Source organism: Brevibacillus panacihumi (assembly GCF_003710985.1).
GTDB lineage: Bacteria > Bacillota > Bacilli > Brevibacillales > Brevibacillaceae > Brevibacillus > Brevibacillus panacihumi.
Genome location: NZ_RHHT01000008.1, coordinates 57,672 through 115,342 on the forward strand (window position 1 = coordinate 57,672; position 57,671 = coordinate 115,342).

A 57,671-nucleotide genomic window follows, 5' to 3' on the forward strand; every position below is an offset into this window, starting at 1 on the left:
TCGCTATTCCGGGACGGGATCAAGCTGGTCCTGGGATGAGCAAACAGAACTGACTCACAGCGATTATTGGGATGAACAAGACGAACGCATCGAAATTACCATTCCATTGAAAGAACTGGGCCTGCAACGAGGTGACAGCATTACTCTTGGCGTGCTGAAGGATGACAACAGCGCGACACAGTTGCCGGTAAGCGGAGATATGCAAGGGTACACGTTAAGCAGTAACTGAAGCACTAGCTGATGTAAGCAAAAGAATCCCATCCTGTCAGGCACGAATGACGCGCAGTTTGCGGCTGAGAAATGACAGGATCTATTTTTTTTCGTGAAAATGACAAGCGGGCGGTGATTTTGTTTGAAAGTACTAGTAACGGGCGGGTACGGTTTTATCGGCTCTCACGTAGCTGACAGGTTTCACAAGGAAGGGCACGAGGTGTACATCATCGACAATCTCATCACGGGACAAAAGAAGAACATAGACTTTAAGCATAAAGGGTATGTGTTGTCGGTAGAGGATGAGAAGTGCGAGGAGATATTCAGATCGAATAAATTTGATGCCGTCGTTCACATGGCTGCTCAGGTCAGTGTTCCCTCATCGATTACGAACCCCATACATGACACGGAATCAAATGTGCTGGGCCTCGTCAATATGCTCAATTTGTCCAAAAAGTATCATGTCTCCAAATTCATCTACGCTTCCTCTGCGGCTGTCTATGGAGAAAAAACGGAGCTTCCGATCAAAGAGACGGATGCTTGCGTCCCGATTTCTCCGTATGGCATCAGCAAATGGGTTGGGGAGTCGTACTGTAAAAAGTGGCAGGAGATGTATGGATTACAGACACTCGGGTTTCGTTTCTCCAATGTATATGGTCCCAGGCAGGATGCGAGGGGGGAAGGCGGAGTTATCGCGACGTTTATCAGCCGCATGATCGCTGGACAACCTCTGCACGTTCACGGGGAGGGCAACCAGACACGGGACTATATCTATGTAGAGGACGTGGCGGACGCTATTTTCCGAGCATCCTATTCCCCGCTTACAGGCATCTACAATCTCTCGACAGGCACGGAGCTTCGTGTCAATGAGATCGTAGAGGCATTGAAGGCGCCACAAGTCGAGCATGTAGAGAAAAGGCCTGGCGACATCGAACGATCCGTTCTTGACAATTCGTTGATCAAGCGCGATCTGGACTGGACGCCGATGTATTCCATTCAGGAGGGCCTCGAGCGTACATACCGGTATTTTGAACAGGAGTGGGCGAAGGCAGAAGCAGCGGCCACGGCGGCGGTCGAGCCTACAGCTTTGAGGGCCGTGTCTCGCCACGCGTACAAGTTCCTGATCCCATACGCCGAGAATCTGCTGGCATTTGCCTTGACGGCATGGCTGACACTGAGTCAGCAGTACAGCTCTTACGGCGCCATTGATGTGAAGCTGTTTTATATCACGATCATGGGAAATCTTTACGGCAATCGCCAATCGATTCTGGCGGTCGTTTTGTCCATCGGGTTGTTCCTGTACCAGAAGCTGATGGACGGCAGGGAATTTATCTCCTTGTTGTACGATACGGATTTCTTTTTTCAGATCGCGATCTATCTCTTCATTGGCCTGGTGGTAGGCTATTCGATCGACCGCAAGAATGCCCAAATTCAAAATCAGGAGCAGAAGCTCGAGGAGATGGAGGGCAAATATGCATTTTTGCATGACCTGTACAATGAGGTTCGCGAAGTAAAAGAAGAGCTTCAAATGCGCATCCTCAAATCGGGGGACAGCTACGGAAAGATCTATTCCATTACAAAAGAGCTGGAAAGCCTGGAGCCGGAGCAAGTGTTTCACGCAACAGTAAATGTCGTGAAATCCATTATGAACGCACCCACTGTATCGATTTATACGGTCAATCGAACCGGTACCTATCTTCGCCTGGTGGCTCATTCCAGCGCTCAGGAGCTGCAAGCCCCCAAATCATTGAAGGTCGGGGATCACGACTACATCCAAGCGATGCTGGCCGATGGCAAGGTGTTTGTAAACAAACAGCTGTCAGCAGGAGCTCCCTTGATGTGTGCGCCCATATACTACCGTGATCAGATTGCGGCTGTTGTCGCGATCGACGGACTCTCCTTCGAAACATTTTCCTTGTATCACCAAAACCTGTTCAAGGTCACAACGGATCTGGTCTCGTCGGCTTTGTCCAAGGCGTTTGCCTTTATCGAAGCTACAGAAAACCAACGCTACGTGGAAGGAACGTCGCTTTTGCGGCCAGAAGCATTCCAGGTCATTTTACGGTCGAAACAGCTTGCAAAGGAACAAAATCAAACCCCATACCTGCTCCTGAGAGGGAAGCAAACAGATCAACATTTCGCAGAGATGTCGGACAGGCTGGATGGCATGCTGCGCGAGACGGACTATATCGGTCTGGATGAAGACCATCATCTCGTCGTCCTGCTGTCCAACACCAGTCTGGAGGATGCGAATCATGTGCTCAACCGGTTTGCCCAGAAGGGTATTTCTCTCCAGGTAGCGGAAGAGGAGCTGTAGCATAGCATGGCGGAAATCTTGTTTGTGGTATACGTGCTGCTGTCTGCGGTGTTGCTGGCCATGCGCTACCGGAAGTCTTGGAAGGACTTTCTCCTGCGCCTTGTGCTGGTAACAGCTTTTCCAGTCATTGGCTGGCTGTTCCCCCTGTTTTGGCCGAAAAGCCTTCTACAAGAGGCCGACGAGGAATTTCATGATTATGTCACTCGTCAACAGGAGGAGCACCAAGTTAGACGTGTTGGTATTTATGCAAGGATCGAAGCACAGAAGGAGCTGAACGTGATTCCCATCGAAGACGCGCTGTTGATCAATGAGCATCGGACGCGTCGAAGAGTGATGATCGATGTCCTGAAGCAGGACGCGAATCAGTATCTGGAAATTTTGCAACGCGCGGTCAGCAACGAGGATACAGAAACCTCCCACTACGCCGTAAGTGCCATTATGGAAGTGAAGCGCAAAATGATGCTTGCTCTGCAGGATTTGTCCGTGCGGTATGAGAACGACAAGGACGACGAATACCTGGTTCGGACGTATGCGGAGGTATTGAAAGGATTTATGAGCAGTGGATTTTTGGACGAGCGTACTTTGTTAAAGCATCGCTACACCTACCTGGAAGTCTTGGGAACGCTGACGGAGCTTACGGAAGACTCCGAGTGGGCCTATCAGGAGAAAGTGGATGTGGAGATCGTGCTTGGCATGTTCGCAGAGGCAGAAGCGACCGGCAAGCAATATCTTGAGAAGCACCCGCTGAGTGAAGAAGCGTATTTGTGCTTGATGAAGGTATATTTTGCGATGAAATCAGAGGACAAGCTTTATGAAACGCTAAACAGACTGAAACAGACGCCGTTGAGACTGTCCAATCACGCATTGACACTCGTCCGATTCTGGTCGGAGGGAGCTTAAAATGCAAAAGGAAGTTGGTTTTCGAAGAAATGTGTATTTGATTATGCTCACGATTCTGGGCCTTGCTGTTTTGATACAAGTCGCCAGGTCGCAGCTCGTGCTGCAATTCAAGCATAACGATGAGCATCTGAAGGAACGCGCAGCCATCATGGCGCGTGCTGCTGCCCCGGATTCACAAGCAGCCGGAGTCATGACGGACGAGCTGTTTTGCCTTGCCTACTTGGGCGATGACCCACCGAGTGTGGAATTGAAGGAAAATACAGCGCGCACCCTGTCTTATCTGAAGCGCCAGGTCCAAGAAGTTGATTTGAATACGGATGTCATTGACTATAAAGCATGCACAGCAGTTTTGCTTGCCACTGGCGAGCTTGACGCGTTGGAGAGCGGGGCTGGTCTGGAGGAGTTCGTCCATCACGGCGGAGCGGCTTTTCTCATGACCACGCCAGTCATCGGGGATCGCTTTCATCAGATGTATCGCAAATTGGGGATTATCGAGTTTGAATATCCCGTTCTCTCCAAAGGCGTTCGTCTCCTATCGAACGTACTCATTGCAGAGAAGGGGCTGGAGGTAGGGGAAGAGATCGTTTCCAACGTCTCCAATCCCGTAGAGCTGGATGCCGAGTCCACGAAACTGATCGAGAGTGAGGATGGGATCCCGCTGATGTGGAAACGCCAATACGGCGCTGGGAACTTCATCGTCTACAACGGGGACAAGCTGCATTTGAAAAACAGCAGAGGCTTGGTCGTCGGAGGAGTAAGCATGATGCAGCCCGACTTTCTCTATCCGATCTTCAACTCGAAAATCTTTTACATCGATGACTTTCCTTCACCGATCGCCAAAGGCATCCATCCAGCCATCTATCAGCAGTATGGGATGGAGCTGCCCACCTTTTTCCAGGACATATGGTGGCCGGATATGCTGAAGGCAGCTCGCCTATACAATGTCAAATATACGGCTGCAGTCATTCAATCCTATAACGATGAGGTCAATCCTCCGTTCCGGGACCCGGTAGACCAGGAATGGCATCAGCTGGTTTCCTATGGGCGTGAAGTCGTCAAGAGTGGCGGAGAGATCGCCATACACGGCTATAATCATCAATCCCTGCAGACCAACAAGGCGATTGCGGATTATCTAGGCTATCAGATCTGGAACAGTCAGGAAGATATGGAGGAATCGATCAAGGAAGTGAATCGGTATATCAAAACGGCATTCCCGAATTTTACTCCGATGTCCTATGTGCCTCCCTCCAATGTACTGGGCAGAGAGGACGGACGGGAAGCCCTGAAAAAGGCCTGGCCGGAGATGTCTGTCATTGCCTCCTTGTACGATACGGACTACGAGGGGCGGGCGTACGTACAGGAATTCGAGCTGTCCAAGGATGGGATTATCGAAATGCCGCGGGTGACTTCGGGATATTTTGAAACGCCATATACCAGATGGCTGGAAGCCAATACGATTACTTCTGTCGGCGTATTCTCCCACTTCCTGCATCCGGACGATTTGCTCGATCATGCCAGAGGCCGGGACCAGACGTGGGAAAAGCTGTACCAGGATTTTTCAGATTATCTGGAACGTTTGCACCGCACTTACCCATGGATGCGGGACATCACTTCTACAGAAGCAGGATTTGATATGGTCAACGTCCTTCAGACAAAAGTAAGCGTGACGAAAGAGCCCCAGCGCATCAAGGGAGTAGTGGATCAATACAAGCAACCGCTCTACTATGTGTTGAGGACAGAACGGAAAATTGCTGTACAAGAGAACTGCACGGTTCAGAAAATAGATGAGAATGTCTACCTGGTTACGGTGACAGGCTCGACATTCTCGATAGGGTTAGGGGGATGAGTCTATGAGGATCTGTATCATTGCCGAAGGTTCGTATCCTTATGTCACGGGTGGCGTGTCCAGCTGGATTCATAACCTGGTCCTTCAGTTGCCCCAGCATGAATTCGTGATTTATGCCATCGGGGCCCAAAGCAAGCAAAGGGGTCAATTCAAATACGAGATCCCTCCCAATATCGTCGAGGTAAAAGAGACTTTTCTCGATGAGTACTTGAATGAGGAGGGGAAGTGGGGCAAACATTTCCGCATTCCCCCTGAGCAAAAAGAAAATATACAAATGCTGCTCGGTTTGGAAGGCGAGGTACATTGGAATCGACTGTTTGATTTTCTAAGAAACGGCAGCTTTCGCAATGCGGCTGATTTCCTCTCCAGCAAGGATTATTTTGATCTGTTGGACGATTTATGCCAGAAGCAATACTCACTCGTACCGTTCACGGAGATGTTCTGGACGGTTCGCTCGATGATTTTGCCGCTGTTTCTTGCCATTCGGAACGAAATTCCCAGGGCGGATCTCTACCATAGCGTATCTACCGGCTATGCAGGTGTTGTTGGGGCGTTGGCCAAGCATGTTCACGGCAGTCCCTTCTTATTGACGGAGCATGGCATCTATACGCGGGAGCGGGAAGAGGAGATTATCAAGGCAGAATGGGTCAAAGGATACTTCAAAGACCTCTGGATTCAATATTTCTACCGCCTGTCAACTTGCGCGTATCAGGCAGCAGATCAAGTAACGACCTTGTTCCACCACAACAAGGAGATTCAAGTCGAGCTGGGCTGCGAAGAATCCAAGATCAAGATTATTCCCAATGGCGTGGATATCGACGACTATCGTTATTTGCCGACAGCGCCAGAGGATTCCATCATTCGAATCGGCGCAGTGGTGCGCGTCGTGCCGATCAAGGATATCAAAACCATGCTGCAGAGTTTTGCGGTGATCAAACGCGAGGTTCCTCAAGCGGAATTTACGATTATGGGACCTTATGAAGAAGATGAGGAGTATTACGAGGAATGCCTGCAGCTGGCTGCTGCGCTGGAACTGACAGACGTGACGTTTACCGGGTCAGTACGGGTAAAAGATTACTTGGGAAAAATGGACATGCTTGTGCTGACCAGCATTAGCGAGGGGCAGCCGCTGGCGATTCTCGAAGGAATGGCCAGCTCCAAGCCTTTCGTCGCGACAAACGTAGGAAGCTGCAAGGAGCTGCTCTACGGATTGAATGACGGCATCGGCCATGCTGGCTTGATTGCACCGGTCATGCACTATGAACAGATAGCCCAGGCCGTCATACAGCTTTGTCGTGACCGCGAGCTGCGGGAAGAGATGGGGCGCAATGCATTTTCGCGTGTGCGGAGATTTTACCGCCAGGAGGATGTCATTGCTGGCTACCGTACTTTATATGAATCGTTGGGGGGTGAGGGAAAATGGCAGGGATTGGCTTCGAGCTGAGAAAATTGTTTCGTGATCAAGGGCTGATCAATAACGTCAAAGCGTATGCCTACTCCTCATTGACGACAGTCGGTCCCATGATCCTGTGCATGGTTCTGATTATTGCTCTGCAACGAATCATGTCGTCTGCCAACAGCAGCTATATTGAATGGGAATTGTACATTGCAACCGTATCGTATTGCTTTGTTTTTTCCATCATTTTTACCAGCGGCATTTCCATGGTGCTCACCCGGTATGTAGCCGACATGATCTACGAGAAAAAGTATGATCGCTTGATGTCGTCCTATTACGGTGCTTTGATTCTGATTCTACCGATTGGAGCCGTTCTCGCAGGATGGTTCGTGAAGGATGTTTCTGCCGGGCTGGATTATAAGATTGCCGCCTACTTGTTTTTCATGGAATTGATCGTCATCTGGATTCAGGGCGTGTATCTCTCCGCGTTGAAGGATTATATCCGCATTGTCAGGAGCTTCATAATCGGGGTAGTAGCAGCGTTGATCAGCGGCTGGCTGTTGTTCCAAATCACCGGGCTGCAAGCGACGTCAGCGGCGCTTCTGGGGATCGATATCGGATTTTTCATCATTGCTGTGCTGTCCTTTCATCACTTCGAACAACGGTTTCCCAAGGGAAAAGCCGAAACCTTTTTCCATTTTCTAACCTATTTCCGCAAGTACAGCTCGCTGTTTTTTGCAGGATGCTTCATTTATTCCGGGGTGTATTTGCATAACTTTGTGTACTGGCTAGGACCCAAAGGCGTAGAGGTAGCCGATCGCTTCCTGGTCATGCCATTCTATGATTTGCCTGTGTTTTACGCGTTCATCAGTGTGATGCCAACGCTTGTCACGTTCGTCGTTTCGGTGGAAACCTCTTTCTATGAAAAGTTTCGCATCTATTATTTGAACATCCTGAACGGAGGGACGGTTACGGATATCAAGGGGGCAAAGGCAGCCATGCAAAAAACACTCATCCGGGAGATCAGCTTTCTGATGGAAGTTCAACTGCTTTTTACCGTTCTGGCGATCGCGCTGGGCATCAAATTTCTTCCCACAATCGGTTTTACGATGGCACAGCTGGACGTATTTATCCTTCTGGCGCTAGCTTACTTCCTGTTTATCATCATGTTTGTGCTCAGCCATATCCTGATGTATTTTGACGATCGAAAAGGCGTTCTGCTGATCGGGGCGCTGTTTGTCCTGTTGAATATCGGGTTTACCTATTGGATGATGACGCTTGAGTATGACGGGCTTGGGATGTTCCTCGCCTCCTTCCTTGCTTTGGCCATCGTGATTGCCCGCCTGCGGTATGTATTGCGCAACATTGACTACTTCACATTCTGCTCGCAGCCGATCAACGCGAACCAGCCGGCTCGTACCAAGTCCTTTTTTCCCAAGCCGAAGACGACCGTTTCCGCCCTGCTGCTGATCAGTCTGGTACTGTCTGGATGCACGGCAGCAAAGGATGCGGGGAACGCTTCAGGCCAGGAGGGGCAAGCCGAGGAAGTCATACAGATACAAGAGGAATCCTCCTCTTCCAGACTGTCAGAGGATAAAAGGATCTACGAGCGGGACCAGGATGATTCTCTAAAAACGATATACGTGACGATTTTGCCGGATAAGGCAAATGCAGACAAACCGCTTGACTGGTACGGTCTCAACCGCCTCCCGGATCGCATGGAAAAAGGCAAGCTGGAGATCATCATGCAGGAAGGCCAAGCGGACGGCAAAGGACCGGCTCCAGGGATGTTCGGCTACGGAGCAGACCAGCCGAATGCGACGATTACCCTGCGAGGAAATACGGCATGGCATACCGCACAGAAATCCTATCGAATCAAATTGAATTCGGAGGCAGGCTTGTGGCTGGATCAACGGACGTTCAATCTAAACAAGCATATGCTGGATCCGTCCAGGGTGAGAAATAAGCTGAGCTTTGATCTCTTCGAAGAAATTCCCAATATGACAAGCCTGAGAACGCAGTTTGTGCGGATGTACGTAAAGGACTTGTCGACCGGGAACAAGCAAGCTCCCTTTGTGGATTACGGCTTGTACACGCATGTAGAGCAGCCCAACAAGCGCTTTTTGCAATCTCATATGCTGGATCCGAATGGGAATCTGTACAAAGTCGCCTTCTTTGAATTTGAACGTTACCCGGACAATATCAAGTCGCATGACGATCCGGAGTACGATCGGGAAGCCTTCGAGAAGATCCTGGAGATCAAAGGGCGCGAGGAACACGACAAGCTCATCCGCATGCTGGAGGATGTCAACAACAGAACGATCCCGATTGAACAGGTGATTGAGAAACACTTCGATCTCGACAACTTCCTGACCTGGACCGCTGCCAATATTTTGATGGACAACATGGATACAGACGCCAACAACTTCTACCTGTATTCACCGCTTAATTCAGAGAAGTGGTACTTTCTCCCGTGGGACTATGACGGCGGTTGGGAGCTGCAGCGTAAAAAGGGCAGCCTGCAACCCTACCAAAACGGAATCAGCAACTATTGGGGATCGGTTCTGCATAACCGATATTTCCGCCACGAGGAACATATCGAGCAGTTGAAGGAAAAGCTGGATGAACTCTCTGCGATCATTAACAAGGATCGGGTTGCGCAGCAGCTGGACAAGTATGGTCCGGTAGTTGAGCCGTTTTTATTCCGGAACCCTGACATCGGTTATTTGCCGGGACTCAACACAGACTTCAAGAAAGAGCTGCAAAAAATCGCGGAGACTCCTGAACGCGGGCTGCAACGATTCTTGGAGGACCTCGAGAAGCCACGGCCCTTTTACCAGGGAGAGGTCGAGGAAGAGGATGGTCTGATGAAGTTTGTGTGGGACATCTCATTCGATTTTCAGGGAGACGACCTTTTGTATGATGTAGCGGTATCCAAGAATCCGCAATTTACGCAAATCGTGGCCAGCAAGAACGGACTCAAGGAAAATAGATGGGAGATCCCCGCTCTTCCTCCCGGGACTTATTATTGGAAGGTTGTAGTCACTGACAGCAGCGGAAATCGGCAGAATTCATTTGATTACTACCTGGACAGCGATGAAAACTACTTTTTCGGGATGAGAGAATTTGAGGTGGAGTAGTTGACAAAGAGTCGTCAAACATTCCGGACCGAGCATAAGTACTACTTGCATATCCATGATTACCAATCGCTGCGGCATCGGGCATCGGCCATGCTTATGATGGACCCGAACTCAATCAATTTGGATGGTTACTGCATCCGGAGTCTGTACTTCGACGGCCCACATGACCATGCCTTGCATGACAAAAACAACGGGATATTCAACCGGGAAAAATATCGCATCCGGATCTACAACGGCAAGGATGATGTCATCGCCGTCGAGCGCAAGAAAAAGCGAGGAGACTATGTATTCAAGGAGTCGTTCCGGATCAATCGGGAGGAGTACGATCTGCTCCGGGTAGGAGACTACGATTTCCTGCAGAAAAAGGATTCTGCGCTGCTGCGTGATTTTTATCTTGCCTTGGCGCATCGAGCTTTCCGTCCTACAGCGATCGTCGAGTACTGGCGCGAGGCTTATGTCTATGAGTACGGCAATGTGCGCATTACGTTCGATAAGAAGCTGTCTGCCGGCGTCAATTCCTTTGATCTGTTCGATCCCAATCTGGTGCTGGAAGAGGCGATTGCTGTTCCGCAGACGATCATGGAAGTAAAGTTCGATTCTTTTCTTCCGGACTTGATCCGCAACCTGATTCAACCACAGAGCCAACATCGCTCTTCGATATCGAAGTACGTCATTTGCAGAGAAGTCAATGTAAAGCATTTTAAAGAATAGTCGGGCAGGTGCAGCTATGGATGAAGTATTAAGTTTTCAGGATATTATCAAGAAAAGCATTCTCCATTTGGAGGCTTTTCGCAGCGTGTCGTATATCGATATGATTCTGGGGTTGCTATGCTCGTTTGCAATCGGGATGTTTATTTACTGGATCTATCGAAAAACATTTCGAGGTGTCGTCTACAGTTACAATTACAATGTGTCGTTTGTGCTGATGTCGATGCTGACGGCGTTGATCATTATGACGATCAGCACCAACATCGTCCTGTCCTTGGGGATGGTAGGCGCCCTCAGTATCGTGCGTTTTCGGACGGCTGTTAAGGACCCGTTGGACATCGTCTATATGTTTTGGTCCCTGACTGCAGGGATTGCCAGCGGGGCGAAGATGTATCCGCTGGCTCTCGGGGGATCTCTCGTGATCGGCTTGGTGATCATCTGGATGTCCAAGCGCAAGGTGACGGAGCAAGCCTACCTCATGATCATTCGCCATACGGAGGAAGCGACAGACGCTCTGCGGGTAGAGCTGCGCAAGCTGAACAGCAAATTGAAGTCAAAGACCGTGCGCAAGGGCTTTACCGAGGTTACCGTAGAAGTGATGCTGCGGGATGACAATACTGCGTTCGTGCAGACGATTAGCGAGCTGGAAGGCGTAAGCGATGTTTCGCTGATCAATTACACAGGGGATTACGCTCAATAACGGAGCGGTTATTGAGAACAAAAGCAGCCATTCGACACTTGGATCGAAGGCTGCTTTTTTGTCAGGCTGGGGATGGTAAATTTCGGATGCCCTCCGAAGCTGAAGATACTCCATGAGAAGCCTGCAAAAGGTGGGGGGACCAGGCAAAGCTAGTCGAGGAAAAAAGGGAAAACCAGCGAAGGTATTTGGGATCTTGACCCAGGCGCAACGGAAAAGGCGGAACACGGTTTCAACGGCCAACCCTGAATCGCTTCATCGAAATCGGCTGCTTTTGGCCGCGGTTCCGTCTTTGGAGTGGAGACGGCCAGAGCCAGCCCTCAGCGAAGATCCCAACCCACCTGAAGCGTTTTCCCCTTTTTCCTCCCCGCCGCTACAGCTGGTGGACCGCCAATTAAAAGGCCACGGGTGATCTTCCACGTTAATCTTGAATACCGAGCCTTACTTGCTTTGCAAAAGAAGCTTGATAAAATAAGGTGCTCCAATAAGCGCTACCATGATTCCCGCCGGAATGCCATCCGGCTCGACCAATTGCCGTCCTGCCGTATCTGCAAACAGGAGAAGCCATCCGCCGATCAGCAAGGCTACCGGTAGCAACAATTGATTTCGCGGTCCTATCAAGGCTTTGGCGATATGAGGAGCCATGAGACCGATGAAAGCGACCCCTCCTGTGACAGAGACGGCTGATGCGGCCAGGGCAACGGCCGTTACCAAGAGAATGACACGCTCCTTCTCGACGGAGACCCCGATGCCGATCGCGACGGATTCGTGAAGGGTCAGGAGGTTCAAAGCATGTGCTTTATACAGTGCAAACGGAACCAGGATCACGAGCCAAGGCAGAAGAGCCCATAGAAAAGGCCAGTCCGAGCCCCAGATATTCCCTGCGAGCCACTTGGCGATAAAGTCTACCTTGGATCGCTCCGCAGAGGAGATCAGAACAATCATCAACCCGGATAATGCCATGGAAAAGCCGACCCCTGTAAGGATTAAGCGGTTTGGTTGGAGTCCGGTCTTTTTGCTGTAGGAAAACAGGTAAATCAGACATGCTGTCAGAAGCGCGCCGACAAACGCGACAAGCGGGAGCGCGTAGATAAACAATCCCGCTTGTACAGGGAAAAACAGAAAGAACAGCGCAATGGCTACGCCTGCCCCGGCGTTAATCCCCACAATGCCTGGGTCTGCCAACGCATTTCTTGTGATTCCTTGCAGGATGGCGCCTGACAAGGCAAGGGCCATACCCGCCAGCAAAGTAATGATCATGCGGGGCAGACGGAGCGAGAAGAGGACAAACTCCTCCTTGAAGGTCCCCTGACCAAGAAGAACAGGGATCAGTCTGTCATAGGAAACGGAGGAGTACCCGAGTCCCATGCCGATCCCAATCGTGACGGCAGTCAAGATAAGCAAAAGCAAAACAATCACTCGTTGTTTTCGTATGACCGCGGGTTGGATCATGAGAGTGCAGACCCTCCTTTCCGTACGACAAAAAGGAAGAAAGGCAGGCCCATTACCGCGATGATCGCCGCCACCGGGGTCTCATACGGAGCGTTCACGGTTCGGCCCAGAGTATCAGCAATCAGCATGAACGAGGCTCCGACCAGGGCAGACATCGGAAGAATCGAGCGGTAATCGGTGCCGACCAAAGTACGGACGATGTGTGGAACCATCAGGCCAATGAACGTCATGTTTCCGATCAATGCCACAGAAGCGCCTGTCAGCATGATGATGACGAAAAAGAGCAGGATTTTGATTCTGGTGGTTTTTTGCCCCAATCCGACGGCTACCTCCTCGCTAAGACTGAGAATCGTCAGCTGTTTGGACAACAGCAGGGAGAGCAGGATGCCGAGCGTGATGCAAGGGACAATGACTTGAAGCTGGCTCCACGACGTGCCGATCAGGCCGCCAGCCGTCCACATGGATACATCCTTGGAGATTTTGAAGGCTAGCCCTACGCCCTCTGCGATCGTATAAAGCAACGATGAAACGGCTACACCAGCCAGGACGATGCGCAGCGAGGAAAACCCGCCCTTTTTTCCTGCGCTGATCCCGAATACCAGTGCCGCACCTGCAGCCGCACCGATCATGCATGCCAGCATCAAGACGAAAGAACTGGCAGAAGGGACCAATGCCAAGGAGATTGCCAATGCTGCATGTGCCCCGGCTGTCAGTCCGAGCAGTCCCGGATCGGCGAGCGGGTTTCTCGTCATCCCTTGCATGATGGCGCCGGCGATGGCAAGGGCAGCGCCCACGAAGATCGCAGCAATTTCACGAGGCAAGCGGAGGTCCCGGATCAGGGAGATTTTCTCCTCCGCAGCCTGCGATGAGACGGCCAGCCACACGTCACGTATCGTCGTGTCGGCTGCTCCGAATAGCATGGCGATCACGAACATCACCAAAAAGAACAGGAATCCCGCAAGCAGTTTATAGACGAAAGGAATGGAATGCCGATACGTTTTTTCCATGTCACTCAGTTCCCTAAAAAGTGTTTGAGAAAGAAATCGAGCTGCAGCTCCAAGGTCAACGGATCGTTGAAGTAGAACTCCTGGGCATTGGCTTCAAAGACGCGATTGTTTTTGACGGCAGGGATGCTTTGATACGCAGCTGTTTCCTGAAACGAATTGTCTGTCTCTTTGTTTTTGCTGAAGATCAGATAATCGCCCGCAAATTCGGGAAGCACCTCAAGGGACAGGGCATAATAACCGTCCTTTAGCGCCAGCTGCTTTACCTTCTCCGGCATGTTCAGCTTCATCTCTTGATAGAGAATTTCAGTTCCGCGTCCCCAGTTATCGCCGTAGACGTAGAGCTGTTTGTTGAAGTTTTCGATGACAGACACAGTAGCGTCCTCGCCAATTTTGGCCTTTATCTCTTCTCCGGCTTTCTGAGCTCGCTTTTTGAAATCATCGATCCAGGCCTGCGCCTCTTTTTCCTTGTTCAACAGCTTTCCAATCTCCAGATGCTGCGTCAAGTAGTCTACTTTTCCGTATGTAAAAGTGACTGTTGGTGCGATTTGTTTCAATTTGTCCAGATTTTTGACCGTGGACAGACCGATGATCAGGTCGGGATTCAATTCGATGATTTTTTCCAGGCTCTCATCGGATACTTCCTCCACGTCTTGTAACGGCTCGTGAAAATTCGGATTCATTTTGGACCAGGAGTCGACGCCGACCAGCGGAACGTGCAAGGCCAAGACGTTTCCGGTGAAGCTGGAGAGGACGACAACTCGTTTGGGATCGGCAGGAACCTCGACAGGTCCCTCTTCAGACTGGTAGGTGATCGTATTCGCCTTTGGCTGGTCGGCAGGTGTAGGCTCTGCATTTCCGGCAGATTGGCTGCTGCAGGCACTGAGCAGCAGGACTAGCACAAGCATGAGGGGAGTCCAAATGTTCTTCATTTTGCTTCTCCTTTTATCAGATCGTAGGTTAGGCAGACCGGTTTTTTGGTCCGCGGATCGCGGCCGATTTGGGCATCGATTTGAAATACCTTTTTCAGCACGTCAGGCTTCATGACTTCTTCGCAATCGCCGGCTTTGACGATTTGTCCGTCTCTGAGGGCGATCATGTAGTCGGCAAAACGGGCAGCCTGATTCAAATCATGGAGCACCATGATGATCGTGCGCCTCTGCTCCACATTCAGCCTGTGCAAAAGCTCGAGGACTTCAAGCTGGTGAGCCAGGTCCAGATAGGTGGTCGGTTCGTCCAGAAAGATCATCTCGGTATCCTGAGCCAGTGCCATGGCGATCCACACCCGTTGTCGCTGACCGCCGGACAAGGCATCCACAGGCCGATGCATAAACTCTTTGGTCCCTGTGACCTCCAGGGCCCAGTCAATCACCGCGACATCCCGTTTTGTCAAACGTCCCAAGCCTTTTTGATAGGGAAACCTGCCGTAGGAGACCAGCTCTCCCACTGTCAGGCCGCTTGCGCCCTCGGGTGTTTGAGGAAGAATCGCCAGCTTTTTGGCGAGCTCCTTCGTGTTTTCCTTGGCGATTGGCTCACCGTCCAAAATGACTGCTCCTGATTGATGCGGAATGATCCGGGTGATGGCCTTCAGCAGCGTTGACTTTCCGCAGCCGTTCGAGCCAATGATCGCGGTGATTTTTTGATCGGGAATTTTCAGGCTGAGATCCTTCACGATCAGACGCTCTCCATAGCCGATGCGCAAGTCGCTCGTGTAAAGACGAACCATGATTTGACCTCCATGAAATGTAGTTCACAACAAAATAAACGTTGATAATGATTATCAATTTCGGTATTGTAAACAATATAAAGACATCCGCCTTTTTTTGTCAACAGGTTTTCCAAAGGGCGTGAAGGAGTGATCGTGGATGGATCAGCAGGAGCTTTTTGATGTGACAGTGATTGGAGGAGGGCCGGCAGGACTCTATTCGGCCTTTTATAGCGGGCTTCGCGAAATGAAAACCAAATTGATCGAGTTCCAGCCCCAGCTGGGTGGAAAAATCCATGTCTATCCGGAAAAAATGATTTGGGATGTGGGGGGACTGACACCCGTACCCGGAGCAAAATTGATCGAGCAGCTTGTCGAGCAGGGGCTAACGTTTGGTCCGGAAGTGGTGTTGAATGAAAAGGTGGAGGCGATTCGCCGCAACGAAGAGGGGATTTTTGAATTGGAGACCGCTTCGGGGCGCAAGCATTTTTCAAAAACGGTCATTGTGGCGATTGGCAGCGGAATCTTGAAGCCGCAAAAGCTGGAGATCGAAGGAGCGGAGAGGTTTGAGATATCCAACCTGCATTACACGGTGAAGTCATTCCGCCCCTTCAAAGACAAGACGATTCTCATTTCGGGCGGCGGGAATGCTGCCCTGGATTGGGCAGCCGAGCTGGAGCCGATCGCCAAACAGGTGTATCTGACTTATCGCAAAGAGACGTTTGCCGGCCACGAAGCGCAGGCATCGCAGGTCTTGAACAGCTCTGTTGCATGCTTTTTCCAAACGACGATTACGAAGCTGATCGCGAGTGAAAATCATGAAGTGATTGATCGGGTCGAGCTGACCCATCTGGACACGGGAGAGGTCTCCTATCTGCCTGTCGATGAGGTGATTATCAGCCACGGCTACGAGCGCGATACGTCTTTGTTGCAAAATAGCAAGCTGCCCATCAAGATTGCGGACCAGTATTACATAGCAGGCAACGCCAATAGCGAGTCCTCCATTCCGGGACTGTACGCGGCAGGCGATATTTTGCGGCATGAGGGGAAATTGAATTTGATCGCCGGGGCCTTCCAGGATGCAGCGAACGCTGTGAACAAGGCCAAACAATTCATCCAGCCGGATGCCGGCAAAAGCGGAATGGTTTCCTCGCATAATGAATTGTTCAAAGAACGCAACAGGGAACTGGTCAAGCAGATGCTGAGATAGCAAAAAGGCGGCTTTCTTTCCGGATTTTTTTCTCCTGTGGTAAACTGTCTGTGAACAAGAAGCGATTTCACGACAGAATACTGGGTGGTTTATAGATGCGTTCAATATGGCAAATTTACAAAACAGACTGGCTCAACATATTCAAAGTTCCGACGGGCATCTTTCTGATTGTTGCGATCTGTATTCTTCCCTCTCTCTACGCTTGGGTGAATATCAAATCCGTCTGGGATCCTTATGCGAACACAGAAGGCGTCATGGTCGCGGTAACAAGCGAGGACGAGGGGACGACGATCGGCGATAAAACGATCAACATCGGTGATGAGCTGATCCATAACCTGCAAAACAATCACAAGCTCGGTTGGACGTTTGTGGATCGGGAAGAAGCGGAGAGAGGCTTGCAGAGGGGAGAGTACTACGCCAGTATTTTGATTCCGGCGGACTTTTCTTCCAAAATGACAGGCATTATCGACGGACGGCTGGACAGACCCGAGGTGATCTACAGCGTCAACGAAAAGGTAAATGCGATTGCGCCGAAAATCACCTCTTCGGGCGTCTCCACGCTTGCCAAGCAAATCAACGAAAATTTCACGGAGGCGGTCAGCGAGGCCTTGCTGACTAAGCTGACAGAAGTCGGGATCAAGATCGAGGAGCAGCTTCCGACGATTCGCAAGATCGAGGCCGGGATTTTTGAGCTGGAAAGCAGGCTCCCTGAGATTCATGCAGCAGGGCAAAAGGTGCTGGAGCTGGAACAAAAGCTCCCTGCGATTCATGAAAAAGCGCAAGTCATCCTCGAGGTGGAGAAAAGAATCCCGGAGATCAATCAGGCAGCAGAGTCGATTTTGACGTTGCAGAAGCATTGGCCGCAGATCAGTGATACGCTCTCACGGATTGGGGAGATTCAGGATCGACTCCCGGCTATTCAGCACGCGGTAGCCCGCATCCAGGAGCTGGATCAGAACTTCGACAAGGTCGCGGGAACGATCGAGCATGCGACGGATATAGCAGGACGGGCGATCGGGATCGTAGAGGCTGCTCAGGCAGCGATACCGCGCGTAGAGGATATGGCAGACAAGGGTGCTGCTATCGCCGAGCGGGTAAACGCATTTCTGACGCAGAATGAAGCAGCGTTCCAATTGATTGGTCCGCTGGTCAAGCAAAATCTGACGCTGGTACAGCAAGCTGCGGATGCGACGACAAAGCTAACGGAGAGACTGCTCCAGGTGGATCCTGCCCTTTTGCCAACAGCTGAGGAGGCAGCCGCATTGAGAGATCGGTTGGCTGGCGCGGGCCGCATCCTGGAACACACTTCATCGCTCTTGGAGAAAATTAACGCCTATCTTCCCGGACAGCCGCTAGACGGGCTGATCGAACGGCTCCAAGCCCGGACAGATTCCATCCACCAAAAGGTCCAGCTATTGGACATCGTGGCCAAGGCTTTGGAGAATGGAAAAACGCCAGCGCGGGATGTCGTGGAGCGCTTGCACAAGCTGTCTCAGGAGACGAGCAGCGTGCTGGGCGATATTCTCTCGCGTTATGACAGCGAGATTTTGCCCAAGTTGGAGGACGGCATTGCGAGGCTGATTGACTTTTCCGATGTCGCCGCTGAAAAAATCGAGGCAGTGCAAGCACGTCTCACCGCCATCGATGGCGTACTGGCGGATGTGAAGCAGGGGTTGGAATTCGGTCAGACGGAATTGCAGCGAATTACGGAGCAGTTGCCGCAGATCCGGTCGAGGGTGCATGAGGCGGCTGTTGGTCTGCAACAAAAGGCGGATGAATTTGAGCGTGTGATAAATATCGCCGTACCGCTGATCCAGGAAAATCTCCCGGCCATCGGCAAAAAGCTGGATCAGGCAGCAGCCTTCATCCAGAATGACCTGCCGAGAGCGGAACAGGAGCTGTCTCAGTTAGCCGACTTCGTACGAGTGAGGCTTCCTGAACTGGAATCGGGGGTGCATCGGGTAGCGTCGCTGGTACGGGACGATTTGCCGCAGCTAGAACGGGCAGTGAGTCAGGCAGCAGACAAGCTGCGCGAAGTGGAGGCGAACAACAACTTTGCCGCTCTCGCGAAGCTGTTGCGCGGCGACATTCAGAAGGAAAGCGAGTTTTTGGCAAGTCCGGTCCAGATCAAAGAGAACCGGCTCTATCCGATCCCCAATTACGGCTCTGCCATGTCGCCCTTTTACGGCGTGTTATCCTTGTGGGTGGGAGCCACATTGCTGATCTCCCTGCTGAAGGCAGAAGCGGACAACCCAGAGGGTCGCTACAAGCCATACCAGCTTTATCTGGGCAGACTGGGAACGTTCCTGACGATTGGGCAGCTTCAAGCGATCAGCGTCACGCTTGGAGACATGTGGATTCTGGACGCCTTTGTAGCGGACAAGCTCCCGTTTGTGCTCTTCGCTATGCTGGTGAGCGCGGTGTTTGTAACGATTACCTATACGCTATTGTCGGTATTCGGCAATGTGGGCAAAGGAATTGCGATCATCTTCATGGTGTTCCAGTTCTCCAGCTCGGGCGGCACGTTTCCGATCAGCATGACCGCGCCCTTTTTCCAGATGCTCAATCCGTTTATGCCCTTCACCTATGCGATCAGCCTGCTGCGAGAGGCGGTCGGAGGCATTTGGTGGGAGACGGCCTGGCGGGATATATTGGCGCTGCTTGGCTTTATCGGTCTCAGCCTGTTCGTCGCGCTGGTCCTCAAGCGGCCACTATCCGGCATTATCAAGAAGTCGACAGAGAACGCAAAGAAAACCAAAATCATCGCTTGATGAAGCAAATCAAAGCCCGCCTGCGCGCGGGCTTTTTTTCATGGCAAGATAGTCCCTCAACTGAGCAAAATCAGTCGCATAAATATGTTCATGCCCATGATTGCCATCTCGTTCCCCGACGATAGAGGCGAATTTGGCATACAGGCGATTCAGGTACGTATTTTCAGATTGAACGAAAAAGCGCACCTCCTTTACCTGGCTGTTCTCCGCTTCTATCTGCTCTACCATGTATCGGAAGCCCTGCAAAAACAGGCGGCTGCTGCGAAACTCCTGCTTGATGATGGCAGAGAAGATAAAGACAACCTCCCCCTGGGGATCAGGCTGGTGCTCTTTCGTCACGTATTGATAATGACCCCAGCCAATTACGTTGTCCTGCGGGTCTACGACAAGGATGATCTGCGAGTCTTGAATATTTTCCAATACGTGGTAGATGGCATCGATTAATGTAAATTGCCTGTTGAATTCCAAACGATTGTGAATAAAAAAGAGGGTGAATTTCACGAGATCCTGATCACCGCTGCAGCGCCTGAAATGGGCAGTCATGGCTTTCTGCGCCTCCTTTAGCTTTTTCTCTCTTGCAAAGTCTGTCGCACATGGGAGTCAATCTCGGGATGCTTCGATAGGATGTAGAAGAGCTTCTTGCGCTGCAGCGTCAAGAAAACGCAAGGCGTCAATGCCGTGACAGTTGCTGTGCGCGGGACGTTCTCCAGCAAGGCAATCTCGCCAAAATGGTCGCCGTCCTCCAGCACAGCCAGGCGAATGGGCTCGGAAGCTCCATCTGCCGGGCGCCTGGTTACTTCTACACGGCCCCTGGCGATCAGGTAAAACGTCTCGCCAGTCTCTTCTTCCCGAATGACAGATAGTCCTGCAGCGCAGGTTTCGGTATGGAACAGATGGGCAACCTCCTGCAAGACAGACTCGTCAAGACCTCGGAAAAAGGGAAGCAGCGCCAGCCGACTCGCTTCAATCGTCGCTTCACGGCCGCTATCCGAGAGGGACAGGCCGCTTTGCTTCTCCCACAGCTTTTTGTAGAATCCGCCTCGTTCCAGCATCTCTGTATGGCCTCCGCTGTCTACCAGTTCCCCCTGGTCAAAGACAAAAATCTGATCTGCCCCCGTAATGGAGGCCAATCGATGGGTAACGGTCACCACGGTCCGATTGCGAGACAGTTCCTCAAAGGTGCGGTTGATTGACGCTTCAGAGATCGGGTCCAATGCAGAAGTGGCTTCGTCCAGAAGTAGGATGGAGGGGTTGCGCAGAATCGCCCGGGCGATGGCGAGCCGCTGCCGCTGCCCTCCGGAAAAATTGCTGCCCTCATCCAAAACCATCGTCTCGTATCCGTCGGGAAGCCCCATGATCATGTCGTGAATCTCGGCTTGCTTGGCTGCTTGCATGATCTCCTCGCGCGTCGCATCCGGTTTGCTCAAGCGAATATTCTCCAGCAGCGTCCCGTGAAACAGGAAGTTGTCCTGAAAGACGACGCCGATCCGCTCACGGTACGAGCCCAGATCCAATGTTCGTAGGTCTTTGCCGTTGATCTCGACTGTCCCTTTGTCCGGTTCATAAAAGCCGAGCAGAAGCTGCACCAGCGTGCTTTTTCCCGAGCCGCTCGACCCCACGAAGGCTGCCGTCGTTCCAGCGGGAATGTGCAGATGAATACCCTTGAGGACCAGCTGCTCGGGGCGATAGCCGAAAGTGACGCGACGGACATCAATCGCCGGATGCTGCATAGCGGATGGGTCAAGCCTGATCGAGCCTGTCGCTTCGACGGGCTGGTCCAGTACCTGCTTGATTCGTTCCATGCTGACCTGTGCATCCGTAAAAACAGGCAAAGTAAAGGTCAGGGTGAACACCGAATTGCCCATGGACGTATACATCGTAAAAAATGCGACCAGAGAACCCAAAGTAATATGTCCGGTCAGCGCGAGGTACGAACCGAATCCAATAATCGAAAAGTTGATAACCAAAAGGCTCGTCATCGGAATCCGTTCCAGCTTGGCCCCGATGATATTTTTCTGGTAGCTGCTGACGAACAGGGACCCGAGCCGTTTATGGAACTTGTCGATCATGGCTTGCTCCAGCTGGAACCCTTTGATTACCTTTTGCGCTTTCATATTCTCCTGGACGTCACTGGTCATCGCAGAGAATTGAGCTTTGTAATCTGCATTGACTGCTTGGGCGCGACGGCCCAGCAGGTACGGACCTGCGAAAATGACCGCTGCTCCCAGCAGGATGAAGAGGGCCATGCTCCACTCCAGATAAAACAACACGGAGGTACTGATTAGCACGACAGTCAGCGATTGCAGCCCGGTGGTGAGAATGACTGCCATCGCTCTTTCAATGGCGGGCAAATCAACCGAAAAAAAAGAGACCAGATCGCCGGAGCGGAACTTCTGGAAGGTATCGATATGTACGTGCTGCAAATGGGTAAACAGCTTCTCGCGCAAGTCATTTTGGATTCGCGCATTTAATTTCGCCAGGGCGTAATCACTCAGGATGCCGGCACTCAGGCAAATCACTCCGGCGGTCCCGAGAACGATCATGATGAGGGTGAAGGCGTCCATGTCTTTAGGCTCGATCGCCTGGTCGATGATGATTTTGAAGCTGAGCGGCGCAAAGGATACGAACGCCAGGTCCAGTAGAAGCGTGCAGAAAAAAAGCGCGGTGAGCAGCTTGTAGGGACGCATGTAGCCAAAGAGGTTTTTCAGGACAATCAGCATGTCAACGTCTCCTTTTCTCGGTTACAAGACAGGACGGAATTTGGCTGCATACGCCCGCAGATCGGAAAAAGCGGTACGGTATTCGTCGATGGGGCCAAACACAGTGTCCACCGAATCGATCTTTTCGGCGAATTTGGAAAACAAGCGGCGCAAGCGGTCATTCGCCGGGGTCCAGAAGCGCAATTCACGCACATCCTCTTCCAAGTCGGTGATGTGTTCGATCAGGAATTGGATCGCCTGCAGGAAAAGACGGGTGACGCGGTACTCTTCCTGGATAAAAACGACCTGCACCTGAATCACATGCTGGTCTTCGTACTGGTTTTCGCCAGTTCCGTATATGTACGAGAAGGCACCGATGACCTCGTCATCGTCGTTATAGCAGAGGAAAGATTCCCGATCCATCAAAATCGGGCTGGAGAGAAAGCTGAGGGAGACAGGGTAAGAGTAGGGAAGGCCCAATTGATCGTAATGCTCAAGCAGAAAGGTAAGGTAGGTTTGTTGATACATTTCAGATGAACAGACGGAGATATACGTGCTCATATCGCACCCCAATTAATTTTTGCAAATTTTCCTAAATAAATAATCATTCTGTACTAAAAATCCAGTACAATAAAAAAGTGAATTAGGCAGGAAGACCTGTCCTGGGTCAAGAATACCCTATTTTTGTTATACGGTAAATACAGGGAAGGGACCGTCAATAAACGGAAACGAGGTAGTCGAAGTGATCAAAAGCGTTTTCCAGCGCTTGTTCGGCCGAGGGCAAGCGAACATAAAATCAGTACTGCCCAGCGTTGTATTACTGACTGTCTTTTACACCGTAATCATGATGTCGTCGGTTATGGGCTCGGCTGCTGCAGACACGCTGTTTTTGAGCCATTATGACATAGCCAAGCTGAGCTACATGTATCTGTACATAACGGTTGCTGTCGTATTGGTCGGAATCTTTTTTCAAAAGGTCTCGGAGCGGGTCTCTCCCTATCACCTGCTAGTCGGCTCCATTCTCGGTGTAGGAGGATTCGTGCTTTTGACCGGTCTCGTTCTTAAGACGGGCGTCGCATGGATTTATCCAGTGATGTTTGTCGGGTATGAAGCCAACACGGTACTGCTGACGATGGCCTTCTTCACCTTTATGGCGACCGTCCTGGACGCACGGAATGCAAAGCGTTACATCGGCACAGTAGCGGCTGGAGGCGTCGCCGGGACTATCATTGGGGGATTTGCCACCAGCTCGCTGGCACCATTTTTCGGCACGGAATTATTGATATACGTCTACGCTGCTCTCGTCGTTTTCGGCATCTGGTTTGTAAGAGGTTTGCAGAGGAAAGCATCCCATGGAGGGAGCGAAACTTCAGATCACCGCCCCCAGGAAAAGCAAGCATCAGAACCATCTCCTCCCCACGGAAATCCATTCAAACAACTACCCATTCTCAAATACATCGCGATCATAATCGGTACAATTTCTGTAGCGATTACACTGACTGATTACCAGTTCAAGATGACGCTGGGTCAAAGCTTGTCAGAAGCGGAATTGGCAAGCTTTCTGGGCATGTTTTACAGTGTGACGGGTGTGATCGCCTTCGTCTTTCAAGTGTTTGTATCGACTCGCCTGCTCACGCGTTATGGCATTGTACCCGCCTTTCTTGTCATGCCCTTGTCCATGCTGTTTAGTTCGATTGCCTTCTTCCTTGCGCCTGTTCTGCTGACAGCAGTAGTGCTGAAAGCCAGTTACCGCGCTTTTGCAGAGACCATCCATCAATCCGTGCACGAGCTGATGTATTTCCCGATCCCGGCCCATTTACGCGGAAAAGCCAAAGGATTGGTCGGTGGAGTGATTGATTACGGGATGAGTGGTGTGGCAGCGCTGCTGCTGATCATCATGGCAGATAAAATCAGCTTGACCAGCTTCAGCATCATCGCTGCTCTGATGCTGTTCATAGCCGTTTTGGCCATCTTTCCTGCAAAGAGAGAGTATGTGCAGATGCTGCTCGCCACATTGAGGAAAAAACAAGGCGATATGGGCGATTTGGACCTTTCCTTGATTCAAGCACCCTTGTTGGCGAAGATCATGGAGGACCACAACAGAACGGACACCGAGCGGCTCCATGCGTTTCGATTACTGGCGCAAATCCCGCAGTACAGCATGGAAAGGTATCTGGCCGCCCTATTGGCGAATTCTCCTCAGACGCTGCAGTTCGAGGTTCTGGAATACATGGAAAGAGCGGGCAAGCCGCAGTGGACTCCGTATCTGCAGCCGCTGCTTCAAACGGATAACAGTTTGCTTCTGGCAAAGGTTATCCAAACGCTCGCCGCATCTGCCGATAAGAGGAATACAACATTATTTGCGTCCTTTTTGGAGCATCCGGCCACAGAAGTCCGTATCGCAGCGATCTATGGACTAATCAAGCAAGGCAGCCCTGACGAGACGTTGTACGAATCATTGCAAAGACAGATGCAAAGCCCGGACAAGCAGACTAGGCGCCACGCCATCACGGCCGCAGGAAAACTGGCAGATCCGCGATTGCTGCCAGATGTCCTGGTCCAGCTCGGGGAATCACGTTTGCAAAAGGAAACGTTGGCCGCTCTCGCCTTATTTCCCTTGGATGCGCTGCTCCATCACCTGCAACATGAGTGGGATAAGCCGCACGCGGATGAAACGATTCGGCTGTACACGGCCAAAATCCTGGCCCAACACCCCTCAGGTGAAGCGTATCGCTTTTTGCAGCAAACGTATCAGAAGGCATCGACTCGTATTCGTGCGAGCATCGCGGAGGCCATGTTCAAGCTCTATGATTATCGTGGCGAGGAGCAGGATTCTCTTTCTGCAATGATCGAAGCGGAAGCCAGACATGTACAGCATGGTTTGTACGCACTTCAGGCACTCTCGTTACGGTCTACTCCTGAAATGGCGTTGCACAGCGATGCCCTGCTGCAAGATAAGAAAACGGCAATGGGCAATCTGTTCGCGCTTTTATCTCTTCTCTACGACAAAAGAATGATAGAGACGATTGCCTTTAATTTGGAGAGCGGGGATATGCGGCAAAAGGGAAATGCCCTGGAGGCTATGGACAATTTGTTGCAAAAGCAGCACCGGGGGTCCATTATGCCGGTTATTCTCGCCAACTATGACAACCAACGTGTCATGGTGAAATCAGAGAATCAGGCATGGACCGACCTGTATGAAAAGGCGGATGACTGGCTGAAGATCTGCCTGCTCCATCTATGCGCGCTTGATCCCGCCTTTGCCCGAATGAACGGAATCAGGCCATTAACCAGGGAAGAGGAGGAACGAATCACACAAGTTGGATTCTTGAAGCAGGCCAGTTCTTTCTCGGAACTGCCAGGATACATACTGGCAAAGCTGGCGGCTGATCTCCAGAAAAAAGAAGTACAACCCAAAACGACCATCATTCAACAGGGAGAAATCGGTGACGCCCTGTACCTGATCTTGCAAGGGGAGGTCCAAGTTGTCAGGGATGGCCGCAGGGTAGAGCGATTGGGAGAAGGGGAGCTGTTCGGGGAAATGTCGCTGTTTGACCACGTACGTCGAACAGCGACGGTCTTCTCGGAGACGACGGCAACTCTGGGTGTAATCGGCAAAGATGCGTTTTACGATTTGGTAAGCAGCAATCTGGAATTGGCGATTAGCTTTGCCAGCATGCTGAGCAAACGGATTCGCAGATTGAATGAAGAGAGTCATTCCTCGCAAGTGGATATTCGGGAGGACTCTCATTCGGATGTGACGGGAGTTTCCCCGCTTGTGAGGAAATCAGCGGAAGATAAGGAAGCATCGTCCCTGACGGAAAAAATGATGATCCTGCTCAAGGTAGACTTGTTTGCTTCCTTTTCCCATACACAATTGGCAGCCTTGGTGGAGTTGACCGAGGAGGTAACGGTTCAGGCGGGAGAAACGATTTTGCGATACGGGGAACCAGGTGACGCCCTGTACGGCATTATCTCAGGCCGTGTAAGCGTGGAACGGGATGGAAGGAAAATGGCAGAGCTTCATCAGGGAGATGTCATCGGGGAAATGGCCCTGCTGGAGCGGGCGCCGCGCTCTGCTAGCGTAACAGCGCTGGAGACCTCCGTGCTGGTGAAGATTCGCGATGAGGTGTTTTACGACTTTTGTTACGGGGATGAGAGCGTCATCCGCAGCATGATCGAGTCACTTGCTTCGAGGCTTCGATCGATGCAAGGACGAAATATGAGGAGAGGTGCAATCGGCTAGCGGTTGCCTGTAAAGGAGACAAGAAGGAAGTGAATGCACTAAGCCAGTTTGACGTATTGTTCCTTGCCCACTTGGTCGGGGATTATCTCTTGCAGACGGAATGGATGGCGAAGTACAAGGCAGAGCAGTGGCGCCCTCTGCTGGCGCACTGCTTCGTATATACATTGGCCGTCAGTGTGGCAGCGTATCTGTTTTTGCCGACAGGCCTATCCTGGTGGGCGATTGGATTCGTTTTTCTTACACATGTGATCCTGGACCGCCGGGGAATAGTCCGGTTCTGGTATGAACGGGTCATGGGCGTCACGGATGAGCGCAGCAAATGGTTGATGATCATGGTGGACCAGACTTTCCATCTGATCATTCTCGCTGTTGCAGTCAGCCTGTAGGGAGGGGGAACGACACCCTATGAGTAAAAAAATTCGCAGCTTCCTGGTGGTTGGCAACATCCTGATCCTGCTGATCTGTCTGGCTATTTTTTTCACAGGAGCCTTCCAGGTGCTGAGCCGGGCCCTCTATGATTACAACCAGCAAACCTCCATGACGCATGCGCCGCATGAAGACATTATCGTCATTGAAATCGACCAGGAGTCCCTGGATTTGATCGGCACCTTCCCGTGGTCGCGAGACATCTACATACCATTGCTCGAGCAGTTAGCAGGAGCCAAGGCGGTAGCATTCGACATCACGTTTGCTACGAAAAGCGACGATCCTGCCGTAGATCAGGCATTTGCGGAGGAGCTGGCGAAGCATGACCAGGTCATCATCCCTTCCACCGTGGAGATGGAGAGCTTCTTTCGCAAGGAGACCCTGGTAAAAAAAGGGGAGCTGCTCAAGGGGCAAAAGTTGAACAGGCCGATCCCGGAGATTGCTGCGGCCTCAAAAACAGCACATATCAATGCTGCCATCGATGAGGACGGATTGATCCGGCGAACCTGGCTGATGCTTGATACGCCTGAAGGGCCGATTCCGTCGCTGGGATATCAAATTGCTGAAATGTACGGGGCGGATGTAAAGGATTATCTGGCTGACCATCCGCAGGCCGAAATGAACATCAAGTTTAACAGTTCCACCAAGGATTTTATGAGCATCCCGTTCTACATGGTCATGAACGGGGAGGTCCCGGCAGAAACCTTTACGGACAGAATCGTCCTGATCGGGTTTGCGGCTGCCGGTGATGACGCCAAGCCGACGCCGGTAGACAATCATATGTACCTCGTCTACGCGCACGCCAATATCGTGGATCAATTATTGCGTCACGAGAAGATTACGGTCATTGGGGATCTGGCCATCCTGGTCCTGATTCTGGCCGCAATGGCTGCATCGGTGTTACTGACCTGGAGAACCAAGACAGTCACGAGCGTAGCTCTTCAATTTCTCCTTACAGCGGTTTTGTTGGCCGGGCAGTGGCTTCTTTTTCAAAAGCGTTTGGTCTACCTCGATGTGGTTTACCCGCTCGCGGCGCTTTGGCTGGTCTATGTCGTCAACCTTGCAGTGAAGACTTTTTTTGAAATGAAGCAAAAGCAATTTATTACGAAGCAGTTTGGCCGCTATCTGTCACCCGAACTGGTGAAGCAGATCGCGAAAAGCGACGTAGAGCTGCCGCTGGGGGGCGTAAACAAGGAGCTGACGATTCTGTTTTTGGATATTCGCGGCTTTACACCTCTATCCGAAAAGCTGCGGCCAGAGGAGATCGTCGATTTTCTCAACATGATGTTCGATATGATTACCAATCAGGTGTTGGCGAACAAGGGGACGATTGACAAGTTTATCGGTGACGCAGCCATGATTCTCTACAATGCTCCCCTGGATGTGCCGCATCATGAATACCATGCGGTCAAGACAGCTTACGACATTCAGAATGGCATGAAGAGTGTGCAAGCGGACATCCTGCAAAAATACGGTGTCGAGGTTAGCATCGGGATCGGAATCAACACGGGTGAAGTGGTGGTTGGCAATATCGGTTCCTATTTGCGGGTTGATTATACAGCGATTGGCGATGCCGTCAATACGGCAGCACGGATCGAGTCCAATTCGGCAGCCAATCAGATTCTTGTATCCGAAGAGACTTATTTGCGTACGAAGAATTTCTTCAGGTATCGCGTGGTTGGTGAGAGGCAAATGAAAGGAAAAAGCGCATCCATTCGCTTGTACGAGGTCGAGGATTGGATCGCGCGACCAGATGGTGTGGAAGCAAAAATAAAGGTGGGGGAGTGATTGAGCATGGAGAATCGAATAGGGCAACGTGAAGCCCTGACAAGATGGATCGTGGCGCTCATCCTGGTCTGCCTGCTTTGGTCGGGGATGGCGGCTGTCACGCATGCCGAGACAGCGCGTGTCGCCAAGGTGGAGCAGGTGACAGGCACAGTGATGATCAAGAAATCAGGAGGAACGAAGGAGTATAAAGCCTTTAAAAGCATGAGTTTGAACAAAGGAGACCAGATCTCGACTGGGGCCAAATCAAGCGTCGTGCTCTCGATCGTCGATCATCAGGACGAGATTACTGTGGGCGAGAATACAGTGATTACACTCGCGGAATTGCAGGAGACCATCGAGGGCAAGCAGACGAATGTCCAGGTCTCCTCCGGCTCCACCTTTGTGAAAGTGAAATCCTTGACCAATCAGGCGGATGAATTTTCGGTGAAGACGCCTACCGCCATCATGGGAGTACGTGGCACGCAATTCTACGTGAATGTTGACCCGATTACCGGACGAAGCGGTGTTTTTGTGGCATCTGGCATCGTGCAGGCAGAAAATACGGCTGAACAACTCCCCACCGTTGTGTACCCGATGATGCAAGGGGCCTTTTACGGACGTGATGCTGCGCTTCCGTCTGAGTCAGGTGTGTCCTTTATTCTGCCGGATGATATCATTCAGGATTTGGCGCCCGAGGTAATAAAAGCGTTGATCCGGAATAAGCAAGTGATGGACCAGGAGCATGATCAATGGATCGAACAGGTTCGCCAAAGCTTCGAGAGTGGCACAGCAGAAGCGGGCTTCCCGCAGTTGCATCTCGATCAGCAGATGGACCTTGATCAATACGAAAAAAATATGCAGTCTTTAGTCAATTCGCTCATCCAGACATCATTGAACCGCAAAATCGTAAGTGACGAAGAAATCGCCAAATTGGTCGAACAAGCCAATCAGGAATTGGAGCGCAAAATCCGGCTTGGCGGTGTTATTGACCCGATCGAGTGGAATGAGAAGCAGCAGGGCGAGCGCGATCGTTTGCAAGAAATGGAAGAGCGACGCAGGTATGTAGCGGAGGAGGCACAGAGAAAACGCGAACAAGAATACAATGACTTGCTGAATCGAATCAAGCAAGAGCATGAGAGATTGGTTCGGGAAAATGAAGAAGCAGAAAGAAAAGCGCGTGAAAAGCTCGAAGCTCGAACAGGAACTCCTGCAGGCAACACCGTGGCAACGAAACCGTCGGGAGGCTCGGGAGGATCAGGTGGATCAGGCGGATCAGGCGGTTCGGGCGGGTCTCCGGGTAAAGACAAAGATCCAGAGCAGGACTTGACTGTTGCCCGTGTTGACAATCTGGAGGAGCAGGTCGAACTGGCTGCAGCTTACAAACTTCCGATCTATGTCACTGCTGAGATGAGCAATGGCACTTCGAAAAAAGTGTTTGTGGAATGGGATCAGAAGCAGATAGATACTCGCAAGACAGGTACGCACCGGATCGTAGGGAAGGTAAAGAACTACGACAAAGAGGTTGTTTTGACGCTGCATGTGGTTGCGCCTTTTGGCAAACCTGTTCATTTAACGAAAGGGCCGATCCAATTCGACAAGGGTTTCGTACTTGATATGGGGGCAAACAGCATTCCCGACAATGCGACTGTGCGCATCAATGAGGTGAGTGTGCCCGGCGGTGAATTGACCCCGGCAGGTCTGGTGCTGCAGTTTGCCTTTGAAGGAATCGAAATTACGCGTCCTGTGACCCTTTCCTATCCGATTGAATCAGGACAGAAGACGGACGATGTCGGGATCTTTTACAAGAAGCGGGATCAGTCTTGGGAGTATATGAGCACCAATGTAAGCGGCGGAGTGGCTACGGCAAGCGTCGATCATTTTTCCACTTATGGGGTCTTTCATGCGCCACAGGCTGCTGCGGTAGTGGCATCACCGAGTGGCGGATTGGTGGATTCCGGTACCTTGGTAACGTTGGAGAGTTCGACACCGGGAGCAGTCATTTACTATAAGCAAAATGGGGACTTCACTCGCTATGAATCAGGTGTGGCGGCAAGCGGGGGGAGCATCGAAGCCTATGCCGTGGCAGACAATATACGCGACGGAGAAGTAAAAAGCTGGATATTTAACACAGTGTCCGCAAGCGTGGCAGACAGTCAGCACATCCAACTCTCTTTTACGGGACCGATCCGGAGCGCATCCGGGAACGAGGTGACGCTGGAGGATGGTCAGAGTTATCGGTTTGACATCCCATCTATGGATGGATCGCAGCAATTGGCGGTCGCAGACAGCACGCTTTCAGGTGATCGCTCTGTGCTTGTCGCTTTGGCGAGTGATACGTCCAACATGCTGCGAAATTCCTTTGCAGCGAAGTTTTATGACCCATCCGGAAGCTATGCGGCGCAGACCAATTCGTTCTTGCTGGGGATTGATCCGCCGGAGCCAAAACCGGAACCAAAACCGGAGCCCATTGATATTACGATTGAGATGGGATTCGGTGGTGCGGTTTACATTGGATGGGGCGAGGTAAAAGGTGCTGAGAAGTACGATGTTTGTATCAATGAATTTCCTTGCATCTCCGTTGATAGTAGCGAAACCTCCTATATGACAGAGGTGCCCAGTGGTGAAGAAAGTAGAGTGACGATTATAGCGTATGATGCGAGAGGAAAGCAAATCACAAAAGGGAGCGAGAAGTTTGTTTATCAAAGGTTTGAGGTAACTGCTACGCCGTCAGGTTCTTCTGCAGAAATCAGTTGGACCATGGTAAGTGGTGCGGAGAACTATATAGTTTGTTTGGCTGGCGAAGGTGTAGAAGAATGTAGTGGTGAATTGGATGCCGATGTCCTGCAATATGATGTTCCTGACTTAAGTCCAGGTGTTTATTGGGCGGAGGTCACTGCTTATGGTAGCGATGGTTATATGCTCACAAGAGGAGAAGCGACATTTACCATTGAGGAGGAAGAATTTCCGGAAGAGCCGCTACCATTAGACGAGATCAATGTTTGGGTTGCTGGTACGACAGAAACCACTGTTACCATTCGATGGTCAGCTCCTTATGAGAATATGGACAGCATGCGATATAGAGTATTCTTAGATAATGATGATGATTCAGAGATTGATTTGGGCTGGTTAACCGCTGATAAGTTGGAATACACATTTGAAGAATTGGAAACGGGTCAGGAATACACATTTACCGTTTTCGCTTGGCCGGATGACTTTCCGATCGCCAAGGGAGAGACCATGGGAAAACCTGAATTGACTACTTCGTAATAGGTAACATCCAAGCGCTAGAAATGAGGTGTAGTTCCATTGCAATTTGTAAATGTAAAGAAATACCTGACGGGACTTACTATTATACTCTCAGCGACTGTTGGGGCAAATTCTAGTTATGCAGCCCAGGATATCCAATCAACAGCACAAGCGGAGGCAGCACCAAATCAATTCATAGCCGGAAGCGGAGCCGTCGGAGAACTCAACGGCCCCGCCTCCTCGGCCTCCTTCCGCCAGCCTGCGGGACTGGCGATTCTCGCGGATGGCAGCGTCCTTGTCGCGGATTCGGGCAACCATCTGATCCGCAAAATCTCCACTGGTACCGTAAGCACGTACGCAGGCTTTACCGTATACCGCGACGCGAAAGGCTTTCCAGCGGGACTGCTGCTGGACGGCCCTCTGAACCAATCGATGTTTCATCAGCCTCAAGGCTTGGCTGTTGATCAGAACGGGGCTTTGTACGTAGCGGATGCGGCAAACCATGCGATCCGTAAAATTACCCCGCAGGGAGTAGTCACCATCGCCGGTGACGGGGTGCAGGGCGATCGGAATGGCACGGGGAAAGAAGCGCGTTTTCATTCGCCGAGTGATGTGGCGGTAGCGGAGGATGGTACGCTCTATGTCGCTGACACCTTGAACCACGCCATTCGCAAAGTTGCTCCCGATGGTAGCGTAACTACGCTGAACAGCTTGTCTGAGCGGACGGTAGAGCTGGCGAGCGGGTATCTCGAGAGTGCCGGAGATTTCCGCGACGGCAAGCTGAGTGAGGCAAAATTCAATGAACCATCCGGCATCGTACTGGACGCCAAGGGCAATCTCTATGTAAGTGACACGGGTAACCAACGGATTCGCTATCTAGACCTGGAGAACGAGACAGTGACGACGGTGGCAGGGGGCGGAGAAGCTTACGCGAAGGACGCGCTTTATGCTGAGGGGTCCTATGCTGACGGGGAAGCGGCGGCAGCGAAATTCCAATTTCCCAAGGGGCTTGCAGTAACCGCCGACGGGGGACTTTTGATCGCGGACAGCATGAATCACGCCATCCGTTATTTGCATCAAGGGAAAGTGACGACCTTGGGATCATCCTTTTCCATGCCGGTAGCTGTCAAGGTGGATGCCCTGGGGAAAATCTGGGTGGCGGATGCTTCCGCACAGACAATCCAGCAAATAACGGTTCCCCAATCCGCTCAATAGAAAAAGACAATGAAGAGAGGAACGATCCAGGCAGTCATGCTTGGGACCGTTCCTCTTTTCTTTTCACTGCTCATCCGGGATCGCGGGAATCAGATCTTTATGGTCAATCGGGCTAGACAGCACAATAAGGGTGGTCGAATCGCCATAAACACCGAGGCGATTGACGGCTTGCTCCAGAGAGCGCAACGATTCCGTTACTACCTTTACCAGATGGTTGTACTGACCGCTGATACGATGGCATTCCACCACTTCCGGCGTTTCCTTGCAGAACTGGACGAACTTGTCGCAATCCTTGCTGTGAAAAAGCAGATAGGCAGTCACATGCAAATTGATTTTTTCCGGGGAAACGACGGCGCGATACTCGGAGATTACGCCCTTTTCCTCCAGTCTGCGCACTCTTTCCGTCACGGCCGGTTGAGAAAGCCCGACGATTTTGCCCAGCTCTGTCATCGAAAGCCTGCCCTGATTTTGCAAAAGGAGCAGGATATGCTGATCGACTTTGTCCACGTTCACACACCACCTTTGTTTTCAAGTTTTTATATTTGAAATAGCTTGAAAACCAATTCGCTCGATCCTTTATTCCGTTGTTATCTTATGTAAAACCTTGTATTCATCTTATAAAATAAGGGTCAATTGAGCAAAGAAAATATTTTTGCAAAAACCAGAAGAAAGGGTGTGTGAACGATGAGTCTGCTATTTACGCCGATGACGATAAAGGGAATCGAACTGAAAAACAGAATTGTCATGTCTCCGATGGGGACGTTGGCTGCTGAAGAAGACGGCAAGGTGACCGAGTGGCATATGCTTCATTACGGAGCAAGGGCGATGGGACAGGTGGGTCTGATTATCCTGGAGGCGACCGCCGTATTGGAGGAAGGCAGGGATTATCCCAGCAATCTCGGACTGTGGTGCGATGAGCAAATTCCGCAGATGCGCCAGCTGGTGCGGATGCTGCATGAGAACGGCTCAAAAGCAGGAGTCCAGCTCTGGCATGCAGGACGCAAACGAGTGATGGAGGGGGAACCGCGCTCTTCCTCGGGATTGCCGTACAAGGGCAGAGCTACGAAAGGGTTGACCCAAGAAGAAGTACGTGAAACGGCAGCGGGGTTTGGGCAAGCGGCGATCCGGGCCGCAACGGCTGGTTTTGATGTGTTGGAAATCCACGCGGCTCACGGCTATCTGATCAATGACTTTCTCTCCCCGCTTACGAATACCAGGGAGGATCGGTACGGTGGATCAAGAGAGGGGAGGTATCAGTTTTTGCGGGAAATCATCGATGAGGTGCGGAGTGTCTGGAGCGGGCCATTGTTCGTTCGGGTCTCCGCCAACGAGTACAGCGAGCAGGGAAACAGCATCCAGGACTACGTGCAATTCGCCGCATGGATGAAACAGCAGGATGTCGACTTGGTCGTATGCAGCAGCGGAGGACTCTTGCTGGAAAGTCCGAGAGTCTATCCGGGCTACCAAACTCCCTACGCAGAGATGATCCGACGTGAAGCTCATATTGCTACGGCAGCAGTAGGATTGATCACACAGGGAATTCAGGCGGAGGAAATCTTGCAAAACGGTCGGGCCGATCTGGTAGCGATAGGCAGAGAATTGTTGCGGGATCCGTATTGGCCGCGTACGGCTGCAAAGCAATTGGGTGTGAGAATACAGGAACCGGCTTCGTATGAGGGCTTCTGGTTTGGAACGTAAACGCGAAGAAAGCCTTCCGCCTAAGCGACGAAAGGCACATTTGCATGTTCGGGACCAAAACGCGAGCTAGATGCGATAGCCGAGCTGCCGGGAAATCTCCTGCGAGGTCTCGCGGATTTTTCTGACCAGTTCATCCTGTACGCGCTCCATCGTGATCCGGTTGCTTGGGCCGGAGATGCTAAAGCTGGCGATAATCTTTCCTTGAGAATCAAAGATTGGCGCGGCGATGCAGCGGATGCCTTCTTCGTTTTCGATATTGTCCAGAGCGTACCCCTGGTTTTTCACGGCTGCGACTTCTTCGGCCAGCGCTTCGGCGGATGTGATAGTCTTGGCTGTTCTGGCTACGAAATCAATACCGGAAACCACTTTGCGGTAGGCTTCTGCGCTCATCCCGGAGAGCAATACTTTTCCAACCCCCGTACAGTACATGGGAGCGCGGCTTCCAATTCGGGAGAACATGCGAATCGTCTGGTTGCTTTCGATTTTGTCGATATACATCACTTCGCCATTGTCATCGATGCACAAGTGGATGGTCTCATTCACATCGTGGCAGAGCTTCTCCAGAAATGGCTTGGCAATCTGGATGACATCTATGCTGTTGAGGATATTTCGCGATAAATAGATGAGCTGAAAGCCCAGCTTGTACTTCTCCGTCTCCTCATCCTTGACGACGTAATTCATGTGTACGAGTGTGGCCAAGAGGCGATGCGTCGTGCTTTTGGACAGTCCGACTTGTTCGGATAAACGGGTAATTTGGATGCCTTCTGGATACTCAGACAAGACATTTAAGAGTGTAAGCGCTCGTTCTAAAGATTGCACATTTGACATGAACGTTCTCCTTCTCAATATTGCTTCAATCCCACATGAATCCCCGATTGATTTTCCAAAATCACCCTTTTGAAATGCTGTTCCATTTTTATCATAGTGGAATGAAACGGCTTTGTAAACCGAGGAAACCCGTGCAGATCAATGATTTATCTGATAAATCGAGCAAGTGCAAAGAATTTGGGAATGATGTATTGAAATGTTCTGGCAGTTCGTTGTAATATATTTGTGGAACGTTGTTCTACAATACGGAACTAAATATCATCCTTGCCAACCATCCTTGCTCACATGTGAACCCCACAGATTGATTTTCACCACAAAGAGGAGTTGATACCGAGTGAAAATTCTTTATGCTCACCATCCAGAGGACGTCAAAACGTATACAACCGAGAAGCTCCGTGAGGAATTTTTAATGGAAACTGTATTCAGATCTGACGAGATCACGTTAACGTACAGTCACGTGGACCGGATCATATACGGCGGCGCCATGCCAGTAGAGAAAGCGCTGTCATTGGATGCCGGAAAAGAGCTGGCAGCCAAATATTTTCTCGAGCGCCGGGAGTTGGGCGTCATCAATGTCGGCGGCGACGGCACGATCACTTGCGATGGAGAAGTGCATGATATTCGCGCGAAAGAGGGCATCTACATCGGTCGAGGGACCAAAGAGGTAGTGTTTGCATCCAATGACCCTTCCCAGCCAGCGAGGTTTTACCTCAATTCATGTCCGGCCCATACTAGCTATCCGACCGTGAAGATCGATCGGCAAAAGGCTCTGGCTCGTCCGCTGGGGGACAATGCCACAATGAACAAACGGACGATCTATCAATACATTCATCCTGATGTCCTGCAGTCTTGCCAATTGAGCATGGGCATGACAGTCCTGGAGGAAGGCAGCGGGTGGAATACCATGCCATGCCACACTCACGAGCGCCGGATGGAAGTATATTTTTACTTCGATATGGCGGAGGACACGCGCGTCTTCCACATGATGGGCAAGCCCGATGAAACCCGCCACATCGTGATCAGCAATGAACAGGCGGTCCTGTCGCCAAGCTGGTCGATCCATGCCGGGATCGGGACGCGCAACTATACCTTCATCTGGGGCATGTGCGGGGAAAATCAAGACTTCGACGATATGGACCACGTAGCGATGAAGGATTTGCGATAGGTGGGTGAGACAAACATGTCTGTTCAACAGGTAATGATTACGGACTGCGATCATGAGGATATTGAAATTGAGCGCCGTGTTCTGAACGAGGCGACTGTCCCTTTTGTCCTCAAGCAATGCAGAACGGAGGATGATGTCATCCGGGAAGGGCAAGGCGCTGCCGTTTTTCTGAATCAGTATGCGCCGATCACCGACCGGGTCATGAGAAGTCTGCCGGAGCTAAAGCTGGTTGTACGCTACGGGGTAGGAGTCAACAACGTCGATTTGGAGGCAGCCACTCGCCACGGCGTTCAGATATGCAACGTGCCGGACTATGGAACAAATGAGGTAGCCGACCATGCTTTGGCTCTGATGCTGGCTTTGACTCGCAAAATCCCGCTCATGACGGAGCAGGTACGTCAGGGCATCTGGAACTACCAGACGAGCATCCCGATCTTTCGCCACAGCGAGCAGACCGTTGGCGTGATCGGCGTCGGTCGCATTGGAACCGCGTTTGCCAACAAGGTACACGCGCTCGGCTGCAAAGTGATCGGCTATGATCCCCGGATCAGCGAAAAGCCGAATCGCAGCATCCCCACGCACATAGAACTGGTCGAGCTGGACGAACTATTGGCGGTATCAGATGTAGTCTCGATCCACTGTCCGCTCGACCATGCCCGCAATCTGATCGATGAGGCGGAGTTGCGTAAAATGAAGCCCACCTCGTACTTGATCAACGTATCGCGAGGGGGCATCATCAACGAAACAGCTCTGGACAAGGCGCTTTCTGAAAAATGGATTGCCGGGGCCGGCGTGGATGTGGCTGAGGCAGAACCTCTGCCAGCCGCTTCTCCCTTGCTTCGCCATTACAACTTCCTTTGCACTCCGCATATGGCCTGGTATTCCGAGCAGGCTGCGCAGGAGCTGAAACGAAAGGTGGCCGAGGAAGCGGTTCGCTTTTTGCGCGGGGAAGCTGTCCACTATCCTGTGAATCACTTATAAAAATAGATAAGGGGTCATGAAAAATGAGAAAATCATTCCGTTCCATAGCTCTAGGTGTAACCGCTTTCTTGGCGTTGTCCGTGCTATCCGCATGCGGCAGCAGCAACAGCAGCACTGCTTCCACTCTGGATTCAGGTCAGGCGCAGGTGCTGAAGGTAGCCTTCAACCAGCCGGAGAATCACCCGCAATTTAAAGCGATGAAAGAGTTTGGTGAAAAGCTCAAAGAGCGTACCGGAGGCAAATACACCGTAGAGGTCTATCCGAATGAACTGCTTGGCGCCCAACGCGAAACCATCGAACTGGTCCAATCCGGGACGATTGCGATGTCCATTGTGGCGGGGAGTCTGATGGAAAACTTCAATCCTGATTTCGTGGTGTTCAATCTTCCCTATGTCTTTGACTCCAAGGATCACCAGATGTCCGTACTGAATAATCCGGAGGTTGTCGGTGACCTGTACAAGTCTACGGAGGACAAGGGAATGACCGTCTTGGGCGCATTCCACAGCGGAATCCGCAATGTGTACAACAAAACAAAGCCGATTGAGACGCCGCAGGACCTGGCTGGCCTGAAAATTCGCATTATCGAAAGCGATACCAATATCAAGATGATGGGTCTCATGGGTGGTACAGGAACTCCTATGGGTCAAGGGGAAGTGTACACCGCGATTCAATCCGGCGTCCTGGATGGCGGAGAAAACAACGAGTTGATCTATACCAACCTCAAGCATGTCGAAATTGCGCCGTACTATTCCTATACACAGCATCTGATGATCCCCGATTACTTGATCATCAACACAAAGCTGCTCAACGGCATGTCTGAAGAGCATCGAAACATTTTCAAAGAAGAATTCGCCAAAGCCATCGATAAAGAAGTGGAACTGTGGGATGCCGATGTTGCAACTGCCAAACAAGCAGCGGAAGCGGCAGGGGCGAAGTTTAATCAGCCAGATATTAAGATCTTCCAAGAGGCAGTCAAACCATTGCTGGAAGAAAAACTGACCACAGACAACACCAAAGCTTTGTATGAAAAGGTGAGAAAAGCAGCCCAATAAGGGATGGAGTGATTGGGATGGGAGCTTTGAAAAAGGGATTGGACAAAATATTGGCAGCGTTTTGCATCGGATTGTTTGGTTATCTCGTGTTGTTGGTAACTTGGCAAGTGGTGACCCGGTTCGTCTTCCATGACCCGAGCGTCATTTCCGAGGAATTGGCAAAATACTGCTTTGTCTGGCTGGTTCTCTTTGGTTCTGCCTATGTTTTCGGGGAAAACGGGCATATGGCCATTGAATTTGTGAAAGACAGGTTCCCTGCCGGCATGAATAAAGGGGCAGAGGTATTGATCCAGGTCGTGATCATCGTATTTGCAGCACTTGTTCTGTTGGTTGGCGGGTTCAAAGCGACGAGCCTGGCCTGGACACAGCTGTCTGCGGCTTTGCAAATACCGGTCGGGTATCTGTACGCTGCATTGCCGATCAGCGGGTGCTTCACGATCTTTTATTGCATCCACAATGTGTATCAGGTTCTGACACAGAATAAAGCCGGGCAGCACCAGGTGCAGGAAGGGAGTTAAACATATATGGACGTTGCTGTTCAGGCTGCGATGATTTTGTTTTTCGGAGTAGCGATCCTGCTGGTAATCGGGGCGCCCATCAGTATCAGTGTCGGGATTGCCTCGGTTCTGGCGATGTTCTCCATACTGGAAGTGGACAATGCCTTGCTGACTTCCGCCCAACGCATGTTTACAGGGATGAACTCGTTCGCCCTCTTGGCTATTCCCTTCTTCATCCTGGCCGGGGTGATCATGAACAACGGAGGGATAGCCATCCGGCTGGTCAATTGCGCCAAAGTGCTAAGCGGCCGATTGCCAGGCTCACTCGCCCATACGAATATCGTCGCCAACATGCTGTTTGGCTCCATCAGCGGTTCGGCTGTCGCAGCAGCGGCAGCCGTCGGCGGGACCATGACCCCTTTGCAGGAAAAGGAAGGCTACAGAAGAGAGTTTAGTGCAGCGGTCAATATTGCCTCTGCCCCGACGGGAATGCTGATCCCCCCGAGCAATACCTTGATTGTGTATTCGCTGGTCAGTGGCGGAACCTCGATTGCTGCACTGTTTATGGGCGGTTACATACCCGGAATTTTGTGGGGAATTGGCTGCATGATCGTCGTGTTTTTCCTTGCCAGACGTTTTGGATATAAAAGCGAGGGAGGGGTGACGCTCAAGCAGGCATTGCGAGTCTTTTGGGATGCAATCCCAAGTCTGCTGCTGATTGTCATCGTCATCGGCGGGATCATTGGCGGGGTCTTTACCGCAACGGAAGGTTCAGCCATTGCTGTCGTGTACTCCTTGCTGCTGTCGTTTCTGTACCGGACGATCAAGCTGAAGGATTTGCCTCGCATTTTGCTGGAATCAACCAAAACTACAGCGATCGTGATCTTTTTGATCGGTGTTTCTTCCATTATGTCGTGGGTGATGGCGTTCACGAACATTCCAAACATGATTGCGAGCGGTCTGCTCGGAATGACGGACAATATTTTCGTGATTCTTTTGATTATGAATATTGTGCTGCTGATTGTAGGGACGTTTATGGACCCGACCCCGGCCGTTCTGATCTTCACCCCGATCTTTTGGCCGATTGCACAAAGCTTCGGCATCGATCCGGTGCATTTTGGAATCATGGTGGTCTTCAACCTGTCCATTGGGACGATCACACCACCAGTCGGTCCCGTCCTGTTCGTGGGAACGAAAGTGGCCAATCTGCGGATTGAGAACGTCATCCGTCCGCTTCTTCCTTTCTTCGCCGTGACGGTCGTGGTCCTGATGCTGATCACCTATATCCCGCAATTGTCGCTGTTCATACCGAAGCTGCTGGGGCTGTAGATCCATGAAACCATTTCAAGGAAGTGTTTAGATGAAAGCCATTGTCTTCGAAGCGACGCAAACCGTTTCCTTGCGAGAAAAAGAAATGCCGGAGGTGCCGCAAGGATGGGCCTTGATCAAGACCTCCCATGTAGGCATCTGCGGAACCGATTTGAATATCTATGCAGGCAGCCACCCGCGGGCAAAAGCGCCTTTGGTGATGGGGCATGAATTTTCGGGAACCATCGCCTCCGGTCATCCGACGCTGCCGGAGGGAACGCCGGTAACCGTCAATCCCTTGCTCAATTGCGGCACCTGCATTCCATGTACCACAGGACAAAGCCATGTATGTGAATCCTTGCAGCTGGTCGGCATCGATTGTGACGGAGGGATGGCAGAGTATGTGGCGGCGCCTGTCGAACGAGTAGTGCCGCTGCCGCAGGGCTTGTCTTTTGCCATGGGGGCATTGGTCGAGCCTGTAGCAGTCGCCATGCACGCAGTAAGACAAGGCGGGTATGTACCGGGCGATCATGTCGTCGTCTTTGGAGCGGGGACCATCGGACTGTGCGTCGCCTTGGCTCTGAGAAGCGCAGGGGCATCACAAGTGACGATCGTGGAGACCAACGAGCTTCGATTGCAAAAAGCCAAGGAGCTTGGTTTTTCTACGATCCATCCACAGCAGGAAAACGTCCGGGAAGTCGTCCTCTCGCAAACGAACGGCACCGGGGCCGACTTTGTGTTTGATTGCGCGGGTCACCATTCCGTCGTGCCGCTGCTCACGGATATCGTGAAGGTGCGAGGTACCATCGTGATTGTGGCCGCTTATAAAAAGCCGACAGAGGTAGATTTGCTCAAAGGCATGTTCAAGGAGCTGACGATGCGCTTCGTCCGCGTCTATACCGACAAGGATTTTGAGTTGGCGGCACAGCTTTTGGTGCAGCAGCGCGATTTTGAAAAGATCATCACACATGTGCTGTCGCCGGACGAGGCGAAGAAAGGCTTTGATTTGTTGACCAGTCATACAGATGCCGTCAAAGTCATGTATCAATTTACATCAGACAAATAAGGAAAACGGAGGTATGGAGATGCAATACGTACTGGATATGTTCTCACTCAAAGGCAAAACCGCACTGGTGACAGGGGCTCGCACCGGAATCGGGCAAGCCATATCCGTCGGTTTGGCTGCAGCAGGTGCGCATGTTCTGCTGCTGGGCCACCGCGATAATCTGCATGAGACCAAGGCGAAGATCGAAGAAGTCGGGGGCACGTATGAAACCGTACAGATTGATTTGAGCCAGGTAGATCAGATTCGCTCACAGATTAAGCCCCTTCTGGAAAAACATCAAATCGATATCTTGGTCAACAACGCTGGGATCGTCTATCGCGAGCCTGCTGTGGACTACAGCGAACAGGAATGGATGCGCGTGGTCAACATCAACCTGAACGCAGTGTTTATCCTCTCCCAGGAAATCGGTCGCGGCATGGTAGAGCGCGGCGCAGGAAAAATCATCAACATCGCCTCTCTCTTGTCGTTCCAGGGCGGAATCTTCGTTCCAGCCTATACAGCGAGCAAGCATGGAGTGGCCGGATTGACCAAATCTCTGGCGAATGAATGGGCCGCCAAGGGCGTGCAGGTGAACGCCATCGCTCCTGGCTATATCGATACCAACAATACAGAGGCGATCCGCAATGACAGCAAGCGCAATCAGGCCATTTTGGAGCGAATTCCCGCAGGGCGCTGGGGAGTGCCGGACGATTTGGCGGGAGCGGCGTTGTTCCTGGCTTCCAAAGCATCCGATTACGTCAATGGCCATGTGCTGGTCGTAGATGGCGGATGGATGAGCAGATAAGTCGGACACCAAGAAAGGAAGAGGAGCCTTGATGGATATCATCACTATCGGGGATGGGATGATTACCTTCGATCCCCAGAGCAGGGGTCCGCTGCGGTTCGTCAATCAGTTTGAACGCAAAATCGGTGGCGCGGAGCTGAATGTGATACTGGGCTGCGCGAGATTGGGATTAAAGGCAGGCTGGATCAGCCGTCTGGGCAAGGACGAGTTCGGGCGGCATATCGTGAATACCGTGCGCGGCGAGGGAATTGACATTTCCGAAGTCAAAATGATGGAGGGCTATGCCACTTCCGTCAATTTCAAAGAAGTGAAGGAGTCAGGAGCGGGTCGTACCTTTTACTATCGGCAAAAATCCCCGACAGAGACGCTTACGCCCGACCTGTTGCCCGAAGACTATATCGCAAAAACCAAAATTCTGCACGTCACGGGCGTTTTTCCGGCGATTCAGGAGAACAACCGCGCCGTCATCCTGCGCGCTTTGCAATTGGCGAAGCAGCACGGGGTTAAGGTCTCGTTTGATCCCAACATCCGTTTGCGCCTGTGGTCCAAGGAGGAAGCGAGGGAGACGATTCTTTCCTATCTGCCATACGTGGATTACCTTCTGGCTGGGCGTGAGGAAATGGAGCTTCTGTTCGATGCGTCGCAGGAACAGGCATTGCTGCAAACACTCCAAGCTTATTCCTTCCAACAAGTCATAGTAAAAGACGGTGAGCATGGATCCTATGCGTTGGTTGACGGGAAATGGCTGCATCACCCTGGATTCCCTGTTCGGAAAGTCGTGGATACGGTAGGCGCAGGAGATGGCTTTGATGCTGGGTTCCTCTATGGCATGATCCATCAATGGCCGATCGAAAAAACGCTCGAGTTTGCCAACGCGATTGGCGCGATGGTCGTGCAGGTACACGGGGACAATGAAGGGCTGCCATACTTGGAGGAAGTAGAGGGATTTCTGGGCACACGCGAAGTGATCGAGCGTTAGGAGGACTCTGTATGACAATCGAGAGGCTGAAGGCGATTCCGCTGGTCCCTGTGTTGCGTAAAATCCCTTACGACAAAAGCCATGACATCGTGCAGGCACTGCTGGACGGCGGGATCGAAGCGGTCGAAATCACCATGGAGACGGAGCGGGCAGAGGCCATCATTCGGGAGTCGGTCGAATCCTACGGAGACCGGGCGTTGGTTGGAGCTGGCACCGTTCTGGACGTAGCGGATTGCCGTAGAGCGATCGAGGCAGGAGCGCAGTTTATTGTGGCGCCGGTGCTCGAGGAGGCAGTGGTACGGTATGCTGCGGATCAGGGCATCCCGGTGATCCCCGGGGTATTTACGCCCAGTGAAATGCTTCGTGCCGTCAACCTGGGGGCTGCCATGATCAAGCTGTTTCCGGCATCGGTGCTGGGACCATCCTTTATCAAAGACGTAAAGGGGCCCTTGTCGCATATTCCGATCATGTGCACCGGCGGCATCACGCTCGATACGGCGAAAGCCTATCTCGACGCAGGAGCCAATGCCGTAGGTGCCGGAAGCGCTCTGCTTCGCAAAGATTTGATCGAAGCAGGGGATTGGACAGGGCTGACAGAAGAAGCGAAGTGCTGGCTGGCGGCCATCCGAGATTAACGGGGAGACGAATAGAGAAGAGAAGCAGGCCCTTCCTGTGCGATGGGCCTGCTTTTTTGTACGAAAAACTCAAGGAGCGGGCGGGATTTCCACTCGCCATTGGAAGTTATCGTAGGTCTTTTTTTGTGTCTGCATCACGAGTGTCAGTTGCGAAGGCAGATGGTCCAGTTCTTTGATCAACAACGTTTCTTTTACATGGGCACCCGAACTGGAGCCCTCGATGGGCGATCGCTGGTAGTCGATTGCGACAGGATAGGAGCGTCTCGTGTCATCCCGCAGGAACCATTTTGGCCAGCTGGCAGTTGTGCCTACGATATCCAACTCCATCCTCCAGACCCTTTCCCCCGTCCCTTCCACTGTCTCTTGCACAAGGGGGGAGAGGGTGTAGGTGTTCTCTCCGATTTGCTGACGAAACGGCTGCTGGGTCAGTTTTTTCGGGTTAAAGGAGAGTGAGATGTCAGCAGGTTCGTTTACCGTGATCTCATCCAGCACCAAAAACAGCTTTCCCTTCTCTTCATACGGAACGAACGAGCCGTACCAGCCGTATTTTTCCGAATCGTTTTCCACTGTGTATTCTGCCAGTGACACCGTTTTTGTCTGGTTGACCGAACCGGGTACCATATCCGCATAAATCTGACCTTGCTCATCTTCCATATGATACGAGATTTTATGGGAGAACAGGTCGCGAAGAAATGCTTCGTCGAGGTCTATTTGCAGCCGTTCACGTGCTTGCTTTTGGATTCGTTCCTTCGCCTCTGCCGTCCAATTTGTTTCGATTTCCAGGCGAGTAGCGCTTGGGGCATATGTCACCTGTTTTGCATGCAGGTTAAGCCCCTCCGGTGTAGTAAAAGATTGATCGATCGGAATGGTTTTGCTCGCAGCCATGTTTTTTTCAATATCGACGGGTATTTTCAAACTCCATTGAACGGGTTTGATCTCCCGGGCCCCATACTGTTTTACGTCCATGTGAACGACGATATGGTTGGGCGGGTTGCGAAGCGAAAAGGTCAGATCGGCATATTGCTCGCCGCGTTGGAAGCCAGCACCCTCGGCGATTTTTTCTCCTTTTTCATCGGTTACATAGAGTTGATTTGGCCCTGATGTCTCGAAATACAAGTCGGGCAAAATTTCCCCTTGATCATCGACCAACACATATGTCACAACCACTCGAGACGGGTCTGCCAGAATGTCCTTGATCTTGAGCGTAATTCCCTGGTCCGTGACAGAAGCATTTGCAGGTGTAGAAAACCATTGTTCAGCAGCCTTTTTCAGCCCCAGACCCTCTCCGAGACGGATTAGGAATGAGGTTCCTATCAACAATGCGACCAAAAGAAAGGCTATGGTCACAGCAGTCCACTTTCGCCTGTTCTTCCCTTTCCGACGACGGCGCGAGCTTCTTGGCGGCAAGGGAGTCGAGGGCTCATGGGTTTTTGCGGATTCATCTTGGAGTTTGGCTACCCATTGCTGACAGGACGGGCATGCTTGCAAATGTGCTTCGACGATCAACAGCAGTTCCCTGGAAATCTCATTGTCAACATAAGGAACGATGTATTTCTCAATGTCCTGACACTTCACGGTGTGCCCCTTCTTTCCTGATATGATCCTCTTCCATTTTTTTCGCCTCCTGTGAAGACAGTTTCATGACTCCACACGTATCAGTACCGGACACTAAAAATGGGCTCAACAAGTAGTACCTCTTTTTGAATGAAAATGTTACCAAAACGAAAGTGAATTCACAAAAATTTATTATTTTGGAAGTACGTGCCCGGGCAGTTTCTTTTGCGAGACCAATTTGCATTCCTTATTCACAAATCGTTCTGTTTTCGTGTGATTCCAATCACAGTGGGGACGCCTCCTCTTTTCTATACTGAATGCAAGGATTCAAGTTCAGGTACAAAAAGAGGAGGAAGGCCCCATGTTACGCCAAGAAACCATCCAAATCATTAAATCTACCGTTCCTGTGTTGGAAGTGCACGGTACCGATATTACGAAGCGTTTCTATCAATTGCTTTTTACACAGCATCCAGAGTTGTTGAATATCTTTAACCACGCGAATCAAAAGAAAGGACGCCAACAGACTGCCTTGGCTAACGCCGTCTATGCCGCAGCCAAACACATCGACCAATTGGAAGCGATTCTGCCTGTCGTAAAAGAGATTGGCCATAAACACCGCAGCTTGGGGATCAAGCCCGAGCATTATCCGATCGTAGGAGAAAATCTTTTGGCAGCGATCAAGGACGTATTGGGAGAGGCTGCGACAGATGAGATTATTCAGGCGTGGGCCGAAGCGTACGGGGTGATCGCGGATGCCTTCATCAGTGTGGAGGCGGATTTATACGAGAAAGCGGAGCGACAGGAGGGAGGCTGGGAAGGATTTCGCCCCTTCCGCGTAGAGAAAAAGGTTGCGGAGAGCGACGTCATCACCTCGTTCTATCTCGTTCCGCAGGACGGCAACAAGATTGCGAAGTTCGAACCAGGACAGTACGTGAGTGTAAAAATGGAGATCCCGGGCGAAAAGAATGTCCACATCCGCCAGTACAGCTTGTCGGACGCTCCGGGCAAACCGTATTACCGGATCTCCGTGAAGCGCGAGGACGGGCAAGCGAATCAGCCGGAGGGCAAGGTTTCGACTTTTCTGCACAAGCAGGTAGGGGAAGGAGACGTGCTTTGGCTGTCTGCTCCGGCAGGCGTGTTTACACTGGATTTGAACGAAAGCCGTCCGATTGTGTTCTTGAGCGGCGGAGTCGGATTGACGCCGATGGTCAGCATGCTGCATACGCTTTTGGAGAAAAAGCCGAACCATCAAGCAACCTTCATCCATTCTGCGCAGAACGGAAATGTGCATGCAATGAAAGATATAATAGAAGAGTTGGCACAGAAGCACGAACAAGTCTCGGTATTTTGGGCGTACACAGAACCGACAGTGCAAGATCGAGAAAGGAAAGCCTACCATAAAGAGGGCTATATCGACCTTGCCTGGCTGAAAGAAGTGCTGGGGACAACCGACGCCAGATTCTATCTCTGCGGACCAGTACCGTTCATGAGTGCGATGAAAGGACTCCTGTTGCAATGCGGAGTAGCAGAATCCGACATCCATTGGGAATTTTTCGGTCCGGCGGCTACTCTGTAGACGGAGGGTTGCTAGCTGCAGCAGCCTGTGCCCGGAGCAGACGGTTGACGGTCTCGCGCCGCAAGCCGATCAATTGTCCGATCTCGTCTTGCGTCAATACATCGGTCAACGTCGTTGGCGCGATATAGGCTTGAAACCAGCGCTCCAGCTTCTCCAGCTTTTTGGCGGGAGTCACCTCTGTCAGCTGGTCGATTCGCTGCTGCATCATCCGCAGCTTGTCTTGAAGCTGTTTGGCGATGGCGAGGCATTTTTCCGGGTTTTGCTGCAAAGTGGGATACCACTCACTCTCGGGCAATACATCGACCTCGCAGGTCACAAGCGCGACCGCTGTTCCGTAGTATGGATTCGGACTGATGAGAGAGTGATGCGGGATGATCTCATCAGGGACGATGATATTCACCAAAATGGTGCTTCCATCTTCATGCACGCGCAGGATTTTCAGCAATCCGCTTTTGAGATGATAGAGAGGTCCTGATTCTCCCTGCCGAAAAAGCGTTTCGCCTTTATGCAACCTCATAAATATGCCTCCAATGAAACAGCGAGGGATGCTTGCTCATCCTCTTCGCTGTTTTTTGTCATGCTGATTATAACAAGACGGGATCATGGAAGCGAATCCTCTCTAGTGTTCGGAAATAATGAGTAAAAACCGAACATTCGACAATATTCTCATTGAAAAATAAATGAAACACGAATAATAAAGTAAAATATATTGAAATCAATCGGCAATCATGTTAGTTTAAGGTGTATTCATTCGTAGTTTCAGGATTGAAATAGAGAAAAGGGGAACGAGAGAAATGGAATGGAAAGATATTGTCGCGGCACTCAGCGTAGTGCTCAACGGCTTGCCGCAGGGGTTGCTCGCGCTATCGCTCGGTTTTGCTTCTGTCCCTACGGCCTTGGCGTTTTTGGTAGGGGCGGCAGGTAATGCAATGACTGGATCGGTTGCAGTCGTTTCCTACCAAGCTGAGACGATTGCGGTGGCAGGGACGATGGGAAAAAGCATGCGGGACCGGATCTCGATGGTTTTTCTCGGGGGAGCGATCATGACCGTCATCGGTCTGTTTGGCCTTTTGGAGAAGATTGTAGATTTTATCGGACCTGTCATCACCAATGGCATGATGGCCGGGGTCGGAATCATGCTGGCAAAGGTATCCTGGGATATGGCCCGCAACAACATGTCCGTCGGAATCACTTCGATGGCGAGTGGTTTGCTTACGTATTTCATCACCAAAGACCTGGTGTACACGATTACGATTTCCGTCATTCTCTCCAGCCTGGTCTCGAATATCCTCAAGCAGGATACCGCGATCAAGCCATTGGAAAATGACCGTTTCAAGCTGCAAAAGCTGAGCTTCGCGTCGCATATTTGGCGCGGCGCCATGGCGATGGTCTGCTTGAACATTGGTGCGAACATTGCGTTTGGACAAATCAATGGAAAAATTGCCAATACGGATGTCAACATTGATACCCTGACCATTATCAGCAGCGTGGCGGATATGGCGTCTGCCTTGTTTGGCGGTGCCCCGGTAGAGGCGATCATTTCGGCTACTTCCGGTGCCCCGAATCCGGTAGCATCGGGTGTACTGATGATGATCCTGATGGCTGCGATCTTGTTTGCGGGCTTGCTGCCAAAGATCGGCCGCTATATTCCGAGTGAGTCGATCGCCGGTTTCCTGTTTGTTCTGGGTGCGATCGTAACGGCTCCGGGCAATGCGATGGCTGCACTGACTGCCGAAGATCCGTCTTCTACTCTTGTCGGCGGTATGACAATGGTCGTGACGGCGATTTCTGATCCGTTCTTTGGGATGCTTGCGGGATTAGTAATGAGAGCGTTGATTAGCGTGTTTGGCATGTAAGAGATATTGAGGAGGGAGTTTCGTGGAAAAGACATATACATTGGAAGTAGCAGGCGTCACAAGAACGCTGCCGATCATTCAGATCGCGGATGATCTGAGCATCGCCAGCTTTGTGATTTTGGGAGATACAGAGCTGGTGACGGCTGCAGCGCCGCTCTTGGCGGAAAAGCTGCCAGAGGTGGACGTGCTGATTACCGCCGAGGCCAAGGGAATTCCTTTGATTTTTGAAATCTCTCGGCTGCTCCAGATGAAAAAATACTACGTGGCTCGGAAAAGCACCAAACCTTACATGGAGTCTCCATTGATTAACGAGGTCGTTTCCATCACGACGCAGAAGACACAAATTCTCTGCCTGGATGGGGCGGATGCGGCCGAAATAAAAGGCAAGCGCGTTGCGATCATCGATGATGTGATCAGCACTGGGAAGTCCTTGCTGGCAATCGAGGAATTAGTCAACAAGGCTGGAGGCCATGTCGTAGCTCGTGCAGCCATTCTCGCAGAGGGCAGTGCAGCCGAGCGCGATGACATCCTGTTTTTGCAGGAGCTGCCATTGTTTCCGCACGCGAAAAACGAATAGCAAGAACATGCCAGGTGCTGACCTACTCTGAAGGTCGGCACCTTTTTATAATGAAAGGTTTTTTCCAGATAAAATTTCATTTTCACTAGTTCTCAAATTAATAATAATGAACTAAAATGAATCAATATAAATGACTGACGATATTGACTCTTTCCTCAATTTCTAGTTGACAATTAACTCGTAAAATCATAAGATATTATATCGTTGCATAAACATACGTTATTTTGAATAAATGCACAGGGAGATGTCAGCATGTATACCATCCCAGGCCCGGGCAAGTATGTACGAGAAGCTGGTTTGTTGGAAAAAGTAGGTTCCTACATCAAGGAATTTGGCGATAGCGCCCTGTTTATTGGTGGGAAAACCGCTTTGTCAGTAGTAGAGACCAAGGTCAAGAACTCCTTGGACAACGATAAAGTAGAAAACAAAGGTTTTGAATGGTACGGCGGCGAGTGCTCCTGGTCGCAAGTAGAGCGATTGAGCCAGATCGTACAGGAGAAAAAGCCGCAGGTGATCGTCGCAGTCGGCGGCGGCAAGGCGATTGACACAGTGAAAGCAGTCGCTTACGCAGTGAAGCTGCCTGTCCTGGCGATTCCCACCATTGCGGCTACCTGCGCGCCAGCAACACCGATCGCTATCATGTATGACGACGAAGGGACTTTTATTGAAATCAGCCATCGCTCCAAGGCGCCGAGCGTCGTGCTCGTTGATTCCGATGTGATTGCGAAAGCCTCCCATCGTTTCCTGGTCGCGGGGATCGGGGATACGTTGGCGAAGTGGTTCGAATCCTCGGTATCCGTAAAAAAGAGTCAGCCTACCGCGTTGAACCGAAGCGCCGTGAAGCTGGCCAATGAGCTCTATCATCTATTGCTGGAGAAAGGTCCTTCCGCGGTCGAGACGATCAAGCAGGGGAGGGTGGATCAATCCGTAAATGATGTCATCGACAGCATTATTCTGATTAGCGGAAGCGTCAGCGGTTACGGCGGGGATGACTGCCGGACGGCTGCAGCGCATGCGATCTACTCCGGTTTGACGATCTTCCCGGAAATCCACGACACCTACCATGGCGAGATTGTTGCCTTTGGCATTCTGTCCCAGCTGGTGCTGGAAGGCAGAAGCGAAGAGGAGATTCGCGAGCTGATCGCCTTCTACCAAAAAGTAGAGCTTCCCTACACATTGGAAGACATGGCGGTAAAAGGCCTGACCCCGGAAGACTGGAAGCGTCTTGGGGAAGTGACGGTCGAGATCGAGGATATGGCGAACATGCCGTTTGCGGTGACACCTGACATGGTGGTCCATGCCGTTCAGGGAGCCGACCAAATCGGAAGGAAGGTAAAACAGCAATGAAACTGGAGAACATGGTCCGCAAAGTATACCCGAACCTGATGCCGTATGTCTGCCAATTGGCTGACCTGCCGATCGAAGAGATGAAGCAGGCATTGGGAAAAGAACAGGTGTACAAGCTGAGCTTCAACGAAAATCCGCTCGGCCCTTCTCCCAAAGCGGTACAGGCAATGCAAGAAGCCTTGCTCCAGTTGAATCTGTATCCCAGCTCCACAGGGGATGCGCTGCTGGCACGGATCGGGGAAAAAGAAGGCGTAGAGGCAAAGAACGTCATCTTGTCCAACGGCGCAGACGAAATGATCATCCTGGTGGCCCAAACCTTCCTAGAGCCTGAAGACGAAGTGATCATTCCCGAGGTGAGCTTTGTCCAGTATCTGGCATCCACGCATATGATGGGAGCAAAACCCGTTTTTTCTCCGATGAAGGAAGATCTTGGTGTGGATCTGGATGCGATCATCGAACGCATCACCCCGGCTACGAAAACCGTGTTTTTATGCAATCCGAACAATCCGACAGGTACCGTGATTCCGGCGGACGAGCTGCGCGCCTTCCTGAAGCGCGTACCGGAGAATGTCCTTGTCGTAATCGACGAGGCGTATCACGAATATGCAGACGATCCGGAATACCTCTCTTCGGTAGAGTTCGTCAAAACGTATAAAAATGTATTTGTCATTCGCACCTTCTCCAAAATCTATTCCCTGGCGGCAGCGCGCATCGGCTACGGAATCGGACAGGAGGAGCTGATCGAGGCGATCCATCACGTTCGACCGCCCTTTAACGTGAACAGCATCGCGCAGGCAGGTGCGCTGGCAAGTTTGGACGACGAACAGCATGTGTCCGAGTCAAGACGAATCAACCAGTTTGGCAGAAAGCTGCTGGCTGAACTGTTTGACGAGTTGGGCATGAAATACCTGAAAAGCGCGACCAACTTTGTCTGTGTCGATACAGGACGAGACAGCGGCTACATGTTTGATCAGTTGGCGAAGCACGGTGTCATTGTCCGCAACCTCGCTGGCTACGGAATGACGACCTCATTGCGCGTTTCCATCGGTCAGCCCGAAGAAATGCAAGCCTTCGCTGCAGCCATGAGAGAAATACTTGCAAAAGAGCAGAAATAAGGGGGAAGTACCATGAAGAAGTTCAAATTTTTATTGTTGTCCGCACTGCTGAGCGTAGGCTTGGTCGGATGTGGCAGTGGCAATGCTGGATCATCGGCTCCGAGCCAACCAGCGGAAGGCTCCAACCAGGCTGCCCAGCCTGCTGAGACGGCTTCCAAAACACCGCTCAAGGTAACACTGCCAACCTGGACAGGCTATGGCCCATTGTTCCTGGCGAAAGAAAAAGGATTTTTTGAAAAGCACGGTTTGAACGTAGAATTGTCGACGATTGAAGGCTTGGCGGAGCGCAAGGCAGCGCTGGCAGGCGGACAGGTAGACGGCATGGCGACAGCACTGGACGTACAGGTCACGCTGGCTGCTTCCGGAGTGCCGATGCAAGTGGTATGGCTGCTGGATGACTCTTATGGCGGCGACGGCATCATTGCGAAGAACGAAATCAAGTCACCTGCGGACCTGAAAGGCAAAAAAGTGGCGTTTGAACAGGGATCTACCAGCCACTTGCTCTTGCTGACTGCCCTCAAGCAAGCCAATTTGACAGATAAAGATGTAGAAATGGTGCAAATGTCTGCCGGAGATGCCGGGGCTGCTTTCGTCGCGGGTCAAGTCGATGCTGCGGTTACGTGGGAGCCATGGTTGTCCAAAGCTTCCCAGGCTGATGGCGGCGTACTGGTGACGACAAAAGAACTGTCCGGGATTATTGTGGATACGGTTGGTTTCCGTAAAGACGTCATTGAAAAACGTCCTGACGATGTGAAAGCATTTGTCGCAGCGATGGCGGAAGCGATGGACTACTGGAAAGAAAACGCAGACGAGTCCAACGAAATCATGGCCAAAGGTCTGAAAATCGATTTGGCAGAGTTCACAGGTACGGTTCCAGGCTTGAAATTCCTGCACAAGGAAGAGAACAAGGAACTCTTTGGTACTGCTGACAAGCAAGGAAATATCTATCAATCCACTCAGAACGCAATCGACTTCTATCTCGAGCAAAAGCTGATTGATCAGGCTCCTAAAGTGGAAGATGTACTGAATCCAACGTTTGTTGCCGGACTGTAGAGGAGTGCCCCACTGGGCCTCCTTTTCTCATGCCGCCTGGGCAGATCACCAGGACGGCGCGAATAGAACGGGAGACTATTATTTTTTGGAAAAATGAGGGATGACAGATGTGGAAGAATGTCTTTACCCCGAAGAAGGAGATCGCCAAACCTTTGTATTCCGGGGCGGGGATTGCTACGTTTCTCTTGCTGTTGCTCGTCTGGTCCGTGCTCACGTACGGGGGGTTTGTAAACGCGCTGTTCCTGCCAGCACCTGACAAGATCGTGACTACAGCCGTTTCCATGTTCCAAAGCGGTGAAATCCTTGGCGATATCGGGATAAGCTTCTCCCGCGTCCTCTCCGGATTTATACTGGCGGCCTTGATCGGAGTGCCGCTTGGCATGCTGATGGGCTCGCTGCGGATTATGGAAGGAGCCTTTGAACCGATTATCGGCTTTATCCGTTATATGCCGGCTTCCGCCTTTATTCCGCTGTTTATCCTGTGGATCGGGTTGGGCGAAGGGGAGAAGATGGCCGTTATCTTCTTCGGAACCTTCTTTCAGCTGACGTTGATGGTGATGGACGTCACTAAGAACGTGCAGAACGAATTGATCGAGGTATCCTATACCTTGGGAGCGAAAAAGCTGCAGCTGTTTCGACGCGTGATCCTGCCGGCTTCGATGCCAGGGATCGTGGACACGTTGCGCATTACGTTTGGCTGGGCGTGGACCTATCTCGTCGTAGCGGAGCTGGTCGGGGCATCCGAGGGGCTTGGTTACATGATCATGCAAGCTTCGCGCTTCCTCAAGCCTGACAAGATCATCGTGGGAATCCTGATTATCGGTCTCATGGGATTGATCATGGATATCATCTTCAAGATGATTTATCGTGCATCTTTCTCCTGGATGAGAAAGGAAGGGTCATAAGATGACAACGCCAAAACTAGTGATCGATAACGTAGGCAAAGTTTTCTCTACCAAAAGCGGCAAGGTAGTCGCTTTGGATCAAACCTCTTTTACCGTGCAGGAAGGCGAGTTTGTCACGATTCTCGGACCTTCCGGCTGCGGGAAGTCTACGATTCTGCGCGTCGTTGCCGGACTGGAGGAGCCGACCACCGGACATGTCTATCTGGATGGGAAGGAAATCCACGGACCTGGCCCGGACCGCGGCATGGTGTTTCAATCGTACACGCTATACCCCTGGCTGACTGTAAAGCAAAATATCACCTTTGGTCTGGATTTGAAGGGTGTACCCAAGAAGCAGCAGGATGAGATTGCCCAGCATTATTTGGAGCTGATTGGGCTTTCAGGCTTTGACAAGCATTACCCGATCCAGTTGTCCGGCGGGATGAAGCAGCGTGTCGCGATTGCCCGTGCGCTTGCCAACGAGCCTGAGATTTTGCTGATGGACGAGCCTTTCGGGGCATTGGACGCACAAACGCGGGCGATCATGCAGGAGATTTTGCTGAAGGTGTGGGAGGAATCGAAAAAAACGATTCTGTTTATCACGCATGATGTCGAAGAGTCTATCTTCCTCGGTGATTCCATTTATGTGATGACGGCAAGGCCGGGACGCTTGAAGAAGAATATCAAGGTGCCGCTGCCTCGTCCACGCGACTACCAGAACAAGAGCAGCGAGGAGTTTTTGGCGCTGAAGCTCGAGTTGCTGGAGTTGATTCGGGAAGAGAGCCTGAAGGCGGTTAAGCCTTAGTCTATTGTAATCAGCAGAAAGACGCGGGTATTTGATGTATCCGCGTCAATTTGAATTGGTGGCCGTCTGGCTGCTGGGATCTTCGCTGGGGGATATTTCTGGCCGGCTCCATGAGCATCTTCCAATGAAAAACAAGAGTGAAAGAATTGAATGGAAAATGATTTTTCGATATGATGTCCCAAGGAGCAAGTTTTTTGTTATGATATTTTAAAAATATCAACATGTATTAAAATTCTGTAGGAGGTAGAGAGAATTGAAAAAAGCAGTAAAATTTGCTTTGAGTTCCTTCCTCGTTCTCTCTCTGGCACTTGCGGGCTGTGGCAAGTCAGAGGGCGGAAGCACGACGGAACAACCGAAACCAGAACAGGGACAAGCTCCAGAAGCCGTATCCTTGGAGATTGGAATGCTGAAGCTGACAAGCTCTGCACCATTGTTTATTGGCATAGAAAAAGGATTTTTCCAAGAAGAGGGCATCGATGCCAAAGCCAAATGGTTTGATGCGGCACAGCCAATCGCCGTGGCCACTGCTGCAGGCAGCGTAGATGTCGGAGCGACCGGTATTACTGCCAGCTTGTACAACATGGTTGCAGGCGGACAGAAGCTTGTGATTGTAGCAGATAAAGGACGGGAGCAGGCAGGCTACTCTTCCTCGGCCTTGTTGTACCCAAGTGATTCACCCCTTAAAAGCATTGAAGAGCTAAAGGGGAAAAAGCTGGGAATCACCCAAACAGGCTCTACCTACCACTACATGGCGGGCAAATTGCTGGAGAAGCATGGTCTAACGCTGAAGGATATCGAGCTGGTTCCGCTCAACAGCATCAAAGGCTTGATGGAAGCGCTGAAAAGCAAACAGGTTGATGCTGTCCTGCTGAACGAACCAAACATTTCGACAGTTGTGGAAGAAGGCTACGGCAAAGTGATTGCCCAAGTCGGAGACGAAATGGAGTACCAAACCTCCGGAATTTTCTTCTCGCCAAAATTTGCTGACAACAAGGATGCGGCAGAGCGTTTCCTCAAAGCGTACGCCAAATCCACTCGTTACTACTACGATGCCGTGCTGAATAAAGTGGATGGCAAAATCGTCCCTGGCGAGAACTACGATGAAGTGGTCAACATCATCGCGAAGTATACCGACCAGGAGCCGGACATGATCAAAAAAGGGCTGCCGTACATGGACCGCGACGGCAAACTGCTGGAGTCTGACATTAAAACACAGGTCGAATGGTATGCAAAAGAAAAATTGATCGATAAAGAAATTGATCCTAGCGAGATTGTGAATACACAGCTTCTGGAAGACGCCGTGCAAAAATTAGGGAAGTGAACCTATGAGAATCGTCATTGAGAATGTAGACAAGACGTTTGTGGACGCGAAAAAAAGAGAAGTGACGGCATTGCAAAACATCAATTTTGCTATCGAACAACAAGAATTTGTCGTCTTGGTGGGACCCAGCGGATGCGGGAAATCTACCCTTTTGAACATCGTCGGCGGTCTGATGTCACCGAGCAACGGCTCTGTCTATTTCGAGGGGACGGATAGTAAAAAACCAAATCTGGGAATCGTTTTTCAGGAGATCGCTTTATTCCCCTGGCGTACGGTGTACGAGAACGTGATTTACGGGCTGGAGGAGAGCGGTGCCAGCAAGCAAGAACAGCAGGAAAAGGGCAAGCATTACATTGATATGGTAGGTTTAAGCGGTTTTGAAAATGCTTATCCCAAGCAGCTCTCCGGCGGTATGCGGCAACGTGCTGGTATAGCCAGAGCCTTGGCGATCGAACCAGACCTGCTGCTGATGGACGAGCCTTTTTCCGCGCTGGATGCGCAGACACGGACGATTATGCAGGAGGAGCTGCTGACCATCTGGGATCGGACGCGCTTGAGCACGCTCTACGTGACGCACAACATTCAGGAGGCCGTCTACCTGGCGGACCGCGTAATCGTTCTCTCTCGTCATCCGGGCCAGATCAAGAGCACGATCCGCATCGATTTGCCGAAGATCGGACGGGATAAGGACGAATACCGGATGCGCTTCGAGCAGTATGTCGATGAAATCTGGCAGCTCATTCGCCACGATGCCCAAGAAGCGTCGAGGGAGGGGTAAAAAAATGCCGGATAAGCAAAGACAAGTCATTACCAATCGCGTTGCCTTTTTAGAGACGAAGATCCCCAGCTATGCTGCCGTTTTGGGAATTACGGTGCTGTTGGTACTGTGGGAGATCGTCTGTCGCCTGGGGATTGTGCCTCCGCTGTTTTTGCCAGCGCCCACCGCAATTTTGACGGCTGGCTGGGACATGCTAGTCAGCGGAGAGCTTTATGAAGATCTGGCCGCCAGTCTCGTCCGAATTGGTGGGGGATATGCAGTCGGAGCCAGTCTTGGCATTATATTTGGTCTGATTCTAGGCTTCTCCAGATGGACCGACGCTATTTTGACTCCTATCGTGTATTCCATCTATCCCATTCCAAAAATCGCGCTGTTGCCACTGATTATTCTCTGGCTCGGAATTGGGGAAACGCCAAAACTAGCCATTATTGCACTCGGGGTCTTTTTCCCGGTCGTAATCAATACGTTTTCCGGGGTGAAAAACGTCGACCCGATGCTGATTAAAGCAGCGGTCACCTTTGGCTCCAATCACTTCAATGTCGTTCGCAAGGTTATCCTGCCTGCATCCTTGCCGATGATCTTCGCCGGATTGAAGCTGGCAGCAGGAACCTCGTTGCTCCTGTTGGTTTCCGCCGAGATGATCGCAGCACAGCAAGGGATCGGCTCGATGGTGCTGCACTACGGAAACCTGATGATCACCACCAAGCTGATGGTCGGAGTGCTGGTGCTTTCCTTGCTCGGATTGACCTTCAACCGAGTCTTGCAATGGTTGGAGCGCAAGCTGGTGCCGTGGAAGTAAGCAATCTACAAACGATACGGACAGAAAAAGCAGCCGGAAATTTGGCTGCTTTTTTCTT

At 51.3% G+C, this 57,671-nt stretch carries 47 protein-coding genes (1 of these 47 only partly in view); 36 read left to right on the forward strand and 11 right to left on the reverse strand.

The genetic code is table 11. From position 1 onward, the window contains the following. From EDM58_RS05715 to EDM58_RS05750, 8 genes are all read left to right on the forward strand, one after another. Positions 1 to 229: the 3' end of a right-handed parallel beta-helix repeat-containing protein gene (locus EDM58_RS05715; RefSeq protein ID WP_122912502.1), read on the forward strand. Its footprint begins 2,411 nt before the window's first position; only the last 229 of its 2,640 coding nucleotides appear in the window; its start codon lies off the left edge, out of view; it ends in the stop codon at positions 227 to 229. Between the two features lie 123 nt (positions 230 to 352). Next, positions 353 to 2,527, forward strand: a complete 2,175-nt coding sequence (locus EDM58_RS05720) for an NAD-dependent epimerase/dehydratase family protein (RefSeq protein WP_122912503.1) — start codon at positions 353 to 355, stop codon at positions 2,525 to 2,527. A 6-nt stretch (positions 2,528 to 2,533) separates the two neighbouring features. Then, positions 2,534 to 3,427 (forward strand): tetratricopeptide repeat protein, encoded by an 894-nt coding sequence (locus tag EDM58_RS05725; protein ID WP_031306231.1) that lies wholly within the window; start codon positions 2,534 to 2,536, stop codon positions 3,425 to 3,427. A gap of 1 nt (position 3,428) precedes the next feature. Then, positions 3,429 to 5,273, forward strand: a complete 1,845-nt coding sequence (locus EDM58_RS05730) for a DUF2194 domain-containing protein (RefSeq protein WP_122912504.1) — start codon at positions 3,429 to 3,431, stop codon at positions 5,271 to 5,273. A gap of 4 nt (positions 5,274 to 5,277) precedes the next feature. Beyond that, on the forward strand, positions 5,278 to 6,717 hold the full coding sequence (pelF, locus tag EDM58_RS05735) for a GT4 family glycosyltransferase PelF (protein ID WP_122912505.1): 1,440 nt from the start codon (positions 5,278 to 5,280) through the stop codon (positions 6,715 to 6,717). After that, a complete protein-coding gene (pelG, locus tag EDM58_RS05740) occupies positions 6,693 to 9,809 on the forward strand; it encodes an exopolysaccharide Pel transporter PelG (RefSeq protein ID WP_122912506.1) in 3,117 nt (1,038 codons plus the stop codon). The genes pelF and pelG overlap by 25 nt, the downstream gene beginning before the upstream one ends. Then, positions 9,810 to 10,520 carry a polyphosphate polymerase domain-containing protein gene (locus tag EDM58_RS05745; RefSeq protein WP_122912507.1) on the forward strand — a complete coding sequence of 237 codons (711 nt, stop codon included), beginning with the start codon at positions 9,810 to 9,812 and terminating at the stop codon, positions 10,518 to 10,520. A gap of 16 nt (positions 10,521 to 10,536) precedes the next feature. Beyond that, positions 10,537 to 11,217, forward strand: coding sequence for a DUF4956 domain-containing protein (locus EDM58_RS05750; protein WP_023559152.1), 681 nt, complete (start codon positions 10,537 to 10,539; stop codon positions 11,215 to 11,217). A gap of 438 nt (positions 11,218 to 11,655) precedes the next feature. On the opposite strand, the gene EDM58_RS05760 is transcribed toward EDM58_RS05750, so the two are convergent. Genes EDM58_RS05760 through EDM58_RS05775 form a run of 4 tightly spaced genes read right to left on the reverse strand, consistent with a single transcriptional unit; the run spans position 11,656 to position 15,396 of the window. After that, the gene (locus tag EDM58_RS05760; protein WP_122912509.1) at positions 11,656 to 12,666 is read right to left on the reverse strand and encodes a FecCD family ABC transporter permease; all 1,011 of its coding nucleotides are present in this window, start codon (positions 12,664 to 12,666) and stop codon (positions 11,656 to 11,658) included. Next, positions 12,663 to 13,673, reverse strand: coding sequence for a FecCD family ABC transporter permease (locus EDM58_RS05765; RefSeq protein WP_122912510.1), 1,011 nt, complete (start codon positions 13,671 to 13,673; stop codon positions 12,663 to 12,665). The genes EDM58_RS05760 and EDM58_RS05765 overlap by 4 nt, the downstream gene beginning before the upstream one ends. Positions 13,674 to 13,678: 5 nt before the next feature. Continuing rightward, positions 13,679 to 14,602: an iron-hydroxamate ABC transporter substrate-binding protein gene (locus EDM58_RS05770; protein WP_122912511.1), complete on the reverse strand. Its 924-nt coding sequence runs from the start codon at positions 14,600 to 14,602 to the stop codon at positions 13,679 to 13,681. Then, positions 14,599 to 15,396, reverse strand: a complete 798-nt coding sequence (locus EDM58_RS05775; protein ID WP_122912512.1) for an ABC transporter ATP-binding protein — start codon at positions 15,394 to 15,396, stop codon at positions 14,599 to 14,601. The genes EDM58_RS05770 and EDM58_RS05775 overlap by 4 nt, the downstream gene beginning before the upstream one ends. Before the next feature lie 139 nt (positions 15,397 to 15,535). Between EDM58_RS05775 and EDM58_RS05780 the strand changes: the two genes are divergently transcribed. Beyond that, positions 15,536 to 16,585 carry an NAD(P)/FAD-dependent oxidoreductase gene (locus tag EDM58_RS05780; RefSeq protein WP_122912513.1) on the forward strand — a complete coding sequence of 350 codons (1,050 nt, stop codon included), beginning with the start codon at positions 15,536 to 15,538 and terminating at the stop codon, positions 16,583 to 16,585. A 95-nt stretch (positions 16,586 to 16,680) separates the two neighbouring features. Continuing rightward, entirely contained in the window at positions 16,681 to 19,356 is a 2,676-nt protein-coding gene (locus EDM58_RS05785; protein WP_122912514.1) for a YhgE/Pip domain-containing protein, read from the forward strand. Positions 19,357 to 19,365: 9 nt separating this feature from the next. Here the strand turns inward: EDM58_RS05785 and EDM58_RS05790 are convergent, their stop codons facing one another. Genes EDM58_RS05790 through EDM58_RS05800 form a run of 3 tightly spaced genes read right to left on the reverse strand, consistent with a single transcriptional unit; the run spans position 19,366 to position 22,616 of the window. Then, positions 19,366 to 19,899 (reverse strand): GNAT family N-acetyltransferase, encoded by a 534-nt coding sequence (locus EDM58_RS05790; RefSeq protein WP_183187432.1) that lies wholly within the window; start codon positions 19,897 to 19,899, stop codon positions 19,366 to 19,368. A 17-nt stretch (positions 19,900 to 19,916) separates the two neighbouring features. Next, positions 19,917 to 22,076 carry an ATP-binding cassette domain-containing protein gene (locus EDM58_RS05795; RefSeq protein WP_122912515.1) on the reverse strand — a complete coding sequence of 720 codons (2,160 nt, stop codon included), beginning with the start codon at positions 22,074 to 22,076 and terminating at the stop codon, positions 19,917 to 19,919. A gap of 21 nt (positions 22,077 to 22,097) precedes the next feature. Continuing rightward, positions 22,098 to 22,616, reverse strand: a complete 519-nt coding sequence (locus EDM58_RS05800) for a hypothetical protein (protein WP_122912516.1) — start codon at positions 22,614 to 22,616, stop codon at positions 22,098 to 22,100. A 181-nt stretch (positions 22,617 to 22,797) separates the two neighbouring features. On the opposite strand from EDM58_RS05800, the gene EDM58_RS05805 reads away from it, so the two are divergent. The 5 genes from EDM58_RS05805 to EDM58_RS05825 are packed head-to-tail and all read left to right on the forward strand — an operon-like array spanning position 22,798 to position 32,955. After that, on the forward strand, positions 22,798 to 26,301 hold the full coding sequence (locus EDM58_RS05805; RefSeq protein ID WP_122912517.1) for an MFS transporter: 3,504 nt from the start codon (positions 22,798 to 22,800) through the stop codon (positions 26,299 to 26,301). A gap of 29 nt (positions 26,302 to 26,330) precedes the next feature. Beyond that, positions 26,331 to 26,687 carry a DUF3307 domain-containing protein gene (locus EDM58_RS05810; protein WP_122912518.1) on the forward strand — a complete coding sequence of 119 codons (357 nt, stop codon included), beginning with the start codon at positions 26,331 to 26,333 and terminating at the stop codon, positions 26,685 to 26,687. Positions 26,688 to 26,706: 19 nt separating this feature from the next. Next, the gene (locus EDM58_RS05815) at positions 26,707 to 28,515 is read left to right on the forward strand and encodes a CHASE2 domain-containing protein (protein ID WP_122912519.1); all 1,809 of its coding nucleotides are present in this window, start codon (positions 26,707 to 26,709) and stop codon (positions 28,513 to 28,515) included. Between the two features lie 6 nt (positions 28,516 to 28,521). After that, a complete protein-coding gene (locus EDM58_RS05820; protein WP_148039306.1) occupies positions 28,522 to 31,761 on the forward strand; it encodes an Ig-like domain-containing protein in 3,240 nt (1,079 codons plus the stop codon). 39 nt (positions 31,762 to 31,800) lie between these two features. Next, positions 31,801 to 32,955: an NHL repeat-containing protein gene (locus EDM58_RS05825; protein WP_122912521.1), complete on the forward strand. Its 1,155-nt coding sequence runs from the start codon at positions 31,801 to 31,803 to the stop codon at positions 32,953 to 32,955. Positions 32,956 to 33,018: 63 nt separating this feature from the next. Here EDM58_RS05825 and EDM58_RS05830 read toward each other — a convergent pair whose 3' ends face one another. Continuing rightward, positions 33,019 to 33,462: an Lrp/AsnC family transcriptional regulator gene (locus EDM58_RS05830; RefSeq protein ID WP_122912522.1), complete on the reverse strand. Its 444-nt coding sequence runs from the start codon at positions 33,460 to 33,462 to the stop codon at positions 33,019 to 33,021. Positions 33,463 to 33,639: 177 nt separating this feature from the next. Here EDM58_RS05830 and namA point away from each other — a divergent pair, with 177 nt between their 5' ends. After that, a complete protein-coding gene (namA, locus tag EDM58_RS05835; protein WP_122912523.1) occupies positions 33,640 to 34,653 on the forward strand; it encodes an NADPH dehydrogenase NamA in 1,014 nt (337 codons plus the stop codon). Positions 34,654 to 34,719: 66 nt separating this feature from the next. Here the strand turns inward: namA and EDM58_RS05840 are convergent, their stop codons facing one another. Beyond that, positions 34,720 to 35,481, reverse strand: a complete 762-nt coding sequence (locus tag EDM58_RS05840) for an IclR family transcriptional regulator (RefSeq protein ID WP_122912524.1) — start codon at positions 35,479 to 35,481, stop codon at positions 34,720 to 34,722. A 334-nt stretch (positions 35,482 to 35,815) separates the two neighbouring features. Between EDM58_RS05840 and kduI the strand changes: the two genes are divergently transcribed. The 9 genes from kduI to EDM58_RS05885 are packed head-to-tail and all read left to right on the forward strand — an operon-like array spanning position 35,816 to position 43,948. Further along, complete coding sequence (kduI, locus tag EDM58_RS05845) at positions 35,816 to 36,646, forward strand: 5-dehydro-4-deoxy-D-glucuronate isomerase (protein ID WP_122912525.1); 831 nt, start codon at positions 35,816 to 35,818, stop codon at positions 36,644 to 36,646. Between the two features lie 15 nt (positions 36,647 to 36,661). Continuing rightward, complete coding sequence (locus EDM58_RS05850) at positions 36,662 to 37,627, forward strand: C-terminal binding protein (RefSeq protein ID WP_122912526.1); 966 nt, start codon at positions 36,662 to 36,664, stop codon at positions 37,625 to 37,627. Positions 37,628 to 37,650: 23 nt separating this feature from the next. Continuing rightward, on the forward strand, positions 37,651 to 38,679 hold the full coding sequence (locus EDM58_RS05855) for a TRAP transporter substrate-binding protein (RefSeq protein ID WP_122912527.1): 1,029 nt from the start codon (positions 37,651 to 37,653) through the stop codon (positions 38,677 to 38,679). 17 nt (positions 38,680 to 38,696) lie between these two features. Next, entirely contained in the window at positions 38,697 to 39,197 is a 501-nt protein-coding gene (locus EDM58_RS05860; protein WP_122912528.1) for a TRAP transporter small permease, read from the forward strand. A gap of 6 nt (positions 39,198 to 39,203) precedes the next feature. Further along, positions 39,204 to 40,505 (forward strand): TRAP transporter large permease, encoded by a 1,302-nt coding sequence (locus tag EDM58_RS05865; protein WP_122912529.1) that lies wholly within the window; start codon positions 39,204 to 39,206, stop codon positions 40,503 to 40,505. A 31-nt stretch (positions 40,506 to 40,536) separates the two neighbouring features. Continuing rightward, on the forward strand, positions 40,537 to 41,550 hold the full coding sequence (locus tag EDM58_RS05870) for a zinc-dependent alcohol dehydrogenase (protein WP_122912530.1): 1,014 nt from the start codon (positions 40,537 to 40,539) through the stop codon (positions 41,548 to 41,550). A 19-nt stretch (positions 41,551 to 41,569) separates the two neighbouring features. After that, positions 41,570 to 42,334 (forward strand): 2-dehydro-3-deoxy-D-gluconate 5-dehydrogenase KduD, encoded by a 765-nt coding sequence (gene kduD / locus EDM58_RS05875; protein WP_122912551.1) that lies wholly within the window; start codon positions 41,570 to 41,572, stop codon positions 42,332 to 42,334. A 31-nt stretch (positions 42,335 to 42,365) separates the two neighbouring features. After that, the gene (locus EDM58_RS05880; RefSeq protein WP_122912531.1) at positions 42,366 to 43,313 is read left to right on the forward strand and encodes a sugar kinase; all 948 of its coding nucleotides are present in this window, start codon (positions 42,366 to 42,368) and stop codon (positions 43,311 to 43,313) included. 11 nt (positions 43,314 to 43,324) lie between these two features. Next, positions 43,325 to 43,948, forward strand: coding sequence for a bifunctional 4-hydroxy-2-oxoglutarate aldolase/2-dehydro-3-deoxy-phosphogluconate aldolase (locus EDM58_RS05885; protein WP_122912532.1), 624 nt, complete (start codon positions 43,325 to 43,327; stop codon positions 43,946 to 43,948). A gap of 69 nt (positions 43,949 to 44,017) precedes the next feature. Here EDM58_RS05885 and EDM58_RS05890 read toward each other — a convergent pair whose 3' ends face one another. Continuing rightward, entirely contained in the window at positions 44,018 to 45,523 is a 1,506-nt protein-coding gene (locus tag EDM58_RS05890) for a DUF4179 domain-containing protein (RefSeq protein WP_122912533.1), read from the reverse strand. A gap of 340 nt (positions 45,524 to 45,863) precedes the next feature. Here EDM58_RS05890 and hmpA point away from each other — a divergent pair, with 340 nt between their 5' ends. Continuing rightward, the gene (hmpA, locus tag EDM58_RS05895) at positions 45,864 to 47,078 is read left to right on the forward strand and encodes an NO-inducible flavohemoprotein (RefSeq protein ID WP_122912534.1); all 1,215 of its coding nucleotides are present in this window, start codon (positions 45,864 to 45,866) and stop codon (positions 47,076 to 47,078) included. On the opposite strand, the gene EDM58_RS05900 is transcribed toward hmpA, so the two are convergent. Next, entirely contained in the window at positions 47,068 to 47,595 is a 528-nt protein-coding gene (locus EDM58_RS05900; RefSeq protein WP_122912535.1) for a Crp/Fnr family transcriptional regulator, read from the reverse strand. The genes hmpA and EDM58_RS05900 overlap by 11 nt on opposite strands. 277 nt (positions 47,596 to 47,872) lie before the next feature. Here EDM58_RS05900 and EDM58_RS05905 point away from each other — a divergent pair, with 277 nt between their 5' ends. The 10 genes from EDM58_RS05905 (at position 47,873) to EDM58_RS05950 (ending at position 57,613) form a co-directional block, all read left to right on the forward strand. After that, positions 47,873 to 48,934, forward strand: a complete 1,062-nt coding sequence (locus EDM58_RS05905) for a SulP family inorganic anion transporter (protein ID WP_023559175.1) — start codon at positions 47,873 to 47,875, stop codon at positions 48,932 to 48,934. Between the two features lie 22 nt (positions 48,935 to 48,956). Next, positions 48,957 to 49,511 (forward strand): phosphoribosyltransferase family protein, encoded by a 555-nt coding sequence (locus EDM58_RS05910; protein ID WP_023559176.1) that lies wholly within the window; start codon positions 48,957 to 48,959, stop codon positions 49,509 to 49,511. A 252-nt stretch (positions 49,512 to 49,763) separates the two neighbouring features. Further along, positions 49,764 to 50,858 (forward strand): iron-containing alcohol dehydrogenase family protein, encoded by a 1,095-nt coding sequence (locus EDM58_RS05915; protein WP_122912536.1) that lies wholly within the window; start codon positions 49,764 to 49,766, stop codon positions 50,856 to 50,858. Next, the gene (gene hisC, locus EDM58_RS05920; protein ID WP_122912537.1) at positions 50,855 to 51,973 is read left to right on the forward strand and encodes a histidinol-phosphate transaminase; all 1,119 of its coding nucleotides are present in this window, start codon (positions 50,855 to 50,857) and stop codon (positions 51,971 to 51,973) included. The genes EDM58_RS05915 and hisC overlap by 4 nt, the downstream gene beginning before the upstream one ends. Positions 51,974 to 51,985: 12 nt before the next feature. Beyond that, positions 51,986 to 53,026 (forward strand): ABC transporter substrate-binding protein, encoded by a 1,041-nt coding sequence (locus tag EDM58_RS05925; RefSeq protein WP_122912538.1) that lies wholly within the window; start codon positions 51,986 to 51,988, stop codon positions 53,024 to 53,026. A gap of 107 nt (positions 53,027 to 53,133) precedes the next feature. Next, complete coding sequence (locus tag EDM58_RS05930; RefSeq protein WP_023559180.1) at positions 53,134 to 53,931, forward strand: ABC transporter permease; 798 nt, start codon at positions 53,134 to 53,136, stop codon at positions 53,929 to 53,931. A 1-nt stretch (position 53,932) separates the two neighbouring features. Continuing rightward, positions 53,933 to 54,715, forward strand: a complete 783-nt coding sequence (locus EDM58_RS05935) for an ABC transporter ATP-binding protein (protein ID WP_122912539.1) — start codon at positions 53,933 to 53,935, stop codon at positions 54,713 to 54,715. A gap of 253 nt (positions 54,716 to 54,968) precedes the next feature. After that, positions 54,969 to 56,036 (forward strand): ABC transporter substrate-binding protein, encoded by a 1,068-nt coding sequence (locus tag EDM58_RS05940; protein ID WP_023559182.1) that lies wholly within the window; start codon positions 54,969 to 54,971, stop codon positions 56,034 to 56,036. Positions 56,037 to 56,040: 4 nt separating this feature from the next. Beyond that, on the forward strand, positions 56,041 to 56,814 hold the full coding sequence (locus EDM58_RS05945) for an ABC transporter ATP-binding protein (RefSeq protein ID WP_023559183.1): 774 nt from the start codon (positions 56,041 to 56,043) through the stop codon (positions 56,812 to 56,814). A 4-nt stretch (positions 56,815 to 56,818) separates the two neighbouring features. Then, positions 56,819 to 57,613 (forward strand): ABC transporter permease, encoded by a 795-nt coding sequence (locus tag EDM58_RS05950; RefSeq protein WP_122912540.1) that lies wholly within the window; start codon positions 56,819 to 56,821, stop codon positions 57,611 to 57,613. The last annotated feature ends 58 nt before the right edge of the window (positions 57,614 to 57,671 follow it).

Bases quoted from the DNA above. Each gene is read 5' to 3' on its own strand.
- EDM58_RS05790 (WP_183187432.1), bottom strand. From the start codon at position 19,899: ATGACTGCCCATTTCAGGCGCTGCAGCGGTGATCAGGATCTCGTGAAA.
- EDM58_RS05785 (WP_122912514.1), top strand. From the start codon at position 16,681: ATGCGTTCAATATGGCAAATTTACAAAACAGACTGGCTCAACATATTC.
- EDM58_RS05730 (WP_122912504.1), top strand. From the start codon at position 3,429: ATGCAAAAGGAAGTTGGTTTTCGAAGAAATGTGTATTTGATTATGCTC.
- EDM58_RS05885 (WP_122912532.1), top strand. From the start codon at position 43,325: ATGACAATCGAGAGGCTGAAGGCGATTCCGCTGGTCCCTGTGTTGCGT.
- namA (WP_122912523.1), top strand. From the start codon at position 33,640: ATGAGTCTGCTATTTACGCCGATGACGATAAAGGGAATCGAACTGAAA.
- hmpA (WP_122912534.1), top strand. From the start codon at position 45,864: ATGTTACGCCAAGAAACCATCCAAATCATTAAATCTACCGTTCCTGTG.
- EDM58_RS05795 (WP_122912515.1), bottom strand. From the start codon at position 22,076: ATGCTGATTGTCCTGAAAAACCTCTTTGGCTACATGCGTCCCTACAAG.
- EDM58_RS05800 (WP_122912516.1), bottom strand. From the start codon at position 22,616: ATGAGCACGTATATCTCCGTCTGTTCATCTGAAATGTATCAACAAACC.
- EDM58_RS05945 (WP_023559183.1), top strand. From the start codon at position 56,041: ATGAGAATCGTCATTGAGAATGTAGACAAGACGTTTGTGGACGCGAAA.
- EDM58_RS05815 (WP_122912519.1), top strand. From the start codon at position 26,707: ATGAGTAAAAAAATTCGCAGCTTCCTGGTGGTTGGCAACATCCTGATC.
- EDM58_RS05925 (WP_122912538.1), top strand. From the start codon at position 51,986: ATGAAGAAGTTCAAATTTTTATTGTTGTCCGCACTGCTGAGCGTAGGC.
- EDM58_RS05905 (WP_023559175.1), top strand. From the start codon at position 47,873: ATGGAATGGAAAGATATTGTCGCGGCACTCAGCGTAGTGCTCAACGGC.
- EDM58_RS05760 (WP_122912509.1), bottom strand. From the start codon at position 12,666: ATGATCCAACCCGCGGTCATACGAAAACAACGAGTGATTGTTTTGCTT.
- pelG (WP_122912506.1), top strand. From the start codon at position 6,693: ATGGCAGGGATTGGCTTCGAGCTGAGAAAATTGTTTCGTGATCAAGGG.
- hisC (WP_122912537.1), top strand. From the start codon at position 50,855: ATGAAACTGGAGAACATGGTCCGCAAAGTATACCCGAACCTGATGCCG.
- EDM58_RS05865 (WP_122912529.1), top strand. From the start codon at position 39,204: ATGGACGTTGCTGTTCAGGCTGCGATGATTTTGTTTTTCGGAGTAGCG.
- pelF (WP_122912505.1), top strand. From the start codon at position 5,278: ATGAGGATCTGTATCATTGCCGAAGGTTCGTATCCTTATGTCACGGGT.
- EDM58_RS05915 (WP_122912536.1), top strand. From the start codon at position 49,764: ATGTATACCATCCCAGGCCCGGGCAAGTATGTACGAGAAGCTGGTTTG.
- EDM58_RS05930 (WP_023559180.1), top strand. From the start codon at position 53,134: ATGTGGAAGAATGTCTTTACCCCGAAGAAGGAGATCGCCAAACCTTTG.
- EDM58_RS05725 (WP_031306231.1), top strand. From the start codon at position 2,534: ATGGCGGAAATCTTGTTTGTGGTATACGTGCTGCTGTCTGCGGTGTTG.
- EDM58_RS05850 (WP_122912526.1), top strand. From the start codon at position 36,662: ATGTCTGTTCAACAGGTAATGATTACGGACTGCGATCATGAGGATATT.
- EDM58_RS05860 (WP_122912528.1), top strand. From the start codon at position 38,697: ATGGGAGCTTTGAAAAAGGGATTGGACAAAATATTGGCAGCGTTTTGC.
- EDM58_RS05750 (WP_023559152.1), top strand. From the start codon at position 10,537: ATGGATGAAGTATTAAGTTTTCAGGATATTATCAAGAAAAGCATTCTC.
- EDM58_RS05765 (WP_122912510.1), bottom strand. From the start codon at position 13,673: ATGGAAAAAACGTATCGGCATTCCATTCCTTTCGTCTATAAACTGCTT.
- EDM58_RS05950 (WP_122912540.1), top strand. From the start codon at position 56,819: ATGCCGGATAAGCAAAGACAAGTCATTACCAATCGCGTTGCCTTTTTA.
- EDM58_RS05870 (WP_122912530.1), top strand. From the start codon at position 40,537: ATGAAAGCCATTGTCTTCGAAGCGACGCAAACCGTTTCCTTGCGAGAA.
- EDM58_RS05900 (WP_122912535.1), bottom strand. From the start codon at position 47,595: ATGAGGTTGCATAAAGGCGAAACGCTTTTTCGGCAGGGAGAATCAGGA.
- EDM58_RS05780 (WP_122912513.1), top strand. From the start codon at position 15,536: ATGGATCAGCAGGAGCTTTTTGATGTGACAGTGATTGGAGGAGGGCCG.
- EDM58_RS05855 (WP_122912527.1), top strand. From the start codon at position 37,651: ATGAGAAAATCATTCCGTTCCATAGCTCTAGGTGTAACCGCTTTCTTG.
- EDM58_RS05820 (WP_148039306.1), top strand. From the start codon at position 28,522: ATGGAGAATCGAATAGGGCAACGTGAAGCCCTGACAAGATGGATCGTG.
- EDM58_RS05775 (WP_122912512.1), bottom strand. From the start codon at position 15,396: ATGGTTCGTCTTTACACGAGCGACTTGCGCATCGGCTATGGAGAGCGT.
- EDM58_RS05840 (WP_122912524.1), bottom strand. From the start codon at position 35,481: ATGTCAAATGTGCAATCTTTAGAACGAGCGCTTACACTCTTAAATGTC.
- EDM58_RS05880 (WP_122912531.1), top strand. From the start codon at position 42,366: ATGGATATCATCACTATCGGGGATGGGATGATTACCTTCGATCCCCAG.
- EDM58_RS05770 (WP_122912511.1), bottom strand. From the start codon at position 14,602: ATGAAGAACATTTGGACTCCCCTCATGCTTGTGCTAGTCCTGCTGCTC.
- kduD (WP_122912551.1), top strand. From the start codon at position 41,570: ATGCAATACGTACTGGATATGTTCTCACTCAAAGGCAAAACCGCACTG.
- EDM58_RS05935 (WP_122912539.1), top strand. From the start codon at position 53,933: ATGACAACGCCAAAACTAGTGATCGATAACGTAGGCAAAGTTTTCTCT.